The 57,671-nt window shown below is 39.4% G+C and carries 56 protein-coding genes, 1 tRNA gene and 2 pseudogenes (1 of these 59 running past the window's edge); 24 read left to right on the top strand and 35 right to left on the bottom strand.

Annotated elements, in window-relative coordinates; all coding sequences use genetic code 11:
* Together PR809_RS17300 and PR809_RS17295 are read left to right on the top strand one after the other, a co-directional pair.
* Positions 1–1,647, top strand: partial view of a zinc/cadmium/mercury/lead-transporting ATPase gene (locus PR809_RS17300; protein WP_206276525.1) — the 3' portion only. Its footprint begins 771 nt before the window's first position; the window shows 1,647 of its 2,418 coding nt (coding positions 772–2,418); its start codon lies off the left edge, out of view; the stop codon is at positions 1,645–1,647.
* A gap of 214 nt (positions 1,648–1,861) precedes the next feature.
* Positions 1,862–2,788: an Rpn family recombination-promoting nuclease/putative transposase gene (locus PR809_RS17295; protein ID WP_206276524.1), complete on the top strand. Its 927-nt coding sequence runs from the start codon at positions 1,862–1,864 to the stop codon at positions 2,786–2,788.
* 52 nt (positions 2,789–2,840) lie between these two features.
* Here PR809_RS17295 and tusA read toward each other — a convergent pair whose 3' ends face one another.
* Entirely contained in the window at positions 2,841–3,089 is a 249-nt protein-coding gene (tusA, locus tag PR809_RS17290; protein ID WP_102137990.1) for a sulfurtransferase TusA, read from the bottom strand.
* A 169-nt stretch (positions 3,090–3,258) separates the two neighbouring features.
* Here tusA and PR809_RS17285 point away from each other — a divergent pair, with 169 nt between their 5' ends.
* Positions 3,259–3,927: a 7-cyano-7-deazaguanine/7-aminomethyl-7-deazaguanine transporter gene (locus tag PR809_RS17285; RefSeq protein ID WP_102137991.1), complete on the top strand. Its 669-nt coding sequence runs from the start codon at positions 3,259–3,261 to the stop codon at positions 3,925–3,927.
* A 94-nt stretch (positions 3,928–4,021) separates the two neighbouring features.
* Here PR809_RS17285 and glpC read toward each other — a convergent pair whose 3' ends face one another.
* Genes glpC through glpA form a run of 3 tightly spaced genes read right to left on the bottom strand, consistent with a single transcriptional unit; the run spans position 4,022 to position 8,152 of the window.
* Positions 4,022–5,215, bottom strand: a complete 1,194-nt coding sequence (gene glpC, locus PR809_RS17280) for an anaerobic glycerol-3-phosphate dehydrogenase subunit GlpC (protein ID WP_004258601.1) — start codon at positions 5,213–5,215, stop codon at positions 4,022–4,024.
* Positions 5,212–6,507: a glycerol-3-phosphate dehydrogenase subunit GlpB gene (glpB, locus tag PR809_RS17275; RefSeq protein ID WP_206276523.1), complete on the bottom strand. Its 1,296-nt coding sequence runs from the start codon at positions 6,505–6,507 to the stop codon at positions 5,212–5,214. Before glpB ends, glpC begins: the two co-directional genes overlap by 4 nt.
* A complete protein-coding gene (glpA, locus tag PR809_RS17270) occupies positions 6,497–8,152 on the bottom strand; it encodes an anaerobic glycerol-3-phosphate dehydrogenase subunit A (protein WP_004258606.1) in 1,656 nt (551 codons plus the stop codon). Before glpA ends, glpB begins: the two co-directional genes overlap by 11 nt.
* Positions 8,153–8,588: 436 nt before the next feature.
* Here glpA and glpT point away from each other — a divergent pair, with 436 nt between their 5' ends.
* Together glpT and glpQ are read left to right on the top strand one after the other, a co-directional pair.
* Positions 8,589–9,938, top strand: a complete 1,350-nt coding sequence (gene glpT, locus PR809_RS17265) for a glycerol-3-phosphate transporter (RefSeq protein WP_102137994.1) — start codon at positions 8,589–8,591, stop codon at positions 9,936–9,938.
* 103 nt (positions 9,939–10,041) lie between these two features.
* On the top strand, positions 10,042–11,115 hold the full coding sequence (gene glpQ, locus PR809_RS17260) for a glycerophosphodiester phosphodiesterase (RefSeq protein WP_195697740.1): 1,074 nt from the start codon (positions 10,042–10,044) through the stop codon (positions 11,113–11,115).
* A 64-nt stretch (positions 11,116–11,179) separates the two neighbouring features.
* Here the strand turns inward: glpQ and epmA are convergent, their stop codons facing one another.
* The gene (epmA, locus tag PR809_RS17255; protein WP_102137996.1) at positions 11,180–12,157 is read right to left on the bottom strand and encodes an elongation factor P--(R)-beta-lysine ligase; all 978 of its coding nucleotides are present in this window, start codon (positions 12,155–12,157) and stop codon (positions 11,180–11,182) included.
* A 799-nt stretch (positions 12,158–12,956) separates the two neighbouring features.
* Between epmA and frdA the strand changes: the two genes are divergently transcribed.
* The 4 genes from frdA to frdD are packed head-to-tail and all read left to right on the top strand — an operon-like array spanning position 12,957 to position 16,259.
* Positions 12,957–14,753, top strand: a complete 1,797-nt coding sequence (frdA, locus tag PR809_RS17250; protein WP_102137997.1) for a fumarate reductase (quinol) flavoprotein subunit — start codon at positions 12,957–12,959, stop codon at positions 14,751–14,753.
* Positions 14,746–15,480: a succinate dehydrogenase/fumarate reductase iron-sulfur subunit gene (locus PR809_RS17245; RefSeq protein WP_004258616.1), complete on the top strand. Its 735-nt coding sequence runs from the start codon at positions 14,746–14,748 to the stop codon at positions 15,478–15,480. The genes frdA and PR809_RS17245 overlap by 8 nt, the downstream gene beginning before the upstream one ends.
* A 14-nt stretch (positions 15,481–15,494) precedes the next feature.
* Positions 15,495–15,890, top strand: coding sequence for a fumarate reductase subunit FrdC (gene frdC, locus PR809_RS17240; RefSeq protein ID WP_004258617.1), 396 nt, complete (start codon positions 15,495–15,497; stop codon positions 15,888–15,890).
* Between the two features lie 15 nt (positions 15,891–15,905).
* On the top strand, positions 15,906–16,259 hold the full coding sequence (gene frdD, locus PR809_RS17235) for a fumarate reductase subunit FrdD (RefSeq protein ID WP_004258620.1): 354 nt from the start codon (positions 15,906–15,908) through the stop codon (positions 16,257–16,259).
* Between the two features lie 76 nt (positions 16,260–16,335).
* On the opposite strand, the gene tetR is transcribed toward frdD, so the two are convergent.
* Positions 16,336–16,935, bottom strand: coding sequence for a tetracycline resistance transcriptional repressor TetR (gene tetR / locus PR809_RS17230; protein ID WP_166264252.1), 600 nt, complete (start codon positions 16,933–16,935; stop codon positions 16,336–16,338).
* Positions 16,936–17,013: 78 nt separating this feature from the next.
* Here tetR and tet point away from each other — a divergent pair, with 78 nt between their 5' ends.
* Together tet and PR809_RS17220 are read left to right on the top strand one after the other, a co-directional pair.
* Positions 17,014–18,216, top strand: coding sequence for a Tet(A)/Tet(B)/Tet(C) family tetracycline efflux MFS transporter (tet, locus tag PR809_RS17225; protein ID WP_206276522.1), 1,203 nt, complete (start codon positions 17,014–17,016; stop codon positions 18,214–18,216).
* Positions 18,217–18,294: 78 nt separating this feature from the next.
* Positions 18,295–18,876: a TetR/AcrR family transcriptional regulator gene (locus tag PR809_RS17220; RefSeq protein ID WP_166264248.1), complete on the top strand. Its 582-nt coding sequence runs from the start codon at positions 18,295–18,297 to the stop codon at positions 18,874–18,876.
* Between the two features lie 166 nt (positions 18,877–19,042).
* Here PR809_RS17220 and PR809_RS17215 read toward each other — a convergent pair whose 3' ends face one another.
* On the bottom strand, positions 19,043–20,227 hold the full coding sequence (locus PR809_RS17215) for an MFS transporter (protein ID WP_239979406.1): 1,185 nt from the start codon (positions 20,225–20,227) through the stop codon (positions 19,043–19,045).
* A gap of 63 nt (positions 20,228–20,290) precedes the next feature.
* The gene (locus PR809_RS17210; protein ID WP_166264244.1) at positions 20,291–21,064 is read right to left on the bottom strand and encodes a hypothetical protein; all 774 of its coding nucleotides are present in this window, start codon (positions 21,062–21,064) and stop codon (positions 20,291–20,293) included.
* Between the two features lie 176 nt (positions 21,065–21,240).
* Here PR809_RS17210 and PR809_RS17205 point away from each other — a divergent pair, with 176 nt between their 5' ends.
* Positions 21,241–21,450, top strand: coding sequence for a helix-turn-helix domain-containing protein (locus PR809_RS17205; protein WP_102138003.1), 210 nt, complete (start codon positions 21,241–21,243; stop codon positions 21,448–21,450).
* 105 nt (positions 21,451–21,555) lie between these two features.
* On the opposite strand, the gene sugE is transcribed toward PR809_RS17205, so the two are convergent.
* On the bottom strand, positions 21,556–21,870 hold the full coding sequence (sugE, locus tag PR809_RS17200) for a quaternary ammonium compound efflux SMR transporter SugE (protein WP_195697746.1): 315 nt from the start codon (positions 21,868–21,870) through the stop codon (positions 21,556–21,558).
* Between the two features lie 269 nt (positions 21,871–22,139).
* Between sugE and PR809_RS17195 the strand changes: the two genes are divergently transcribed.
* The 3 genes from PR809_RS17195 to PR809_RS17185 all read left to right on the top strand — a co-directional run bounded on the left by PR809_RS17195 (position 22,140) and on the right by PR809_RS17185 (position 25,934).
* A complete protein-coding gene (locus PR809_RS17195) occupies positions 22,140–23,048 on the top strand; it encodes an EamA family transporter (protein WP_206276729.1) in 909 nt (302 codons plus the stop codon).
* A 342-nt stretch (positions 23,049–23,390) separates the two neighbouring features.
* The gene (gene cstA, locus PR809_RS17190) at positions 23,391–25,484 is read left to right on the top strand and encodes a pyruvate/proton symporter CstA (protein WP_102138006.1); all 2,094 of its coding nucleotides are present in this window, start codon (positions 23,391–23,393) and stop codon (positions 25,482–25,484) included.
* Between the two features lie 252 nt (positions 25,485–25,736).
* A complete protein-coding gene (locus PR809_RS17185; protein ID WP_004258665.1) occupies positions 25,737–25,934 on the top strand; it encodes a YbdD/YjiX family protein in 198 nt (65 codons plus the stop codon).
* A gap of 80 nt (positions 25,935–26,014) precedes the next feature.
* Here PR809_RS17185 and efp read toward each other — a convergent pair whose 3' ends face one another.
* Positions 26,015–26,581: an elongation factor P gene (gene efp / locus PR809_RS17180; protein ID WP_102138007.1), complete on the bottom strand. Its 567-nt coding sequence runs from the start codon at positions 26,579–26,581 to the stop codon at positions 26,015–26,017.
* Positions 26,582–26,624: 43 nt separating this feature from the next.
* Between efp and epmB the strand changes: the two genes are divergently transcribed.
* Entirely contained in the window at positions 26,625–27,653 is a 1,029-nt protein-coding gene (gene epmB / locus PR809_RS17175) for an EF-P beta-lysylation protein EpmB (protein ID WP_166264238.1), read from the top strand.
* A 44-nt stretch (positions 27,654–27,697) separates the two neighbouring features.
* Here epmB and PR809_RS17170 read toward each other — a convergent pair whose 3' ends face one another.
* From PR809_RS17170 to PR809_RS17155, 4 genes are all read right to left on the bottom strand, one after another.
* Positions 27,698–28,042 carry a DUF4156 domain-containing protein gene (locus tag PR809_RS17170; RefSeq protein WP_004908089.1) on the bottom strand — a complete coding sequence of 115 codons (345 nt, stop codon included), beginning with the start codon at positions 28,040–28,042 and terminating at the stop codon, positions 27,698–27,700.
* Between the two features lie 417 nt (positions 28,043–28,459).
* Complete coding sequence (gene groL / locus PR809_RS17165) at positions 28,460–30,103, bottom strand: chaperonin GroEL (RefSeq protein WP_206276728.1); 1,644 nt, start codon at positions 30,101–30,103, stop codon at positions 28,460–28,462.
* A gap of 51 nt (positions 30,104–30,154) precedes the next feature.
* Positions 30,155–30,448: a co-chaperone GroES gene (locus tag PR809_RS17160; RefSeq protein ID WP_004908085.1), complete on the bottom strand. Its 294-nt coding sequence runs from the start codon at positions 30,446–30,448 to the stop codon at positions 30,155–30,157.
* A 162-nt stretch (positions 30,449–30,610) separates the two neighbouring features.
* Positions 30,611–31,126: an FxsA family protein gene (locus PR809_RS17155; protein ID WP_206276727.1), complete on the bottom strand. Its 516-nt coding sequence runs from the start codon at positions 31,124–31,126 to the stop codon at positions 30,611–30,613.
* Positions 31,127–31,563: 437 nt separating this feature from the next.
* Between PR809_RS17155 and aspA the strand changes: the two genes are divergently transcribed.
* The 7 genes from aspA (at position 31,564) to PR809_RS17120 (ending at position 38,259) form a co-directional block, all read left to right on the top strand.
* Positions 31,564–32,988 carry an aspartate ammonia-lyase gene (aspA, locus tag PR809_RS17150; RefSeq protein ID WP_102138012.1) on the top strand — a complete coding sequence of 475 codons (1,425 nt, stop codon included), beginning with the start codon at positions 31,564–31,566 and terminating at the stop codon, positions 32,986–32,988.
* A gap of 144 nt (positions 32,989–33,132) precedes the next feature.
* Entirely contained in the window at positions 33,133–34,455 is a 1,323-nt protein-coding gene (locus tag PR809_RS17145) for an anaerobic C4-dicarboxylate transporter (RefSeq protein ID WP_206276726.1), read from the top strand.
* A gap of 642 nt (positions 34,456–35,097) precedes the next feature.
* Positions 35,098–35,391 (top strand): helix-turn-helix domain-containing protein, encoded by a 294-nt coding sequence (locus tag PR809_RS17140; RefSeq protein WP_102138014.1) that lies wholly within the window; start codon positions 35,098–35,100, stop codon positions 35,389–35,391.
* 218 nt (positions 35,392–35,609) lie between these two features.
* Complete coding sequence (gene dicD / locus PR809_RS17135; protein ID WP_413399158.1) at positions 35,610–36,182, top strand: division control transcriptional repressor DicD; 573 nt, start codon at positions 35,610–35,612, stop codon at positions 36,180–36,182.
* Between the two features lie 126 nt (positions 36,183–36,308).
* Positions 36,309–36,384 (top strand) — tRNA-Phe (locus tag PR809_RS17130).
* Between the two features lie 195 nt (positions 36,385–36,579).
* Complete coding sequence (locus PR809_RS17125; protein ID WP_272524587.1) at positions 36,580–37,845, top strand: tyrosine-type recombinase/integrase; 1,266 nt, start codon at positions 36,580–36,582, stop codon at positions 37,843–37,845.
* A 255-nt stretch (positions 37,846–38,100) separates the two neighbouring features.
* Positions 38,101–38,259 (top strand): hypothetical protein, encoded by a 159-nt coding sequence (locus tag PR809_RS17120; protein ID WP_272524586.1) that lies wholly within the window; start codon positions 38,101–38,103, stop codon positions 38,257–38,259.
* Positions 38,260–38,282: 23 nt separating this feature from the next.
* Here the strand turns inward: PR809_RS17120 and tnpC are convergent, their stop codons facing one another.
* From tnpC to tnpA, 3 genes are all read right to left on the bottom strand, one after another.
* Positions 38,283–39,806, bottom strand: coding sequence for an IS66 family transposase (gene tnpC / locus PR809_RS17115; RefSeq protein ID WP_163762158.1), 1,524 nt, complete (start codon positions 39,804–39,806; stop codon positions 38,283–38,285).
* Positions 39,807–39,890: 84 nt separating this feature from the next.
* The gene (gene tnpB, locus PR809_RS17110; RefSeq protein WP_034167512.1) at positions 39,891–40,235 is read right to left on the bottom strand and encodes an IS66 family insertion sequence element accessory protein TnpB; all 345 of its coding nucleotides are present in this window, start codon (positions 40,233–40,235) and stop codon (positions 39,891–39,893) included.
* Entirely contained in the window at positions 40,232–40,528 is a 297-nt protein-coding gene (tnpA, locus tag PR809_RS17105; RefSeq protein WP_094961085.1) for an IS66 family insertion sequence element accessory protein TnpA, read from the bottom strand. The genes tnpB and tnpA overlap by 4 nt, the downstream gene beginning before the upstream one ends.
* Positions 40,529–40,820: 292 nt before the next feature.
* On the opposite strand from tnpA, the gene PR809_RS17100 reads away from it, so the two are divergent.
* Positions 40,821–41,405 carry an antirestriction protein ArdA gene (locus PR809_RS17100; protein ID WP_272524585.1) on the top strand — a complete coding sequence of 195 codons (585 nt, stop codon included), beginning with the start codon at positions 40,821–40,823 and terminating at the stop codon, positions 41,403–41,405.
* A gap of 208 nt (positions 41,406–41,613) precedes the next feature.
* Here PR809_RS17100 and PR809_RS17095 read toward each other — a convergent pair whose 3' ends face one another.
* From PR809_RS17095 to PR809_RS17010, 18 genes and pseudogenes are all read right to left on the bottom strand, one after another.
* Complete coding sequence (locus tag PR809_RS17095; RefSeq protein ID WP_269750008.1) at positions 41,614–41,748, bottom strand: hypothetical protein; 135 nt, start codon at positions 41,746–41,748, stop codon at positions 41,614–41,616.
* A 357-nt stretch (positions 41,749–42,105) separates the two neighbouring features.
* Positions 42,106–42,376: pseudogene (locus PR809_RS17090) on the bottom strand (IS1595 family transposase); the annotation flags it as partial.
* A gap of 69 nt (positions 42,377–42,445) precedes the next feature.
* Positions 42,446–42,640: a hypothetical protein gene (locus tag PR809_RS17085; RefSeq protein WP_014656694.1), complete on the bottom strand. Its 195-nt coding sequence runs from the start codon at positions 42,638–42,640 to the stop codon at positions 42,446–42,448.
* Positions 42,641–42,663: 23 nt separating this feature from the next.
* Complete coding sequence (galE, locus tag PR809_RS17080) at positions 42,664–43,686, bottom strand: UDP-glucose 4-epimerase GalE (RefSeq protein ID WP_181468816.1); 1,023 nt, start codon at positions 43,684–43,686, stop codon at positions 42,664–42,666.
* 17 nt (positions 43,687–43,703) lie between these two features.
* Positions 43,704–45,782 (bottom strand): polysaccharide biosynthesis tyrosine autokinase, encoded by a 2,079-nt coding sequence (locus PR809_RS17075; protein WP_272524584.1) that lies wholly within the window; start codon positions 45,780–45,782, stop codon positions 43,704–43,706.
* Between the two features lie 33 nt (positions 45,783–45,815).
* The gene (locus PR809_RS17070; RefSeq protein WP_014657219.1) at positions 45,816–46,244 is read right to left on the bottom strand and encodes an arsenate reductase/protein-tyrosine-phosphatase family protein; all 429 of its coding nucleotides are present in this window, start codon (positions 46,242–46,244) and stop codon (positions 45,816–45,818) included.
* Positions 46,245–46,249: 5 nt separating this feature from the next.
* Positions 46,250–47,395 (bottom strand): polysaccharide export protein, encoded by a 1,146-nt coding sequence (locus PR809_RS17065; protein ID WP_193450906.1) that lies wholly within the window; start codon positions 47,393–47,395, stop codon positions 46,250–46,252.
* Between the two features lie 44 nt (positions 47,396–47,439).
* Positions 47,440–48,249, bottom strand: a pseudogene (locus PR809_RS17060) (NAD-dependent epimerase/dehydratase family protein); the annotation flags it as partial.
* 2 nt (positions 48,250–48,251) lie between these two features.
* Positions 48,252–49,056, bottom strand: a protein-coding gene (locus PR809_RS17055; protein WP_272524583.1) for an IS5 family transposase whose coding sequence is annotated in 2 segments (ribosomal slippage) — positions 48,252–48,704 and positions 48,706–49,056 — 804 coding nt in all. Because the reading frame shifts where the segments join, the coding sequence is not laid out codon by codon here.
* A gap of 22 nt (positions 49,057–49,078) precedes the next feature.
* A complete protein-coding gene (locus PR809_RS17050) occupies positions 49,079–49,258 on the bottom strand; it encodes a hypothetical protein (RefSeq protein WP_272524582.1) in 180 nt (59 codons plus the stop codon).
* Between the two features lie 3 nt (positions 49,259–49,261).
* A complete protein-coding gene (locus tag PR809_RS17045) occupies positions 49,262–50,008 on the bottom strand; it encodes a glycosyltransferase family 2 protein (RefSeq protein WP_272524581.1) in 747 nt (248 codons plus the stop codon).
* 46 nt (positions 50,009–50,054) lie between these two features.
* Positions 50,055–51,206: a glycosyltransferase gene (locus tag PR809_RS17040; protein WP_272524580.1), complete on the bottom strand. Its 1,152-nt coding sequence runs from the start codon at positions 51,204–51,206 to the stop codon at positions 50,055–50,057.
* 129 nt (positions 51,207–51,335) lie between these two features.
* Positions 51,336–52,241 (bottom strand): glycosyltransferase family 2 protein, encoded by a 906-nt coding sequence (locus PR809_RS17035; protein ID WP_272524579.1) that lies wholly within the window; start codon positions 52,239–52,241, stop codon positions 51,336–51,338.
* Positions 52,242–52,300: 59 nt separating this feature from the next.
* Positions 52,301–52,942, bottom strand: a complete 642-nt coding sequence (locus tag PR809_RS17030) for a LicD family protein (RefSeq protein ID WP_272524578.1) — start codon at positions 52,940–52,942, stop codon at positions 52,301–52,303.
* A 1-nt stretch (position 52,943) separates the two neighbouring features.
* Positions 52,944–54,179, bottom strand: a complete 1,236-nt coding sequence (locus PR809_RS17025) for an oligosaccharide flippase family protein (protein ID WP_272524577.1) — start codon at positions 54,177–54,179, stop codon at positions 52,944–52,946.
* A 2-nt stretch (positions 54,180–54,181) separates the two neighbouring features.
* Positions 54,182–54,571: a ParB N-terminal domain-containing protein gene (locus PR809_RS17020; RefSeq protein WP_269723596.1), complete on the bottom strand. Its 390-nt coding sequence runs from the start codon at positions 54,569–54,571 to the stop codon at positions 54,182–54,184.
* Positions 54,572–56,380, bottom strand: coding sequence for an aminotransferase class I/II-fold pyridoxal phosphate-dependent enzyme (locus PR809_RS17015; RefSeq protein ID WP_272524576.1), 1,809 nt, complete (start codon positions 56,378–56,380; stop codon positions 54,572–54,574). It lies immediately after the preceding gene.
* Between the two features lie 13 nt (positions 56,381–56,393).
* A complete protein-coding gene (locus PR809_RS17010) occupies positions 56,394–57,359 on the bottom strand; it encodes a hypothetical protein (protein WP_272524575.1) in 966 nt (321 codons plus the stop codon).
* Positions 57,360–57,671: the final 312 nt, after the last annotated feature.

Here is a 57,671-nt window from a genome sequence, read left to right as displayed (position 1 = left end):
GCAATCTTTATTCAAGCCACAGAAGAAGCCGCAATGGTTATCTTACTGTTTATGTTAGGCGAAATGTTGGAGTCTTATTCTGCCGGAAGAGCCCGACGAGGAGTTAGCGCCTTAATGGCACTGGTCCCAGAAGATGCTGTTTTGATCAAGGATGGACAAAAAACCACCATACCTGTGGCACAATTACGCCCTGGTGATATTATTGAAATCGCACCGGGTGGTCGTTTACCTACCGATGCCGTATTAGTCTCAGGTTTTGCCAGCTTTGATGAGAGTGCGCTAACAGGTGAATCTGTTCCCGTCGAACGCAATGCAGGCGAAAAAGTTGCTGCTGGCTGTTTATCCGTTGATAGAGCCGTGCAGATGAAAGTGGTGTCAGAGCAAGGCCAAAATGCCATCGACCGTATTTTACAGCTAATTGAAGAAGCTGAAGAACGCCGCGCTCCAATAGAACGCTTTATTGACCGCTTTAGTCGCATATACACACCAATCATTATGCTTATTTCTGCATTGGTGATTATTATTCCACCAATTTTCTTTGATGCATCATGGGAAACATGGATTTACCGCGGTTTGACACTGCTATTAATCGGTTGTCCTTGTGCCTTAGTAATTTCGACCCCTGCCGCAATCACCTCTGCACTCGCAACGGCGACACGGCGCGGTGCATTAATTAAAGGCGGCGCAGCACTTGAACAACTGGGTACTATCACAACAATTGCTTTAGATAAAACAGGCACACTAACGGAAGGTAAACCGCATGTCACTGACCTTGTCCCTGAAGAAGGCATGACAGAAAGTGAATTAGTACGGATAACCGCTTCCGTTGAGGTGGGCTCCCATCACCCACTGGCTAAGGCGGTAGTGAATAAAGCCGAAGCATTATCGTTGGTAGTAACCGAAGCTCAAGACCGAAAAGCACTGGCAGGGAAAGGTGTTGAAGGTGTTTTGAACGATAAACATATACTGGTTAGTGCACCAAACCGCCTTGATACCCCGCTAAATAGCGAATGGCAAGGTAAAGTTGAGGCACTTGAGGCCGAAGGGAAAACGGTTGTTGTCACACTAGAAGATAACCGTGTAATTGGTTTAACCGCGCTACAAGATACACTGCGCAATGATGCAAATGACGCAATGAGTTTGCTTAAAGCGCTTAACGTTAATGCGGTGATGCTAACGGGTGATAATCCTCGTGCTGCGAGTGCCATTGCAGGGCAACTAGGCATGGAGTTCCGTGCTGGCTTGTTACCTGAAGATAAAGTTACCGCAGTAATGGAACTTAATCGTAACCACAGCACCATGATGGTTGGAGATGGTATTAATGATGCGCCTGCGATGAAAGCCTCCAGTATCGGGGTAGCCATGGGAAGTGGTACGGACGTTGCGTTAGAAACCGCCGATGCCGCATTAACTCATAACCGTTTAACGGGGCTAGCTGAAATCATCGCGCTTTCTCGTGCAACGCGAAAAATCATTCGTGAAAATATCGCGATTGCCTTGGGGTTAAAAGCCGTATTCCTTGTCACAAGTTTATTAGGTATTACAGGCCTTTGGGTCGCTGTATTGGCTGATTCAGGCGCAACAGCACTCGTCACAGCGAACGCAGTGCGTCTATTACGCGTTAAATTACCCCAAGTGAAAAAATAGCTTTAATTAACAGAGTTTCAATCAACCAATTTAAACGCCGCGTTAAGTGGCGTTTTTCATTTACAACATTTCCAATAAACACCTGTATTACAATATGTTAAATGCAAATTCAATTAAAGAATTAGGACTAACTTTTTCTCCATAAACCTCAGTTTTCGCTAGAATACGTTTTATCAATAGATTATTTTGGTATAACGTTTAGTGGGTACTGAGTATGGTAAAAAATCACAGTTCAACACCGCATGATGCTGCATTTAAAGGGTTTATGTCTAAAATTGATAATGCACGTGATTTTTTTGATATTCACTTACCTAATCATATTAAGCAGTTATGTGATTTCAAAACATTAGCGATAACAAATTCATCTTTCATTGATAATCAGCTACGTACTCGTCTTTCAGATGTTCTCTACACTGTCGAGACACAGCAAGGTGAAGGATATATTTATATGTTAGTTGAACATCAATCAACACCCGATAAACTAATGGGTTGGAGGATGATGCATTATGCGTTCCTTGCCATGAATCAGCACTTACAACAAGGTCATCGTGATTTACCACTAGTTGTCCCAGTTTTATTTTATCATGGGAAAATAACCCCTTACCCATATGCTAAGCCGTGGACACACTGTTTTCAGTGGCCTGAAATTGCGTCAAACTTATACAGTCAGCCATTTCCTCTCGTCGATATTACTGTTATTGATGATAATGAGCTCGTAAACCATCGCAAAGTTGCCGTCATGGAACTTGCTATGAAACATAGAGACCTAAGAGATAACATAGAAAAAATTACGCAATTACTAGCTGAAGCGATGAATCGAAACTATCATCATAGTGATGACATAATTACTATTTTCAATTACTTATTTATTACTATGGATTCACCGCATTTTGAAACAGTGGTCAATCAACTTATATACCAACTAGAAAATAACCAAGAGGATATCATGAACATCGCACAACGATTAAAAAACCAAGGATTACAAGAAGGTATTGATATCGGTGTAAATAGAGGCATTGATATCGGAGAAAACAAAAAACAACATGAAATTGCTCTTAAAGGTTTACAACTTGGTACAAGTATTGAACTTATCTGTCAACTTACAGGGCTGAGCTATCAGGAAGTATTAAACCTACGTTAATCCCTACTTCTTGGCAGGAATTAACGTACAAAATGAAATTAGCTAATAACTATTAGCTCGACTTTTTACGCAGCAAATAACGATACGGGGTATTATCAACCTCTACGGCTAATAAATCATGCTCCATAAAACGGCAAAAGCCCGGAATGTCGCGTGTGGTTGCTGGGTCATCCGCAATAATTAACAACGTTTCCCCATCTGCCATATTACGAACCGTTTTACGCACTAACATCACAGGCTCAGGGCAACGCAACCCAAGTGTGTCAAGGGTCTTAGTAGCATTATCAAAAGAATCAGACATAAATAAACACTTCTAAAGAGAGATCAATAATCGAATTATATAATAAAACGTGTCTTGATGAATGAACTGTTTTGCTTTCGTTGCGCAACGAGCGTATGATGCACAGTTCCCAACTGTTGGGATGAATTTCATGGGTTCCCTCACCCCATTGTCACTAAAAAGGTACAATATGTTTAATTTTACTGCGCAGCAAAAAGCCACTGCGTTAATTTGGCTTTCGTTATTTCATATTTTAATTATTACTTCTAGTAACTACCTAGTGCAATTACCGATTAATATTTTCGGTTTCCATACCACTTGGGGCGCATTTACTTTTCCATTTATTTTCTTAGCAACTGACTTAACCGTCCGTATTTATGGCGCGCCACTTGCACGCAGAATTATCACTGCGGTTATGCTGCCGGCATTACTGATATCCTATGTTATTTCAGCATTATTTTTCCAAGGTGAATGGCAAGGCTTTACTGCATTGTCTGAATTTAACTTATTTGTCGCACGTATCGCAGCCGCTAGCTTTATGGCTTATGTCCTGGGGCAAATATTAGATGTCAGTGTTTTCAATCGATTACGTCAAAATGCACGTTGGTATGTGGCTCCTGCTTGTGCCATGTTCTTTGGTAACTTAATTGATACTATCGCGTTCTTCTTTATCGCATTTTTCCGTAGTAGCGACCCATTTATGGCCGCAAACTGGGTAGAAATTGCTTTAGTTGACTATGTCTTTAAGCTACTTATTTGTATGCTGTTTTTCTTACCTGCTTATGGTGTGCTTTTGAATTTTATCTTGAGATATTTCTTCGCAAACTCAGATAAAAAGCAGTTAGTCAATCAACACTAAAAACAAAAAAAGGAGATAGCTAAATGCTATCTCCAAATAAGATTAACTGAGCTAAAACAACAAATAACAACCCTACAATTCGATAAGTAATAGATCACAAAGCTTTTGCTAAAAGTGAGATGGGATGCTCACACTTCTTACTCGTCGACATCTCAATCTGCCACTTACACGTTTCACAATCAGTGATCACCATATCAGCACCACTTTCTTCAATTTGGCGAAATAACCCGGCACCAATACCTTGAGAAACCTCATAGTTTTCTTTTTTGAAACCATAGGTTCCTGCGATACCACAGCACTGTGAGTCTAACACTATCAGCTCAACACCGGGTACACGCTTAATTAACTCTAATGTGTAGGAGGTCCAACCCATTTTTTCCATATGGCATGGTGTATGATAAGCCACTTTTAAAGGCGTATGTTTCAGTTTGAGTTCACGCCCTTCTTCCAGTAAACGATAAATATAACGTGTTGCGAGCTCAATGTTATCCCTCATTGCAGAAGTATCAACATCAAGGACATGTGTATATTCATCACGGATAGTAAACGTACACGTTGATGAAGTTGCAACAACAGGCACATGTTTTTCAAGGATAGTTTCTTGTAATGACTCTAAATTCACATTGGCTTGGCGTTTTGCCTGTTTCATAAAGCCATTCGCAATTAACGCCACACCACAACATTTTTCACGTTTAAGTAATTGAACGCCAATGTTCATCCCATTGAAGACTTTAATTAAGTCTTTACCTAATTGAGGGTGGTTATAATTCACATAGCAACCATGGAAAAACGCAACTTGCTCTTCAAATTTAGCTTGTTCAGCGGCTTGTTTTGCATACCAACGACGGAAAGTCCCAAATGAATATTTTGGTAATTCACGGCGATGGTCTATTTTCAGTGCTTTATCAAGGATTTGACGTACAGGTTTTAACCCTGTAATCGTATTTACAACTGGTGCAAATGGCGTAGATAGCGACCCCATTAAATCGGTATGACTGAGAATTGCATCACGAATTTTCGGTTTTTGCTGGCTGTAAGTATTACGCGCACGGGCAATAATATCGCCAATTTTCACATCCGATGGGCAAGCCACTTCACAGCGCTTGCAGTTTGTACAATATTTAAGTGCCTCGTCATATAACATTGGGTCTTTTAAGCGCAAGCGCTCACCATCGGGCCCGGCTTGCTTAGGGCCTGGATACAATGGATTAACCTTTGCTACAGGGCAATAAGTGGTACACACCGTGCATTTAATACAGCTTTCAAAGCTTGCATCTTGAATACTCATTGTGCCACCTCCACCTGCATGGTTTTACTCTTAATCAGTTCATTAATGATTTCATTAGCGGCATATAATGCGCTAATTATTGATACACCCGCCCCACAACCTTGGGTGAGAGGGTCAAAACCGCCTAATACAGCGCCAGCGACATAAAGGTTTGAAATAGCGTTCCCCTCTTTTTGTGCGCGCAGCTTTTCATCAGTTTTCACGCCAAAAGCCATATAAGGTTGGGAAGCAAAAAACTCTTTGTTAGTCCATTTTGCACGTTCTGAAATTTCACACAGGTCCAATTGCATCAACGGCTCATACACACGGTCAAACTCTGCCACCAATCCATTATTGAAAAAACTCCCCGTTGCCAGAACAAAATGCTTAGCTTTTAAAGAGATGTCACCATGATTACGAGTCTGGACAGATTCAATTCGGCCATCCACACAGTTTACCGCAGTGACTTTATCACCTGGCATCACTATGCCACCTTGGCGCCGAAACTGACGCAATAACATTTCGTGTAAACGGATCCCCAATAAAGAAGGTGGAAGAGTCGGCAATAAAAATATAGGCTTACCTAAATTCCTTTGTAATTCCTGTAAAGGTTCATCACTGTCGAGTCCGATACACGCTGGCATGAAAATCGCTTCTGCATCTGCGACCAACGGGGAAATTTCAGCTACCATTTGAGCCATGTTTTCTGGACGGTCTAACCAACGAGCAACATTAACGGCTCTAAACTCGCTCGGGTTTTCTCTTAACCGGTCTAATAATGGTAAATGCACATAGTGCGCTGTTGCTTGTAGCCCTTCACGTTGTAGCTCATCCGCAACCATTTGGGGTTGAAAATCCAAGAAACCTTCGATACCAACCACCGCAATATTGTTAGCATCCATTTTATGGTGTAAGCCAACCGTTGGAACAAATTTAGGACTAAGCCAAGTCATGCGCTTATGGCCTAGAGGTGTAATGCGATAGTGGTTTTCTTCACAAGAGCCTTTTAAATGGACTCCCGCTTGCTGCAATATCGACTGCGCCATATGCGCTAATTCAGTAACCTGCGTTTTTCCGATTAAACTATAAGGGTGAGCTGGCGACTGTTCCTTTAACGCATCAAGCATTTCTAATGGTTTTTCAGCCACTTCCCCATTAGGCAAATGGGTTAATAAATCTAAGGAGCCTGATGAAAAATGCAATGCATTTTGCCCTGCGCTAACAATTGCACAAGATAGGCCAGACTGGGTTAAACGTATACCGCTCATTAATCCAGCCAAACCGCCGCCCATTACCACTACATCATATTTCATTATCTGCCTCCTTCTGTGCATCCTTGCCTAGTGTCGCTTCATTCATGCCACATAACCCGTGATATACCCAGCTAGTAAATTCACTTTCACGCAGCGCATCCCCCCAAGCTATTGGACGTACACCTTTCCAGCGCTCATTCAGGAAGTGACTTAATTGCTGCTCTGTTTCATGGGGCGTTGTAACATTAAAACGATTGAGTAAGCCAGCTGCGCGGCATGCACATAGCTCACCTTGGCAAGTTCCCATACCCACACGAGTACGGCGCCTTAAATCAAGCAGATTATTGACCGTCAATGAATTCACGGCATAACGCACCTCACCCGCAGTAACGGCTTCACACTCACAAACTAAACTTTTATCGAGCCTATCCGTACTGAGAATTGCAGAAGCTCTGTCACCATGGCGGTAAACCGCAGAGCCACGAATAGGGGCTGGGATAGAAACAACATTACGTAAGGCTTCTTCTGCGCTGTGCTGCGACCCCGGTAATGGGGCCTCTGCTGTTGTACATTTGGCGCTGTGACCAAGTTTTTCGCAAACTTTATCTGTCGCCCATTCCGCCATCAGGCGATAAGTCATCAACTTACCCCCTGTAATGGTGATAAAACCTTCTAAGCCATCGCGTTTAGCATGGTCTAACAACACAATACCGCGGCTTACGTTACGCCCTGATGGGTCATCATCACTAGCAACTAATGGTCGAACGCCTGCATATGCACGTAAAATGCGCGTTGTCGCAAGTGCAGGAGACAACATTGAACCTTCGCGAATCAGAATATCCACCTCTTCAGGGGTGACATACATATTATCAATTTGGTCATATTCAATATGAGTCGACGTGGTCCCAATCAGGGAAATCGTATCGCCGGGAACCAAAATATCGGCATCTGCAGGTTTACGGCAACGGTTTATCACCATATTGTTCAAACGGTGACCTAAAATTAATAGTGCCCCTTTCGCAGGGAACATTTTAATTTTTAATTCGCCATATTCTGCAATTTTTTGTCCCCAGATCCCGCCCGCATTGACGACAATTTCTGCGTAAATATCATATTGTTTCTTAGCATGATGATCATATACCGTCACACCGCGTACCGTATCACCATCACGAATTAAGCCAATAACTTCATGATAAGTTAACACTTTTGCGCCATGCTCTCTGGCATCTAACATATTTGCCGCAGTTAAACGGAATGGGTCAACCGTACCATCAGGAACGCGAACCGCACCAATTAAATGCGGGTTAACAGAAGGTTCAAGACGAATAGCCTCTTTAGGGTCAATCGCAGTCGCATCAATACCTGCCGCTTGGCAGGCCGTAATGAATTGCTGCTGATATTCTAAGCTGTCTTCAGGAAGAGTAATAAACAAACCGTCCGTTCGTTCAATACAATGATGTGCGATACGCTTTAAAATTTTGTTCTCTTCGATACATTCTCTGGCAGATTCACCATCTGTGACGGCATAACGCGCGCCACTATGCAGTAATCCATGGTTACGTCCTGTCGCGCCAGTCGCAATATCATGTCTTTCGAGTAAAACGGTTCTTAGGCCTCGGCGAGCGCAGTCACGAGCGACTCCTGCACCTGTTGCGCCACCACCGATAATGATGACATCCGTTTCAGTCACAGATGAGCCATTCATGTCGCATTCCTCACATTAATAAACGTTTCTATAATAAATAAGTATAGGTTCTATTTTTATAATCTATTATTAAATATAGCCCAGAAACGCGATCGATGTTTGATAAGGAACAAAAACGAAAGTAATTGCGACATTTTTAGCACCTCAAAGAACAAAATCGTGATGAAAATCACAAAATAATTAACATTTCCAGTTCCATTCTATTCACAAATGTCATTTACTATGCAACTTCATAAACAAAATCAATAATTGTGCGTTGGATTACAGATAAATTGTTTTTTAACGACTACAATTTAGAGCAATTAAGAAAATAAAGACTCTTAAATTACTCGAATACTTTCGTTTTTGTTACTTCACCAATAATAAACACTCAATATTTCTCTGAAATAGAGAAATGGAAGTGTAAATAAAAATTAGCATGCCATCGGAGGCGTATATGTTAAGCATTTTTAAACCAGCACCTCATATAGAGAGGCTGCCAGCTGATAAGGTAGATCCTGTCTATCGTAAGCTTCGTTGGCAGATCTTCATGGGTATTTTCTTTGGTTACGCAGCGTATTATCTAGTCCGAAAGAACTTTGCGTTAGCGATGCCATATCTTGTTGAACAAGGTTTCTCTAAAGGTGACCTTGGTTTCGCATTATCAGGGATCTCAATTGCTTACGGATTTTCTAAATTTATCATGGGGTCGTTTTCCGACCGTGCAAACCCGCGCTATTTCTTACCCGCAGGTTTGATTCTTGCCTCCGTAGTGATGTTAGTCATGGGATTCGTACCATGGGCAACATCAAGCATCATGGTAATGTTCGTATTACTGTTCCTTTGTGGTTGGTTCCAAGGTATGGGTTGGCCTCCTTGTGGACGTACCATGGTTCACTGGTGGTCACAAAAAGAACGTGGTGGTATCGTTTCGGTTTGGAACTGTGCGCACAACGTCGGTGGTGGTATCCCGCCATTACTGTTCATGTTAGGTATGGCATGGTTTAACGACTGGAAAGCTGCGCTGTATATGCCTGCATTGGCTGCTATTCTAGTTGCAATCATTGCATTTGCGTTAATGCGCGATACCCCGCAATCTTGTGGTCTTCCTCCAATTGAAGAGTACAAAAACGACTATCCAACAGACTATAAAGCATCCGATGAAGAAGAATTAACTGCAAAAGAAATCTTCATGAAGTATGTTTTCCCTAACAAACTGTTATGGATGATTGCGATTGCGAACGTGTTCGTTTACTTACTGCGTTATGGTGTTTTGGACTGGTCTCCAACTTACCTGCGTGAAGTTAAACACTTCGCAATGGACAAATCTTCATGGGCTTACTTCTTATATGAATACGCAGGTATCCCAGGTACGTTACTGTGTGGTTGGATGTCGGATAAAGTCTTCCGCGGTAACCGTGGAGCCACTGGTGTGTTCTTCATGGTTCTGGTAACCATCGCAACTATCGTGTTCTGGATGAACCCAGCCGGTAACCCAAATGTTGATATGGCATGTATGTTGATCATCGGTTTCTTAATCTATGGTCCTGTTATGTTGATTGGTTTACACGCTCTTGAACTTGCACCGAAAAAAGCAGCAGGTACCGCCGCAGGATTCACAGGCTTGTTCGGCTACCTCGGTGGTTCTGTCGCAGCAAGTGCTATCGTTGGTTATACCGTAGACTACTTCGGTTGGGACGGTGGCTTCGCAGTCATGATCGGTGGTTCAGCATTGGCTGTTGTTCTACTGTTTATCGTCATGTTGAGCGAAAGCAAACATAAACGTGAATTAGCAAACTCACAATAAACATTCATTAAATGTTCATTGTTAATCGCTAGACTCGTGGGCTATATCAAAAAATGATGTAGCCCATTTTTTTACCCAAATGAAGTGCCAAGGAGATATAATCATGAGCTTTCCATTAAAAACATTGGTGGCTAGTATGGTTTTAGTGATGTCAGTGTCTGCTGTAGCTCAAGCTTCAAGTAAAGTTGTCATTGCACATCGTGGTGCAAGTGGTTACTTACCGGAACATACCCTACCTGCAAAAGCAATGGCTTACGCACAAGGTGCTGATTTTCTTGAGCAAGATTTAGTTATGACGAAAGATAACGAGCTCGTGGTCTTACATGACCATTATCTCGATCGCGTGACGGATGTTGCTGAACGTTTCCCTGACCGCGCGCGTAAAGATGGCCGTTATTATGCGATTGACTTTACCCTTGATGAAATCAAATCACTCAATTTTACAGAAGGATTTGATATTGTTGATGGTAAAAAAGTCCAAAGCTATCCGAACCGCTTCCCGATGGGCAAATCAGATTTCCGCGTTCATACTTTCCAAGAAGAGATTGAATTTGTTCAAGGATTAAACAAATCAACAGGTAAAAATATTGGTATCTACCCAGAAATTAAAGCCCCTTGGTTCCACCAGCAAGAAGGCAAAGATATCACCAAGAAAACACTCGAAGTTCTTAAAGAATATGGTTACACCACCAAGGATTCCAACGTTTATCTACAATCATTTGACCCAAATGATCTAAAACGTATTAAAAATACCTTGATGCCTGAAATGGGAATGGATCTTAAATTAATTCAGTTGATTGCTTACACCGATTGGAACGAAACTCAAGAGCAAAAACCTGATGGAACTTGGGTTAACTACAATTACGATTGGATGATGAAACCGGGTGCCATGAAAGAAATTGCAACCTATGCAGATGGTATTGGCCCTGATTATCATATGCTAATTAGTGAAGAATCTACGCCAACTAACATCAAAGTGAATGGCATGGTCAAAGAAGCCCATGAAAATAAAATGGCGGTTCACCCGTTCACTATTCGTGTTGATAAGCTGCCAAAATACGCCAAAGATGGGCAACAGCTTTATGACATCATTTATAACCAAGCTGATGTCGATGGCGCCTTTACAGACTTCCCTGACTTAGGGGTTAAGTTCTTAGAACAACAAAAACAAAAATAGTTTTCTGCACCAAAAACAATAATGCAGCCAAATGGCTGCATTATTTTCAAGTTAGGCGTATTAGTTAAGCGATAGTGACAGGGAATGCGATCACATCACTGATTTTATCTGCATTTAAAGCAATCATAATCAACCTATCAACCCCAACAGCGACACCAGAACAATCAGGTAAACCATGCTCTAAAGCCGCAAGTAAGTGCTCATCAATAGGTGCAGTAGGTAACCCCATTGTCACGCGTTTACGGTTGTCTTGTTCAAATCGCTGGCGCTGTTCGCTTGCATCGGTGAGTTCATGGAAACCATTCGCCAGTTCCATTCCTTTATAATACACCTCAAAACGCTCAGCAACACGATGGTCTTCCGAGCTAATTACAGCAAGAGAAGCTTGGGTCGCAGGGAAATGATACACCACCACAGGCTTTTCTTTACCGATATGAGGCTCAACACCCATGGTAAATAACAGCTGTAGCAAGGTATCTTTATCTTCTTCGTGATCCGCGATATTGCTTAAATCTAAACGAGCAGCAACCTCACGTAATTCACTTTTCTCAGCAGACAATGGGTCAATATCCAAATAGCGTAAAAACGCTTGCTGATAAGAAAGTAGCTCCGCACTCTCGCACTCTAAGACTTGTTGCAGTAAGTCATCCACTTCATTAATCAAGCGATACATATCAAAATGCGGACGGTACCACTCTAACATGGTAAATTCAGGATTATGATGCCGCCCTGCTTCTTCATTTCTAAAGCTACGACCTAGCTGATAGATAGGCCCACTACCTGCTGCTAATAAACGTTTCATGTGGTATTCCGGGCTAGTCATTAAATATAAATTAATGCCTTGTGCCGCACCTGGGCCCACAAAACGCGTTGCAAATGGAACAAGATGAACGTCAGTGACTGTAGCCTGACTCATTGCGGGGGTTTCGACTTCAAGTACACAGCGATCAGTAAAAAAACGTCTGATTTCCGCAATTATTTTTGCGCGCTGTAACAGGTTAGCGATGGGGGCGGTTGGCTGCCAATTCGCTATATCACTCATTAAGATGACTCCAAAATAAACTTAGTCGTGCAGTGTACCCACCTCACTTGCAACACACAATGCATTTACACTGATAAAGCGCATTTATCTGAGCGTCAGCGCTTGTAACTGTCGACATAATGAGTAAGTAGGGATAGCCTGATTATCCCTTGCTTTATACGATTAGGCAAAGCCTTTGCTTTTAGCTTTACATAAGCTGATGGGAAGACGTAAAGAAAACAGCCTAAAACATGATTATTTCTTATATTATGTGACATAGCTGTTACTAAAAAAGCGAAACGATTCGCTTTCTCAATCTATTTTAAAATTTTCTCTTCGAAATTGAACTTCCTCTAAAAATAAACAGTGAGACTCCTCGCAAATTAGCATTCAATATGAATGAAACTCTTCAGCTATAATAATAGTATTATTCACTTATTATTGGTAAAACCTGACTAATTCCCTTGGTTTTATACGCTAAGATTTTATGTAAATTTAATGATAATTATTTGAAATTCCTTTTTATTCGATGTTAACAGCCTAGAAAATCGAGTAATGTAAAAACAATTTACAAAAAGAAGATCTACCTCACACTTTATAGCTAAATTTGGCCAAAACCCCCCTCTATATCAAATTTATCTTGAGTACTATTCGCTATAATTCACAGCATGATAAGTCATTATTAGCTATTATATTATTTACTATTAAAAAACAGATATTTCGGAGTTTAGCTTTAAGTTGAACTGAAAATGACATAGCTAATTATCAAAAGTATTTAAAAGAATTTATCAATTTTACACTTGAACAATGGAGAAGCGCAGTGCAAACCTTCAATGCCGATTTAGCGATTATCGGGGCCGGGGGCGCAGGCTTACGTGCAGCAATTGCTGCCGCTGAAGCAAATCCCAATATCAAGATTGCTCTGGTCTCAAAAGTATACCCAATGCGTAGTCACACCGTGGCCGCAGAGGGGGGATCAGCAGCAGTTACTCAGGCTCATGACTCCTATGACTATCATTTTAATGATACTGTAGCTGGTGGGGACTGGCTGTGTGAGCAAGATGTCGTCGATTATTTCGTCGAACACTGCCCAACAGAAATGACCCAACTAGAACTATGGGGCTGCCCGTGGAGCCGTAAACCAGATGGTTCAGTTAACGTTCGCCGCTTTGGTGGGATGAAAATTGAGCGTACGTGGTTTGCTGCTGATAAAACTGGCTTCCACATGCTCCATACCCTGTTCCAAACTTCATTAAAATACCCACAAATTCAACGTTTTGACGAACACTTTGTCCTCGATATCATTGTTGATGAAGGCCAAGTCCGTGGTCTTGTCGCGTTAAATATGATGGAAGGAACAAAAGTCCAGATCCGTGCGAATTCTATCGTCATGGCAACGGGCGGTGCTGGACGTGTTTATCGCTATAATACCAATGGCGGTATTGTAACCGGTGATGGGATGGGAATGGCATTCCGTCATGGTGTTCCTTTACGTGACATGGAATTCGTTCAGTATCACCCAACAGGTCTTCCTGGCTCTGGTATCTTAATGACCGAAGGTTGTCGTGGTGAAGGCGGGATCCTTGTCAATAAAGACGGCTATCGCTATCTGCAAGACTACGGAATGGGGCCTGAAACTCCACTGGGTAAACCTGAAAATAAATATATGGAACTGGGTCCACGTGACAAAGTTTCCCAAGCGTTCTGGCACGAATGGCGTGCAGGCCGCACTATCAGTACCCACCGCGGTGATGTTGTTTACTTAGATCTTCGCCACCTTGGCGCTGAAAAACTGCATGAACGTTTACCATTTATTTGTGAGTTGGCGAAAGCCTACGTGGGGGTTGACCCAGTAACAGACCCAATTCCTGTTCGCCCAACCGCCCACTACACCATGGGTGGTATCGAAACGGATCAACGCACAGAAACACGTATCAAAGGCCTATTTGCTGTCGGTGAATGTTCTTCTGTTGGCTTGCACGGTGCAAACCGTTTAGGTTCTAACTCATTAGCTGAATTAGTGGTATTTGGTCGCCTAGCAGGTGAAGAAGCCGCTCGCCATGCTGCTGAAGCAACACCAGCTAATGCAAATGCTATCGAAGCCCGTACCCGTGATATCGAAGCTGACCTTAGTAAACTCATGAACCAAAAAGGGAAAGAGAGCTGGTCGAAAATCCGTGATGAGATGGGTATTTCAATGGAAGAAGGCTGCGGTATCTACCGTACTCCTGAATTAATGCAAAAAACCGTTGATAAAATTGCTGAACTGAAAGAACGCTTCAAACACGTCGAAATTACCGACCATAGCAGCGTATTTAATACTGACCTACTGTACACCATTGAATTAGGCTTTGGCCTTGATGTGGCTGAATGTATGGCTCACTCTGCAATCAACCGTAAAGAATCACGTGGTGCACACCAACGTCTCGATGAAGGCTGTACTGAGCGTGATGATGTGAATTTCCTTAAACATACTTTGGCATTCTATAACCCAGAGGGCTCCCCTCGTTTAGAATACAGTGACGTGAAAATCACGAAATCTCAGCCAGCTAAACGTGTTTACGGTGCCGAAGCTGAAGCTCAAGATAAGGCGAAGAAGGAGCAAGCTAATGGATGATATGAAACACCTAAAAATGGAGATCATGCGTTACAATCCAGAAACGGATAGTGAGCCCCATTTGGTGACGTATGATGTCCCTTACGACGAGCAAACTTCTTTGTTAGATGCGTTAGGCTATATCAAAGATAACCTCGCTCCAGACCTGTCTTACCGCTGGTCTTGTCGTATGGCGATTTGTGGTTCTTGTGGCATGATGGTCGATAAAGTACCTAAACTGGCTTGTAAAACATTCCTGCGTGAATACCCGCAAGGCATGAAAGTTGAGCCATTAGGTAACTTCCCAATCGAGCGCGACCTTGTTGTTGATATGACTCACTTTATCGAGCGTTTAGAAGCGATCAAACCGTATATTATCGGTAATGACCGTAAACCTTCTGAAGGCCCGAATAAGCAAACGCCTGCCCAGATGGCGAAATACCATCAGTTCTCAGGCTGTATCAACTGTGGTCTGTGCTATGCAGCTTGCCCACAATTTGGACTGAATCCAGAATTCATCGGTCCAGCCGCTATCACATTGGCAGAGCGCTACAATTTAGATAACCGAGACCATGGTGCGAAAGAACGCATGACCTTGTTAAATGGTGACAATGGTGTCTGGAGCTGTACGTTTGTAGGCTACTGCTCTGAAGTCTGTCCTAAGCATGTCGACCCTGCGGGCGCGATCCAACAAGGTAAAGTTGCCAGTGCGCAAGACTTTGTTATCGCCATGCTGAAGCCACGATAAGGAGAATTGAAGTCATGACAACGAAACGTAAACCCTATGTTAGGGAAATGAAGGGCGACTGGTGGCAAAAGTTGGGTTTTTACCGCTTTTACATCATGCGTGAAAGTACTTCAGTCCTTCAAGTTTGGTTCAGTATTTTAGTCCTGTATGGGGTATTTGCGCTGAAAAGTGGCCCTGAATCATGGGCGGGTTTTGTTGGGTTCTTAAGTAACCCAATCATTCTTATCATTAACATTATTACTTTGGCGGCAACACTATTGCACACCACTACGTGGTTCAATCTTGCACCAAAAGCCGTCAGTATTATTGTAAAAGATAAGAAAATGTCTGATGAGCCTATTGTTAAAGGCTTCTGGGCTCTCACGATTGTTGTTACTGCGGCAATCTTAGCAATCGCATTGTTATTTTAATCTAAGGAGAATCTGATGAATCTAACGCCTAAACGTTCCGATGAGCCGATTTTCTGGGGGTTATTTGGTGCTGGTGGTATGTGGAGTGCCGTGATTGGCCCTGCTATTATCATTCTGTTAGGGATTTTAATTCCTCTCGGCGTTGCACCAGAAATGCTGAGCTATGAGCGTATTATGGCATTTAGCCAAAGCTTTATCGGCCGCGTATTCTTATTACTGATGATTATTTTGCCAGTATGGTGTGGTATGCACCGTATCCACCATACTTTGCACGACTTTAAAATCCATGTCCCAGCGACAAAATGGGTTTTCTATGGCGGCTCAGCAATCATCAGCGTTATTGCAATTATCGGTGTATTCACACTGTAAATAATTCAATCACACATTATTTTAATACAAGGTATGGCAGCAATGGCCATACCTTTTCTTTTTTAGAGCTTAAAAACTATTGCTTAAAGCCTCGAATAAGTGATTCTAAACCAAATAAAAAAGCGGCCGTTCCATCATCATTATCCATGATGTGTATCGCCTGCTTTAATAACAACGGCATTGAGCTATCTTGTCCTACATCCCGCTCACTAATTGCGGCAATATGTTCTTGCTGTTCTAGCACCGAACCTAACGTAAAATGCCCCACCGCGCTAATTGCATATAAACCGTTTTGTAATGAAAAACCGTTATCAACCATAAACTGTAATTGTTTTTCCACAGTTGCATATTGCTCTGAACTTGGGCGAGTCCCCAAATGTACCTTTGCCCCATCACGATAGCTAAGTAAGGCACGGCGAAAACTTAATGCATTATGACGCAAAAATTCCTGCCACGTTTCCCCCTCGGCAGGTAATGGGTGGTCATGGTGCCGTTTTAGCATTTCAACCGATAATGCATCTAACAGTGTGCGCTTATTCTTCACATGCCAATACAGTGTAGGCTGCTCAACGCCCAGTTTTTGGGCCAATTTTCGAGTTGTCAGCCCTTCCATTCCCACTTCATTCAGCAAATCTAATGCGGCACTAATAATGGTTTCTCTATCCAGCCTTGCCATATTGCTCCCCTATTTTTATTGACACTCTATCACTGATAGGGATATATTCCAACTCTATCACTGATAGAGAAATCAATTATGAATAAGTTTGCGATCACTGCTTTAACGATCACCGCCCTAGATGCCATGGGGATCGGCTTGATCATGCCTGTTTTGCCAGCCTTACTTCGTGAGTATGTAACAATAGAAAATCTGGCAAACCACTACGGCATCTTACTAGCCCTGTATGCCGTCATGCAGGTGTTTTTTGCTCCAATACTGGGAAAATGGTCCGATAAATTCGGTCGCAGAGCTATCTTACTGCTTTCCCTTGCGGGAGCCGCTCTCGACTATACTTTACTGGCTTTATCCAGCTCACTTTGGATACTGTATTTAGGCCGCTTAATTTCAGGGATCACTGGGGCAACAGGCGCTGTTGCCGCTTCTATTATTGCTGACAACACAGCCCCGCAAGAGCGTACAAAATGGTTTGGGCGACTAGGTGCAGCATTTGGTGTTGGCCTAATCGCTGGCCCTGCGATTGGCGGCTTTGCAGGGCAATTCTCTCCACACTTACCTTTTGTTATTGCAGCCGCCTTGAACGCGTGCTCTTTTGTCGTGATCTTGCTTATTTTTAAAGATCAAAACAGACGTGCTATACAGAATGATCAAAATGAAACTGTAGAGCAGCCGGTTTCCTTCATACGGCTGATAAAACCTCTCATTATGCTCCTTTTTGTCTTTTTTATGGCGCAGCTAATTGGCCAGATCCCTGCAACAACTTGGGTGTTATTTACCGAAAATCGCTTTCAATGGGACAGTATGCAAGTTGGGTTATCTCTGGCGGGTTTAGGCGTCATGCATGCCCTATTTCAAGCCTTTATTGCCGGGGCGATAGCCAAAAAATTCAATGAAAAAGTGACAATTATTGTCGGTTTTATCGCAGATGGCACCGCATTCATTATTTTGTCATTACTCACAGAGGGTTGGATGATTTTCCCTACATTAATTTTGCTCGCCGGTGGCAGTATTGCGTTACCCGCGCTACAAGGGTTAATGTCCGCTCAAGTTAATCAAGCTAACCAAGGCAAACTACAAGGAATATTGGTGAGTCTAACCAATACTACGGGGGTAATTGGTCCACTATTATTTAGCTTTATTTTTGGCCTTACACTGGCAAACTGGGATGGCTGGGTGTGGCTAATTGGAGCAACAATGTATGTTTTCTTGATCGCATTTAGTTTATCTTTTCATAAAAGCGACAACTCGATAGTTGAAACAGCAAAACTACCGGGGAGTTAAGTTTTAGCATATCAATATTAAGTGCTATGATACCCTTATCAGATTTGCTTTTGGAACATGACGTTAAGAGATATTTCAATGACAATACAACCTAAAAAGCCAAGAACGAAACCTGCGGAAGAAAGGCTAGATGACCTGATGAATGCAGCAGAAAAACTCTTTCTTTCCAAAGGATTTGTTAATACAACTGTCAGCGAAATTGTCTTATCTGCCGATGTTGCAAAAGGGACTTTTTATCACTATTTCCAGTCAAAAAATGACATTATGGAAGCCTTACGCTCTCGCTATATGGACTGGTATTTAGGCCACATTCAATCCGCTGTAGACTCACAAAAAAGTGCATCTGCCAAACTCAAATCATGGTGTGAAAATAGCGTCAAATACTATGTTGAAAAACAAAACATTCACGACATGCTATTTCACGACGAATACCACGGGCGCAGTAATGACCATGAAACCCGTGCAGTTGAACAAATTAAAGCTATTCTAGCTTTCGGTGAACAAAACAAAGCGTGGTCAGAATTGCCCCAAGAATTGATGGCGACAATGATTTACCACTCCATGCATGCTGCTGTTGATAATTTAGCCAATAGTACCGAGTATAATCAACAGACTCTGGGTGAAATCCTATACCAACGTTTTAGCCAGTTGATCAAGTAACACTTTTTATTGTTAGTACTTCTTATTGCTACTTTTTATCCGCAAAACATTTGTATAGCTAATAGAGCAGACATCTTATATTTTATTACTGCCATTCTACCTACTGTAGACCTATCATTTATGAAGATTTAATCCCCCTAAGGGGGGGATTAAATCATGACTGACACTAAACAGGATTTGGTTTTGGCAACCAAGTCGAAATAAAGTAAGAAAGCCCACACCCCGCAATAAATAACCCAACATAGCCTAAGTTAAAATGACTTAAATAACTAACAATCAGAGGGGTGATCCCACCGATAGATGCAGCTGCAGTGTTATAACCCACTCCTAATATTGTTGCCTGCCCATTAGATTTATCCATCAGCACTGCTGATAAATTACATAATATCATTGCTGAATATGTGGACATAACAACTTGAGCTAAAAAAACCAGAAGTAAATTATCTATTTGTAGTAAAAAATAAAGGGGTACTGAAAACAGTACCATCCCAATAACTCCCATATTAAAAACAGATTTAGCCGAACTATACTTATCTGTTAACCAACCACATATCATCATAAAAACTAACAATAAACCGGATGAGAATATTTCATAAAAATTTTTTATCTCGTCTATCTTTAATTGTTGAATAATTAGTGAAGTTGACAAATTTTGAGAGTAAAAAGTGACAGTCCCAGGGATGGTAAATAAAAATACCCAAAAAACATGGTACCAGCTGAACATTGTTTTTTTGTTCAAATCATTTTTATAATCTGGTAATTTAGCTCTAAACCAAAAGCTAATTAAAATATTAATTAAACCAATTAATAATGGGATCCTCCACCCAATTGACTGCATAGTATCTTCAGATAACGTATTCTTTAGAATGAAAACGATAACTAATGATGCAATGACCCCACATAAAGAGCTACCAACAATAATTGACGAAACTCTAGATTGAATATTTCCATCTAAATCCTTAAATAAATACGTAATTAGAGAAGGAAACTCACCTGCGAAACTAAAAGAAAGAGCCAATTGTAAAATTAATATTGCTAGTGGCGTATAGTCTCCTAATAATTCAATGGGTAGCAGTGCCATCATTAATGTTGCCGTGCCGGTTATCATACTTGTTAATATCAAAGCAGATTTTTTTCCTACCGTATCAGCGTACCGGCCGATAACATACCCTCCTAATGGGCGAATTAAAAAACGTAATGCAAAAATCCCCCATACCATTTCCGTAGCTTGGGAATAACCTAATTTAGTTAATTCCATACTTAAATAAGTGGATATAGCTGCAAAAACAGCAATATCATAGTATTCCAAAGCATTACCAGCGACTGCACCAAATCTAAATTTCCATTTCATTTTGATATTTACATCCATTTAAAAATGATAAAGTATTTTAATTATTTAAATATATATTTAAATTTAAGGATAGCTTACTAAGGTTTCTAAACAGGCTAGTGTAATTCCATTTTCCTTTAATGCCATAAATAGACCACTAGAAGAAGCATGTGGACAACCAAGTTTTTCTTTAATTCTTTGAATTCTCTTATGTTCACACACTTCAGAACAACCTTGTATGTAGCTAATTTCTTTTACTTTACAATGTGATAATAATAACCTAATAGTAACAACCTCTTTTCGGGTGAAACGAATATTCCCAAACCGCATGTATTGATGCATATCTAAAATCTCGGTTTCTTTTTCATTATCATCCAGATTGTTTTCTACCAATAACTCTATATTCTCTCTTAGTGGTAAATAATCATCATTTGATTTCCATATACCATGTGCGTAATCAGCAATTGTAGGACGACATTTATATATTGCGAGCATCTCCTTCACTGAAAGTTTTCTTTTTGAATTAATTGAGGTTATTTCATATACACTTCCATATTTGGTACAAAAATCCACCTTCAACTCATTCTTTTTCGTTCTCAATAAAGTTTCCATATAAGCTTTAGAGTAATTATTCCAATATTGTATCCCTGATGATAACCGCTCACTCATTAGTTTATCTAAATCAGCATCCCAATAAACCAACAGCCATTCATAATTATTCGAAATAATGTTAACCTTTTTATTACTAACATCAACCCTAGAAAAAGAAAGATCAATATCATTCCAGTCAAAATAATTAGAGAATATATCTTTCAAATCAGCACAAGATTTTTCTAAAAAAACATTCTTAACATCCATAATAAATCCTTTTAAGTTTAAAAATGATTAACATCAAGAGACGTATCTTTATCATAGGATGAAAAACATTCAAAGTATTATTTAATGAGACTATTAAATGTAGGGCTGATAACTTTATATTAATATGAAATAAAAATTCAAATTAAATTATTAAATAAACAATAATTGGAGATAAAATGAAAAAAGATTGGCACTCAGCTGATATTATTGCAGCGATAAAGAAAAAAGGCTCTTCTCTTTCTCAAATATCACGGCAAGCAGGATTAAACTCATCAACATTAAATAATGCCCTTTCAAGACGTTGGCCTAAAGGAGAAAGAATTATTGCTGAATTTTTGGATATACCGGCATCTGAAATTTGGCCATCGCGTTATAACGAAAAATAATATAAAAATAGTTTTCTCTATGCCCAAAATATCAAAAAATGCGGGTAACTTTCTCTGCTACCCGCTTATTATTTATTTTTAATTAAAAAACACTTAATTTGAAAGCTAACTTGATATTTTTAAGCCAATTAGCCCTGTAATAATCAAGGCAAGGCTTAATAAGCGAAACATATTCGCTGATTCCCCAAGGAAAATAATCCCAACAATTGCCGTACCCACTGCACCAATACCTGTCCAAATTGCATAAGCGGTGCCGACAGGCAAATCACGCATGGCATAAGCCAATAACCCCATACTCGCAATAATAGCGATAATAGTGATGATACTTGGCGTTAAGCGGGTAAAACCATGGCTGTATTTTAACCCTACAGCCCATACTACTTCTAATAAACCTGCAAATAAAAGGACTACCCAAGCCATGGCTGGTTGCTCCCGTTAATTCATCGGGGTCGTCCCCATATTTAAATGACGTTATTTCAGGTCGTCCTGAATACGTGTGATGTGAAAACACATTATAAACATTCACAGACCCAGACTCAAACAACGAAAAATAACAAATAAGTGCAAATTAACAATAATATTTAACCTTTTTATACTGTTTTTTATGATTAAGCATCATAACCATCGCACTCAAAATTATACGCAGGTAAAGTAGGTCTCTTATCTGGCAAGTTCATCGAGAAAATAGCATGAGTCTCAGAGACATCTTACTCGCCCTTTGTGTGGTAATCATTTGGGGAGTTAACTTCGTTATCATTAAACTCGGTGTGACCGCACTTCCACCGTTATTATTAGGTGCCTTACGCTTCATGTTTGTGGCCTTTCCCGCTATTTTTATTTTTAAGCGCCCTAAAATTCCATTCAAATTATTGCTTCTCTATGGGCTAACGATTAGCTTTGGCCAATTCGCCTTCTTATTTTGTGCTATTCGAGTTGGAATGCCTGCGGGTATAACCTCTGTCATATTGCAATCCCAAGCTTTCTTTACCCTATTACTTGGCGCAATGATTTTAAAAGAATCATTACAGCCAACACACTTTATTGGTATGTTTATCGCGATTGCAGGGCTAACGGTGTTAGCCAATGGTGCCACCGCCGGTGGACTAGATGATATTCCATTACTCGGGTTGGTTTTTACACTAATTGCTGGGTTATCATGGGCTTGTGGAAATATTACCAATAGAATTATTATGAAACAGGAAGGCGCTGAAAAATGCAGTGCCCTATCTTTGGTCAGTTGGAGCGCACTGATCCCAATTATCCCGTTTTTAATTAGTTCATGGATATTAGAAGGTGAAGAAGCGATTACGGAAGGGCTATCCGGTTTTAACTGGTCAGTCTTTGGTGTCATTATCTATTTAGCTTATTTATCAACATTTGTCGGCTATGGGATCTGGGGAGTATTACTTGGTCGCTATGAAGCGTGGCGAGTTGCTCCTTTTTCATTGTTGGTTCCTGTCTTTGGTTTAAGCAGTAGTGCTTTATTCCTTGGAGAGCACATAAATGGCGTACAAGTTGCTGGCCTCGTTTTAATCATGCTTGGCCTAATTACGACGCTTTTTGGCAAAAAAATGATTCAAAAATTAAGGCGATCCTAGTTAGCCAATGAATAATCGGAAGTTTTTTACCTTCCGATTATTCCCCGAACCTTTTCCCCTCGCCCTTATCAGCAAAAACACCCCAACAGTTATTAATTCCAAAATAAATAACAATTTAAGATAAAAAACCAATTAAGCCGATAGCTGCTAGTTCAAAACCAGATAAAATCCAATAAATAATCCTAAATTAGTGATATTGGCAACAATTATTAAATTTATCTCAAATTTCAATTAGGTGTCTCGTTTTAGCTACTTTTTCTTTAACTTAAGTATGGCTATATCTTTCTCAGTTTTACTTAAACAAATAACAAAAAGTAATCAACTGAACAGATGGGGATGGCTATGGGTAAACAATTAATATGGATTGTGCTCGCATTACTTGGTGCTTTTTCACTGGGTTACATCGCCTTAAATCGAGGTGAACAGATTAATGCCCTGTGGATCGTTGTTGCTGCTGTGTGTATTTATCTGATTGCATACCGATATTACGGGCTTTTTATTGCTAAAAAAGTACTCCAAGTTGATGCAACTCGTATGACACCAGCAATTCGTCATAACGATGGCTTAGATTACGTACCAACAGACAAAAAAGTATTATTTGGCCACCACTTTGCCGCCATTGCAGGAGCAGGCCCTCTTGTCGGCCCTGTGCTTGCGGCGCAAATGGGCTATTTACCTGGTATGCTTTGGCTACTTGCCGGGGTTGTCCTAGCTGGTGCCGTACAAGACTTTATGGTGCTGTTTGTTTCAACACGTCGAGACGGCCGTTCACTGGGTGAATTAGTTAAAGAAGAAATGGGCAATACCGCAGGGGTGTTGGCTTTAATCGCTTGTTTTATGATTATGGTGATCATCTTAGCGGTACTGGCCATGATTGTCGTAAAAGCCCTCACTCACAGCCCATGGGGAACTTACACCGTTGCCTTTACTATTCCATTGGCTATTTTTATGGGTATTTATACCCGCTATATACGCCCAGGACGCATTGGTGAAGTTTCTATTATAGGGCTAGTTTTCCTCGTATTTGCCATTATCTCTGGGGGTTGGGTTGCTGAAAGCGAAACTTGGGCACCTTATTTTGACTATACCGGTGTTCAACTCACTTGGATGTTAGTGGGATACGGCTTTGTTGCTGCCGTTTTACCCGTTTGGTTGCTACTTGCACCACGTGACTACCTATCAACCTTCTTAAAAATTGGGACTATTATTGGTTTAGCAATTGGTATTTTAATCCTCAATCCAAATCTACAAATGCCATCACTGACGAAATATATTGATGGTACAGGGCCTGTCTGGGCAGGGGATCTGTTCCCATTCCTATTTATCACCATTGCTTGTGGTGCAGTATCCGGTTTCCACGCACTGATTTCATCAGGCACCACACCAAAAATGTTGGCGAATGAAAACCAAGCTTGTTTTATCGGCTATGGTGGCATGCTGATGGAGTCCTTTGTGGCGATTATGGCGTTAGTTGCCGCTTGTGTGATTGACCCGGGTGTTTATTTCGCCATGAATAGCCCTATGGCAATGTTAGCGCCTGCGGGTACGCAAGATGTCGTCGCTTCAGCTGCCCAAGTCGTCAGTAGTTGGGGCTTCCAGATCACCCCTGAACAGCTCAACAGTATTGCTAATGATGTGGGTGAAACCAGTATTATTTCACGTGCCGGCGGTGCTCCAACACTGGCTGTTGGGATGGCGTATATTCTCCACGGCGCCCTTGGCGGCCTAATGAATGTTGCCTTCTGGTACCACTTCGCCATTTTATTTGAAGCATTATTTATTTTAACCGCAGTGGATGCAGGAACTCGAGCAGCACGCTTTATGCTGCAAGATTTACTGGGTGTGGTTTCTCCCTCCTTGAAACGCACCGATTCGTTACCCGCAAACTTGATAGCAACTGCCCTGTGTGTGCTAGCTTGGGGTTATTTCCTCCACCAAGGTGTTGTCGACCCGCTTGGTGGTATTAACACCTTATGGCCACTGTTTGGTATCGCGAACCAAATGTTGGCGGGTATGGCATTAATGCTGTGTGCTGTGGTACTGTTCAAAATGAAGCGCCAAAGATACGCATGGGTCGCTTTAGTCCCAACTGCATGGTTGTTAATCTGTACCATGACTGCTGGCTGGGAGAAAACCTTCAGTGAAGATGCCCGTGTTGGTTTCTTAGCTGTCGCAAATAAATTCCAAGCAATGATTGATAGCGGTAATATTCCTGTTCAATATACGGAATCTCAATTAACTCAGTTAATTTTCAATAACCGCTTAGATGCAGGATTAACTATTTTCTTTATGATTGTTGTGGTATTACTGGCTCTATTCTCCATCCGCACTGCGTTGAAGGCATTAAAATCTGACCAACCAACTGCGAATGAAGTACCCTACGAGCCAATGCCAGCCAACTATGAAGAAATCGTGGCAAATACGCGCCATCATTGATTTTCGCGGAAAAAGCTTGTCACTGTTTAGGGCATATACTCTTTCTCCAAAATAATTCACGTTGGAGCAAGGCGGCAAAGAAGATAATCCCTAGGAGCATACTCCAGTATGTGACTAGGGTTAGCGAATGAAGCCAACGCAGCAACAGCGTGAAGTATGAAGGAGAAACTAGGAGCATACATAACAGTATGTGACTTGGGTGGCCGAGAGCAGTCAACAACGCTGTAGCGCGAAGTATGTAAGGAGAAAAAAATGTTTGGAGAACTGGGAAAAGCAGCCCGCTACCTAGGCCAAGCGGCAAAAATGATGGTCGGCGTCCCCGATTACGACAACTACGTCGCTCATATGCAAAAAACACACCCTGACCAAACTCCCATGACCTATGAAGAGTTTTTCAAAGAGCGCCAAGATGCACGCTACGGTGGTAAAGGTGGGTTTAAGTGCTGTTAAGCCTTAAAAAAATAGACAAAAAAAGCCGTGGCACTCGACCACGGCTTTTTATTTCTAACGATTCAGTATAGGATCAACCGTTATTTTACACGTGAAACATACTCACCAGAACGAGTATCAACACGGATCACTTCACCGATCTGAACAAACAGAGGAACCTTAACCACTGCGCCAGTGCTCAGTGTTGCAGGTTTACCACCTGTACCTGCGGTATCACCTTTCAGGCCAGGGTCAGTATCAGTAATTTCTAACTCAACAAAGTTAGGTGGAGTGACTGCGATAGGACGGCCGTCCCACAGTGTTAAAATACATTCTGCTTGGTCAACTAACCATTTCGCGTTATCGCCAACGGTTTTTTCGTCCGCTGCTAACTGTTCGAAAGTTTCGTTGTTCATGAAATGCCAGAACTCACCGTCGTTGTACAGGTAAGTTAAGTTCATATCCATGACATCTGCACCGTCAACAGAGTCAGTAGACTTAAATGTTTTTTCCAACAGTTTGTTAGAAATCAGTTTACGAATACGCACACGTGCGAACGCTTGACCTTTTCCCGGTTTGACGAATTCACTTTCTAAAACGACACAAGGCTCGCCATCTAACATGATTTTAAGACCTGAGCGGAATTCATTGGTACTATAAGTAGCCATGGTGATCCTCTAATTTATAAACTAAAAATGGCATAGCCAAAAAATGGTCGATATTGTAACTCAAAATACCTCATCCAGAGAAGTCTGGATACAACAACTTGCAGAAGCAATCACTAATCCAGATGAATTGCTGCAAATACTTAACCTAGAAAACCACCTTTCATCGAAAGAAGGCAGTGAGGCACGCAAATTATTTCCTTTACGCGTTCCAATGCCCTTTATTTCCCGCATGAAGAAAGGCGATCCACTAGACCCTCTGTTATTGCAGGTATTAACCGCAAAAGCAGAGTTTGATATACATCCAGGTTTTTCTACTGACCCACTAGAAGAGCAGGATAATGAAATTCCAAGTTTACTGCATAAATACCACAACCGCGCATTACTGCTGGTAAAAGGTGGCTGTGCAGTCAACTGTCGCTACTGTTTTCGCCGGCATTTTCCTTATGAAGACAACAAAGGAAATAAAAATAACTGGTTGATGGCTGTGGATTATATAAAAAACCACACCGAACTCAATGAAATCATCTTCTCAGGAGGTGATCCATTAATGGCAAAAGACCATGAACTCGATTGGCTTATCAGCCAATTAGAGGCAATCCCACATATAAAGCGCCTTAGAATTCATACTCGTTTGCCTGTAGTGATACCAGAACGTATCACTGAAGCTCTCTGTAAACGCCTTGCTAGCTCAAGGTTACAAGTCATTATGGTGACGCACGTTAACCACGCTAACGAAATCGACGAGCCATTCACCGCAGCAATGCAAAAACTAAAGTTATCAGGTGTGACATTATTAAACCAAAGCGTATTACTGCGCCAAGTTAATGACAACGTGACAGCTCTGATGAATTTAAGTAATGCTCTATTTGACGCGGGTATTTTACCTTATTACTTGCATGTATTAGATAAAGTCCAAGGTGCTGCTCACTTTTTAGTGAGTGATATTGAAGCTAGACAATTAATACAGCAATTATTAAGTAAGGTCTCAGGGTACCTTGTGCCTAAGCTCGCTCGGGAAATTGGGGGAGAGCCAAGTAAAACGCTGCTTGACCTGAACTTAAGGCAGAACTAGAAAGCAAAACGCCCAAATAACCATTTGGGCGCTATGAATTCATTTTAGGGGCACTTATAAACTTGGCCAACCATTTTGCTATCTAATGGGATGAAGCTAGATAACACGGTTTCACTTGGGCTTGATGCACCAAAAATCACGTTACCGCCCATTGCCGCGGCTTTATTACGTAAATCATTTGCTGCGCTGCGCATTGAGCTAGATTCATTATTTACTCCACTCAACCAGTTGCTTTGAGTCCCTGCAACCTGACCGAGAAGTTGGCAATCACTTCCAGGTTGATTCTCAACAAAACGAACTTGTGAGCCTGCCGCAGTCAAATTAGTTGTTGTTGAACAACCAGCTAAAAGCAATAATGCAGCAGCACCAAGCAAGACTTTAATTCGCATGTTTTCCCTCATTTTTCATTGTGTTTTTGCAGCTGGCTTGAAAATCGCTTTAGTTCCAATAGCCTATTGATTGAAATACCTAGGAGGTGATTAACATGCAGCACCATCATTGCCGCAAACCACCAGCCGAATAGAGTCTATCACAAATTAACCAAAAACCTGCTCTATTCTTTGCGAATTCAAACCATTTACCTTACGTTAAATATAACCCGCGAAGCAACGTTGACGCAAAAATAAATCGTATAACGCATTAATTGTACATCGTTTCGAGGAAATACATTCATCAATAATTAATAGTTATATATTTATTAAAAACCAATAAAAAACCGGCACCGCTAGGAACACTAACGATACCGGTCTTATGGTGAGTAGTCCTAACTGGGTTAGTAACTACTTGAGCTTGATGTCGCCAAAGGCTTACATCATACCGCCCATTCCACCCATGCCGCCCATACCAGCGCCACCTAAGTCAGGTGCATCTGATTTTGGCAGCTCAGTGATCATCGCTTCAGTGGTGATCATCAGACCCGCGATAGACGCTGCAAATTGCAGAGCAGAACGCGTTACTTTAGTTGGGTCTAAGATACCCATGTCGATCATGTCGCCATAAGCATCAGTTGCTGCGTTGTAACCTTCGTTACCTTTAGCTGCTTTCACGTTGTTAACAACAACTGAAGCTTCTTCACCTGCGTTGGTAACGATTTGGCGCATAGGCGCTTCCATCGCACGTAGAGCAACACGAATACCAACAGTTTGCTCTTCGTTATCACCTTTCATGCCTTCCAGTTTCGCTGCAACGCGAACCAGTGCAGTACCACCACCAGCAACAACGCCTTCTTCAACAGCTGCGCGAGTTGCATGCAGAGCATCGTCAACACGAGCACGTTTTTCTTTCATTTCAACTTCAGTTGCTGCGCCCACTTTAATTACCGCAACACCGCCAGCTAATTTAGCAACGCGCTCTTGCAGTTTTTCACGGTCGTAGTCTGAAGAAGATTCTTCGATTTGTTGACGAATTTGTGCAACACGGCCTGCGATCGCAGATTCTTCACCCACACCATCAATGATAGTGGTAGTGTCTTTGTTGATAACGATACGTTTTGCTTGACCTAAATCTTCTAATGTCGCTTTTTCTAACTCCATACCGATCTCTTCAGAGATAACAGTACCGTTAGTCAGAATTGCGATATCTTGCAGCATTGCTTTACGGCGGTCACCGAAGCCCGGTGCTTTAACCGCGGCAACTTTAACAATACCACGCATGGTGTTAACAACCAGAGTTGCCAGTGCTTCACCTTCAACATCTTCAGCGATGATTAACAGTGGTTTGCTTGCTTTAGCAACGCCTTCTAATACTGGCAGTAATTCACGGATGTTAGATACTTTTTTATCAACTAACAGGATGAATGGGTTTTCTAACTCAACAGCACCTGTTTCTGGTTTGTTGATGAAGTAAGGAGACAGGTAACCGCGGTCAAATTGCATACCTTCAACCACATCCAGCTCATCTTCCAGACCAGTACCTTCTTCAACCGTGATAACGCCTTCTTTACCGACTTTATCCATAGCTTCTGCAATTAATTTACCCACGGTTTCATCGGAGTTTGCAGAAATAGTACCAACCTGTGCGATTGATTTAGTGTCTGAACAAGGAACAGACAGGGCTTTCAGCTCTTCAACTGCAGCAACGACGGCTTTGTCGATACCACGTTTCAGGTCCATTGGGTTCATACCCGCAGCAACCGCTTTTAAGCCTTCAGTAATGATAGCTTGAGCCAATACAGTTGCAGTTGTTGTACCGTCACCCGCAGCGTCGTTAGCTTTAGAAGCAACTTCTTTCACCATTTGAGCACCCATGTTTTCGAATTTGTCTTCTAATTCGATTTCACGTGCAACTGAAACACCATCTTTGGTGATAACTGGTGAACCAAAAGATTTATCTAAAACTACGTTACGGCCTTTAGGACCTAAAGTCACTTTTACTGCGTCTGCCAGAACATTCACACCACGAAGCATTTTCGTACGTGCATCACTACCAAATTTAACGTCTTTAGCTGCCATTATCTCTTTCCTTCAAATTCTTTTCGTTCGTTGAGAAGTTTTAAGTGAAAATTACGCTTCAACAATTGCCAGGATGTCACTTTCGGACATAATCAGGACTTCTTCATTGTCGATTTTTTCAGCTTTCACGCCATAACCATCGTTAAAGATTACGATATCACCAACTTTCACATCCAGTGCTTTGATTTCACCATTTTCGAGGATGCGGCCGTTGCCGACAGCAAGAACTTCACCACGAGTTGATTTGCTTGCAGCAGTCCCCGTTAGAACGATCCCGCCTGCAGATTTTGATTCAACTTCTTTACGTTTAACGATAACACGGTCATGCAATGGACGAATTTTCATTAATAGTTCTCCTATAAATAAAGTCCATACTAGGTAAAAGGACGATACCAGCATGTCTTAAATAAACTAGTACCATGTTTGAACAGATTGGGACGAAGAAGAGGGACTTCAAGGGGGGAGATAAAAAATTTTTCATTTTTATCTCCCCACAAACAGGATGGTTTATGACTTAGGGCGATCGTCTTTATCTGATAAATCTGTTTTATCTGAGTTATCAATTGTAAAAGAAGGATCATCTTGCTTACGTTGGAATTCCCCCTCAAAAATATCGCCACGTTGATGGCCGCTATTTCCCGTTTGATTGAAACCAGAACCCGGCTGGTAGAAACGAATATGAGGAATTAAGCGCATTACAATAAGCTTTTGAATGGGTGGCAACAATAACAGTAAGCCAATGAAATCCGTAAAAAAGCCAGGCACAATCAACAAGAAACCCGCTAAAACCAATGCAACGCTCTTGATCATTTCAGCTGCTGGGCTTTCACCCGACGCTAACTTTTGTTGGATTTGCAGTACATTTTTCATGCCTTGATTTTTAACGAGTGACACACCTAAGCACGATGTTAAAACAACTAAAATCAAAGTCATTAAAACACCCACTTCGGATGCAACCCGCACAAAAATGACGGATTCAATGTAAATGAGAATACATATCAGAATGAGTGGTAACCAGCGCACAAGTTCTCCTTTATTTCAATAAGCTATCGACTATTTTACGCCCCTAGGGAAACCTTTGTGAACTGCATCTAAGAGACAACTATCAATATTCGCTTTTTTCTTTAGTATAGCCATAATAATTGGGGCAGATATAACGCTTTTCAACTCACAGATTTTTTTCATTAATGATACTTATCTGTGATGAACATCACACAACGTGAAATCTGTTGCATAAATCAAACTATATAGTGATCTAGGTTCAAGGCAACACATGATTAAAAGCATATCATCTACCCATAAATCAGTAGATCATAATGCTGATAACGTAGTAGATGGTGTTAATTGCTTGTAAAGTTTTACTTTGCAATATTAATCACCTGTAAATTTTGTTTTACGAAGTATCGATTTTTAAAAGCGCATAAACGGACAGTAACTGTAATCTAATTAAGAAGGTTCTCATGTCAAACAATACTCGTATCGAAGAAGACCTGTTAGGTAAAAAAGAAGTTCCAGCTGATGCCTATTATGGTGTTCATACTCTGCGTGCGATTGAAAACTTTTATATCAGCGACCGCACTATTAACGATGTCCCAGAATTTATTCGCGGCATGGTTATGGTTAAAAAAGCGGCGGCTTTAGCCAATAAAGAACAACACACTATTCCACGTAATATCGCGGACACCATCATCAAAGCGTGTGACGTTGTTCTAAATGAAGGCAAATGCATGGACCAGTTCCCTGTTGATGTATTCCAAGGTGGTGCGGGCACATCACTGAATATGAATACCAACGAGGTTCTTGCAAACATCGGTCTTGAACTGATGGGTCATAAGAAAGGTGAATATGAATTCTTAAACCCTAATGACCACCTAAACAAAAGCCAATCCACTAACGATGCATACCCTACAGGGTTCCGTATCGCAGTGTATAATTCTATATTGAAGTTAATTGAATCTGTTGAATACCTGAAAAAAGGCTTTGAAGCTAAAGCTGAAGAATACAAAGACATTCTGAAAATGGGTCGTACCCAGTTACAGGATGCCGTTCCAATGACCGTCGGCCAAGAATTCCATGCTTTCGCGACTCTCTTAAAAGAAGAAGAGAAAAACTTAAAACGCAGCATCGAATTACTGCTCGAAGTTAACTTAGGCGCAACTGCTATCGGTACTGGCCTGAATACTGCGCCTGGCTACTCAGAGCTTGCAGTTAAAAAATTAGCCGAAGTGACTGGTTTACCATGCATTCCTGCTGAAGACTTAATCGAAGCAACCTCTGACTGTGGTGCTTACATCACTGTTCATGCTGGCTTAAAACGTCTGGCAATGAAACTGTCTAAAATTTGTAACGACTTACGTCTGTTATCTTCCGGTCCTCGTGCAGGTCTGAAAGAAATTAATTTACCTGAGTTACAAGCTGGTTCTTCTATCATGCCAGCAAAAGTTAACCCTGTAATTCCTGAAGTTGTTAACCAAGCTTGTTTCAAAGTTATTGGTAACGATATCTGCGTAACAATGGCAGCTGAAGCGGGCCAATTACAATTAAACGTAATGGAACCAGCGATTGGCCAAGCGATGTTCGAGTCTATCTCTTTAATGAGCAACGCATGTCGTAATCTGCAAGAAAAATGCATTAGCGGCATTACAGTAAACAAAGAAATCTGTGAAGCGTTTGTATTTAACTCCATCGGTATCGTCACTTATCTGAACCCATTCATTGGTCACCACAATGGTGATATCGTGGGTAAAATCTGTGCTGAAACCGGTAAGAGTGTACGCGAAGTTGTTCTTGAACGCGGTTTACTGACTGAAGCTGAACTGGATGATATTTTCTCTGTTGAGAACTTAAAACACCCAGCTTATAAAGCAAAACGCTTTGATGACTAAAGTTTTATGTTTATCATAAATAACACTTAAAAATAAAGGCACGCCTCTCAATAGAAAGCGTGCCTTTTTTGATTGATACACACACAAATAATTAACATAACAGTTTCATAATTTTAATTTTCATTTTGTCGAGGAGTAAACACTATGTTAGCCGTAGAATTTATTATTGTTCTGCTGGCCATCTTTTTGGGGGCCCGTTTAGGTGGGATAGGTATCGGCTTTGCCGGTGGCCTTGGGGTACTGGTACTCGCTGCTATTGGCGTAAAACCAGGAACCATTCCATTTGACGTTATCTCAATCATCATGGCTGTTATTGCCGCAATCTCTGCAATGCAAATTGCAGGGGGTCTGGACTATTTAGTTGCCCAAACTGAGAAATTACTGCGTCGTAATCCTAAGTACATTACCATTCTTGCACCTATTGTTACCTACTTCCTGACACTTTTCGCAGGGACAGGTAATATTTCTTTAGCAACGCTGCCTGTTATTGCAGAAGTTGCAAAAGAGCAAGGCGTAAAACCGTGCCGTCCATTATCCACTGCGGTTGTTGCAGCACAAATAGGTATCACAGCATCACCAATTTCAGCGGCAGTGGTTTATATGGCGTCAATCATGGAAAACCCAGCAATGGTGGGTGCAGGTAATACCGTCAGCTATATCACACTTCTTAGTGTTCTATTGCCTGCGACATTCCTTGCAATTATTTTGATGTCATTCATTATCTCTTGGACATTCAACTCTAAGCTATCTGATGACCCTATTTACCAAAAACGTTTAGCTGAAGGCTTGGTTGAACTGCGTGGTAGCCAAGTAAAAGAAATCAAAGCGGGTGCTAAATCCTCTGTATTGTTATTCTTACTCGGCGTTATCGGCGTTGTTTGCTATGCCATCATTAATAGCCCAAGCTTAGGGATTGTTGAAACACCATTAATGAACACCACAAATGCAATTTTGATTATCATGCTAACAGTGGCGACATTAATTACTATTCTTTGCCGTGTTAATACTGATGCTATCTTAAACTCAAGTACCTTTAAAGCAGGTATGAGCGCATGTATTTGTATTTTAGGTGTTGCTTGGTTAGGCGATACTTTCGTACAGCACAACATTGACTGGATCAAAGAAACTGCCGGTGATTTAATCCATGAACACTCTTGGATGCTAGCGGTTATTTTCTTCTTCTGCTCTGCGTTACTATACTCACAAGCCGCTACAGCAAAAGCATTGATGCCAATGGCATTAGCGCTGAATGTTAGCCCATTAACAGCTATCGCATCATTCTCTGCGGTTTCTGGCCTATTTATTCTGCCAACTTACCCAACGCTGGTTGCAGCAGTACAAATGGATGACACCGGTACTACACGCATTGGTAAATTTGTCTTTAACCACCCATTCTTTATTCCGGGTACCATTGCCGTGGCATTAGCTGTTTCATTCGGCTTCTTATTTGGCGGTATGATCATATAGCTTATATGAGTACCACGTAATCTTATACCGACCCGTGCAAATCGCACGGGTTTTCTATATCTGCATCTACGTAAAATATATTACTTTGGTCGCCCCACATAAAGTCACTCACGTAATTATAAAATAATAATAACCATTTAAAAAAATTTTAAGCCATGCCTTAGTAATATATATTTCACTCGATTATGAATAATTAAGATAAAATCAAAAATAAACATTTTTCCAATAATATATGTATATTAATACTCTACATATAAGTGTAACAAACAATGACTATAAGCAGGTGATGATAGGTAATCCCATTCATTTTTCAGAAATTACAAGCTCAAATATAATTCCAAAAAACAAGTTAATATAAACTATTTTCAGAATAAAAAACCATAAAAAAAACACTAAAAGGTGATAGTTTTAAATTCACTTTCCTGAAACACGAATTCAGGGTAATAGGGATAGAAATTATCTATCAAAAATTTAAAATCAATCTGCCATAAATATTGGTAATAATTAACTCAGCCTTGTTTAATAATAACTGGAAAGTCTGATTATAATCATTTAATCACTCAGATTGACACCAATTAAACAATAAGGATTTTTGGTAGCAATATACTTTATTCTAACAAGATTTATATACTTGGAGGAGGCATGCTAAATACTCAACGAAATGAAAATACAAATGTAACCGTTTATATTGGAACCTTTTTAAAACACCGCAGAAAAGTGGTTGGCTTGACTGGCGCACAATTAGCTTCTCGGCTAAAAATCAGCCAACAACAAGTTTCTCGTTATGAAAGAGGTAAAAACGCCATTACGATCCAAGGTCTTTTGGATATTTTACAAGCTCTCGAATTACGAAAACATGACATCGATGACTTTATGGAGAAAGTCTTTCAGTTTTATTATATCGATGCTGCGTTGGAAGCTAAATTGATCAATTAAAGTCTGATATAAACCCACAAGTTCGTTCCAGGGGGGTTCTTCCCCCTCCTGTTCGCTTTAAACTCCCCATTTTTAAATACCCACTCAATTTCCTATTTGATTTTGTTCCCCTTCGAAAACGACGACTCATAATAGCACTGCAAATCGCTATAATTCACAATTGAACATTGTTATGATGGAGAAAAATCAGACATATTGTGATGGAGTTAACAATGCCTATCCAACGCGAAACTATTTTGAGCCACGCCTTAAATCAATTGGAAATCCAAGGCTTATCCGCATCTACAGAAAATTTACTCAGTGAAATTGAATCTGATTTCTCAACTATTCGGCAATTCTGGCCAGACGATGAAGCACTTGTTTATGATTGCTTGCGTTATCATAGCCAGCAAATTGAAGTATGGCAGCGCCAAACCTTGCTAGATGAGTCTCTAAGCCCGCAGCAAAAATTAATGGCTCGCTACCAACAATTATCTGAAAAAGTCAGCCAAGGGCGTTTTCCTGGATGTTTATTCATTTCTGCCTGTAATTATTACCCAGATGCCGAGCACCCTATCCACCAATTAAGCCGCTTACAAAAAGACAATTCATTTCACTTCACTAAAAACCTATTAGATGAACTAGATATTGAAGACTCTGCATTGGTTGCTAACCAAATGGAATTAGTGCTTGAGGGTTGTTTAAACCGCTTATTAGTACAAAGGGATATTCAAGATGTGGAGATTGCACAACACCTTTCAGAGGATATTCTCACAATCGCACTGTGCCGTAAAAAAGGGGCGTTAAGCTAAAAAACTAATTAACGCATACTAAACACACACCTTTTGCTGAAAAAGAAAACACTCAGTAAAAAAAAGTGTTTTTTTATTAAAAATGCATTGACGCAAACGGCTGAATACGGTTTAATGCGCCCCGTTGCCCGGATAGCTCAGTCGGTAGAGCAGGGGATTGAAAATCCCCGTGTCCTTGGTTCGATTCCGAGTCCGGGCACCACCTTATTATCAACAGACGTCAACCGACGTCTGTTTTTGTTTGTAAAGCCCGCTAAAATCAACACTCTCCCAAAGTTTCAACTCCACTGAATTCTACTCGATTCTACCCACATCAACCCCATTGCGTGGGTACAATTGCGGGTATACACTAGTTCGATAGAATTTTGTACCCACTTTATCTCTCAGGAAGCTCACTATGGCACTGACTGACGCTAAAATTCGGGCGGCGAAACCCGATGTGAAATCCTATAAATTAACCGATGGTGCAGGTCTACACTTATTGATTCACACTAATGGTTCTAAGTACTGGCGATTACGCTACCGCCACTTAGGTAAAGAGAAAACCTTAGCATTGGGTTTATACCCTGATGTCTCTTTATCAGAGGCGCGTTTAAAACGTGATGAAGCAAGAAAGTTGATTGCTGACGGTATTGACCCGTGCGAACAAAAACGTGTGGCTAAAGCAGCTTCTGATGCTAACCTCTCTTTTGAAACCATCGCAAGACAATGGCATGCCAGCAATAAAAAATGGTCTGAATCACACAGTGAAAAGGTTTTAAAGAGTTTGGAGTCGCATGTCTTTCCTTATATTGGATTACGCGATATCACTACCCTCAAAACCCCTGACCTGCTTATTCCTATCCGTGCAGCAGAAAGTAAAGAGATTTATGAGATAGCTGCGCGTTTACAGCAACGTATCGCTGCTGTCATGCGTTATGCGGTGCAATCAGGTATTATTGGCTATAACCCTGCTATTGATACCGCAGGGGCTGTAACGACGGTACAACGCCAACATCGTCCAGCTCTTAACCTTGACCGTCTACCTGAACTCATTGCCCGTATCGATGCTTATAAAGGGCAACCCGTCACTCGCCTAGCTGTGATGTTAAATTTATTAGTGTTTATTAGGTCAAGCGAACTTCGCTATGCGCGTTGGTCTGAAATTGACTTCGATAAAGCCTTATGGACGATTCCTGCTCAGCGAAAGCCTATACCCGGCGTTAAATTCTCACACAGAGGCGCTAAAATGCGCACTCCGCATTTAGTTCCCCTTAGCCACCAAGCCATCACTATACTGAAAGAAATTTGGGCATGGACGGGTGAACATGAATTGATCCTAACGGGCGCTCATAATCCCTTTAAGCCTATGAGCGAAAATACAGTCAATAAAGCCTTACGTGTGATGGGCTATGATACGAAGACTGAAATTTGTGGACACGGTTTTAGAACGATGGCGTGTAGTTCATTAGTTGAATCAGGTTTATGGTCGAAGGATGCAGTAGAAAGGCAAATGAGCCACCAAGAACGTAACTCAGTGAGGGCTGCTTATATTCATAAGGCAGAACATATTGATGAACGCCGATTAATGGTGCAGTGGTGGGCGGATTATTTGGATGCTAATCGTGAACAAACGATTTCGCCATTCGACTTTGCAAAGTTGAATAATCCAATGAATCACTAAAACTTTAGCCATGTCATATAGGAGATCCATTTTCAATACGAGGAGTCGAATACTACGGTAGTATGCCGACTATATCGATTCATTGCGAAATGGTGGCAATATTGTTCATGGGAATTTTCATCGTCAAAACGCATGATAACTAACCACGATTTATCGTAATACATCTCATTCAATAAAAAAGCTTTATCACTGAAAGCCTCTGTCCTCACGGACAGGGGCTTTTTTGCTTTTAAATCAACCTAAAAGGAAATTATCATGGAAAATTACATTCGTTGCCCGGCCTGCGATTCAACTCGCATTCGTGAACGTCATATCGGGAAAAAGACCGGAGCTGTTGCTGGTGGCGTATCAGGCGCACTAGCTGGAGCGTCTATCGGCTCTGCTGTTCCTGTTGTAGGGACGATTGCTGGGTAAGCGCTTAATGAACCAGTAAAGCTTTACTCAACCTCACTGATTTCTACGTTCCATGGCATGAGATCCGACACATCATCTTTCGGACTTCGTTTTGGTAACTCGGTAAACAGGTGTTGGAAGTAATAATAAGGGTTCATGTCATTAGCGCGGCAAGTCATCACGAGGCTATACAAGTTTGCACTCGCCTTTGCTCCGCCTACCGACGTTGAGAACATCCAATTTTTGCGACCTGTCGTGAACGGCCTTATATCTCGTTCGGTCACATTGTTGTCGATACTTATATCGCCGTCTTCAAGGTAGGTAAGCAGCTTAGGCCACTGGTTTTGCGTATAAGTGATGGCTTTGCCAAGTAATCCTTTAGGGAGAACGTTTTGACTGTCAAGCCATTGCTTGAACTCATCTAAAATAGGTTTGGCTTCTTCTTGTCGTAGTTGGTGTCGAGATTTTGCGTCAAGCCCTTTGGCTTTCTTTTCAATACCGTATAGTTTGCTAATAAAGTTCAGTGCTTTTTCTGGCTTGCCCGCTTTTTTTGATGGTGAAGCTTTTTGAGCATCAGTGAACTTTCTGCGTACATGCGCCATGCAAGCAGCTTGAGTCACGTCCTCAAGTTTGTCGTATGCACTGTAGCCATCCGATAGCAAGTAACCAGAGTAACTACCTAAAAAGTCTTGTACGCACTCTGCTCTGCGGCTGGCTTGATAGTCGTAGATAACCACTGGGTTATTGACGAACTCACCGCTACGATAGACCCACATATATGACTTAGATTGTGCTTTCTTATCTTCTTCACGTAATACTTGAACAGTGGTTTCGTCCGCGCAGATGAGCTTTTCTTTCAATAACTCACTTTTCATTGCATCAATAATGACTTGCACTTTGCTTCCTAACTGAACGCACCAGTTGGCCAGTGTAGCGCGGCTAATATCTATACCAGAGCGATTGAGAATATCCACTTGGCGATAGAGTGGCAGAGCATCAACGTATTTTGCTGTGACTACAGCGGCGAATGCATCTGCACTCCCTAGGCTTTTAGGGATCATACTTGCGGGTTTTGGGGCTGTGATAATCTTTGTTTCAGTCTGTGTTTTTTCACACTGCCGGCAAGCGTACTTGGTTCGCTCGTGACGTATAACACTAACCTTCTGTGGGATGATTTTCAGCTCTTCAGAAGTTTCAACACCACATTGATGTAAAGGCTCGTCGCAGCAGTCGCAATAAGGGGCATTGAGTTCATGTTTATGAACTTCACGCTCGAGCTCTTTTGGAAAAGGCTTACGGCCTGTTTTTTTCTTGTCGTCGTCGGATTTAGCCGTACTCTTTTGTTGCTCCGCTTCGTTAAACGTACCTTTGGGTATTTTTTCACTTTGTGATGAGAAGCGCTTTGACTTACTTAAATTGAGCTGTTCAATCAACAACTCAATTTTGGTTTTGAGCTCGGCAACCTCCTCTTGCTTTGCCGCAAGGAGTTTATCTTTTGCTTCGTTCTGTTGGTGAAGCTCAAGCAGCATAGCTTTTAGCTGGTCGATATCATCAGGGAGGTCGGTCATGTCTGGGCTCTGGTCATCTCAATGACTTAAGTATGACAGCAAAAAAGGATCGTTCAAGCCCAACGTGACGATCAGTATCAGCGGTCACACTTCTAGATTATGAAGTGGACGATGAGCTTTGGCATGTTCGAGCGTTAACCCCGAAAGAAGCCAACCCAGTTGTTGCTTAGTAATATGAATGGCTCCGTCCTCACTGGGTCTTGGCCACTTGAAGGTCCCTTTTTCTAAGCGACGATAGTACAGCCAGAAGCCATTAGTATCCCAAAACAAGATTTTCAATTTATCTCGGGTACGATTGCAGAAAATGAACCAAGACTCACTAAACGGATCCATCTCAAGAGTCTCCGCGACAATCAACGATAGTCCATCAATGGACTTACGCATGTCCGTGACTCCAGAGATGAGGAAAACCTTACCTGTTGGTATCATTGTAGCGCTTCAAACCAAGTCTTAATTTGTTGCGAGCTAAGCGTTGCCGGCAGTTCTGCTCGAATGCCATTATTGAGAATTAACACAACACAACTTGTGCTCACGGTAGGCTCTGTCACCACGATAGGTTGAACCCTGGTTTCAGGCTCGGATTGCGTGAGCTTTTTCGACCAATAGTGAAAAGTCTGATAGCTTATGTTTTGCTCCGAGCAAAACTGCTTAATGCCTAAATTACTTTGTCGTTGCTGCTCTAGAATTGCAGTCCAGTATTCTCGTTTACTTTGTTGTTCCATAGTCCCTCCAATGAAAAAGCTACTATGGCAAATGACGAGTTTGTTTAGTATGTGTGGTTCATTAACCGCTTACGCGCAAATTGAGATCATGATAGAAAGCATAACATGTTATCGGGATTGTAAGGCAACTCATTATCTTGCTCTAAACCGTCATTAATCATTTTTAAAACAGATTGTCTGTTTTCAGCTGATTGACTTTTTATATCAATATCATCTTCTAAAGGGAAATAGATCCCTTTATCAAAATATCACCATTAATTAAATCACAATACATCAATAATAGGACATGAATATGCGCATAACAGCGACGGCTTCCCCATGCCTAAAATCGGGTATGATTTCTGTTTTTATCACTAACTTAGGAAAATATAACGAAGGTGAACTTGTTGGTGAGTGGCTTGAGCTTCCAGCAACCTCAAAAGAAATAGAACAGTGTTTAATGCGGATTGGCATTGATGGCATTCACTATGAAGAGTATTTTTTGACCGACTATGAATCCTCCATTGATGGCCTTTCTTCTTACATTTCAGAATACAGCCTTTTAGATGAGTTGAACGAGTTAGCCTCGCGATTAGCCATGTTATCGCCTGATGAAATTGACCTTTATCAGGCGGCAATTGAAATCGGTTCTTCAACGAGTTCAATCCATGATTTAATTCATTTAGCGGATAATTTAGATTCTTTCCAGCAATTAGCGGGGGTCAATAATGAATATGATTTAGGTTATTACTGGATAGAAGAAAGTGGTTGTTATGATTTAGCCCAACTGGGGCATTTATCCCATTACTTTGACTATGAACGCTATGGACGTGATGTTTGTCTTGAACAAGGGGGTATTTTTCACAGTGGAGGATATGTTTATCATACGGGTGAGTAGATAGGACAACAACATGAGAGTCAAACCGCTTTCATCCCTCAAGGCGGGAAATAAAGAATGCTGTGGTACCCCAATAACATCCATAAGCTAGAACGTTAATCAAACTAAACTCTATTTCAAGCCATCTTTACGGATATCCGTGAAGATGGCTATTATGGTATTCTTTTTTTATTTAATGCAAACCATTAAATGGATATTTATCTTACTGTTATGACAAATGCACTAGTAGAAGCAAGATAGCCACATATTGGCTTTCAACATAACACCCTTCAAGTATGCCACCATCCGTTGATGTTGCATCACCTTTCTGGATCACTTTATGATTAACGATTGTGCAGCACATAATATTTTCTTACGATTAATCATCTAGTTTGCCTTCACGTACTAGATGCCAAAGCGTGGTGCCTTCTGGGTTATTGTTCACATCAGAAGCAATAGCCCTCGTTGAAAATACGCCTCTTTTAAGCACTCTTTTTCAATGTTGTAATAACCTGCCACCAAAGCTGGCTCATCTGCAACTATTGGCGTGATTTTTAAAAGGGCGCTATCTAAACGAGAATACCAAGCTTTGGTCGCGAGAATATCGAAATGACCGTAGCCTCGGCTATGTAAACTGTCAATTGGTGGCTATTCATTATAGTGTGGATTTAAGTGCCGAGTTTCAGTAAAGCTTCGTTATCGGTAGCAATATGTGAGATTAGGCATCTGGTATAATCTTAGTATAAACCTTGTCACTACACTTCAATAGCTGGAATACAGTCACTTTACCGACGGTGCCTCTACCTAAAGAATCTTTACGGCTTCCACCAAAATAACTTTCGTCGATTTATATCTCTCCATCAAACCAAGAATGCTTATCAACGTGCTCAGCGATTAGCACTCTGAGGCGATGGGAACAATAAGCCGCGGTGTTGGACACCAACTAATTCGGCAGCAATACTAGCTGTAGAGCCTGTAACGAACAGCTCAATTAACCATTCCTATTTGTACTGACTGAGTCTGCTTTTTCTCGTAGAACTATCCTAGATGATCTTAATTATCTAGGACAGTCCCCCTTTATTTTTATCTTCAACGTGTTGTTTAAAAATCAAAACCTCACTCATTTTTACCTTACCATGCCTATTTCTTTTCGGTAATGGTAATCCTTCTAATTCGCATGTGGTTCTATATAACATAGCTAAATACTCTGCCTTAACGCCAATATATAAAGCAAAAGAATCTATATCAATATTCATATCTTAACCTAAATCAAATAAATCTATTTATAGCCATTAGGATTCTGCGATTGCCAGCGCCAGCTATCATTAACCATATCTTGTACTGAATATTGTGCTTTCCATCCTAAATCATTAAAGGCCTTTTTAGGGCTAGACCAACATTCAGCGATATCGCCAGGGCGGCGCTCAACAATTTTATACGGGATAGGTTTACCTGATGCTTTTTCAAAAGCAGCAATCATCTCTAATACACTCGTTCCTTTACCCGTACCTAGGTTATAGATATGTAGGCCTGCTTGATGGCTGACATTATTTAATGCTGCAATATGACCGCTAGCTAAATCCATAACATGGATATAATCACGTACGCCAGTACCATCTGGAGTTGGGTAATCAGAGCCAAATACCATGACTTCTTTATGACGACCAACTGCTACTTGAGCGATATAAGGTGTTAGGTTATTTGGAATACCCTGTGGGTCTTCACCAATTAAGCCTGATTGGTGTGCGCCAACGGGATTAAAGTAGCGTAGTAAAGTAACCGACCAATCGTTATGTGCAATATATAGATCAGCAAGAATACGCTCAACCATATATTTACTGGTGCCATACGGGTTGGTAGTACCACCGACTTTAGAGTCTTCGGTTAACGGTACTTCTTCTGGATCACCATACACAGTAGCCGATGAGCTAAAAATTAAGCTTTTGACGCCCGCTTTTTGCATACTGGCAAGTAATACTAACGTGCCATTGACGTTATTATCATAATACTCAATCGGTTTTTGAACGGATTCACCAACCGCTTTTAACCCAGCAAAGTGGATCACCGATGTGATTTGGTGCTCAGCAAAAATCGTATCCAGAATAGCGTTATCACGTACATCACCGGCATAGAAGACAGGTTTTTTACCTGTGATGGTTTCAATGCGGTTGAGTACTTCTGGGTTGGCATTACATAAATTATCTAAAATAATTGGCTGCATGCCTTGTTCAATCATCTGCACACAGGTATGGCTACCAATGTAGCCAAGACCGCCTGTGACTAAGACCTTTGTATGATTCATTTTAAATTCCTGTACGACTAGTACTCATAGACATAGTTATAGTCGTCTGATTTCGCATCGATACCATTGAGGATCACGCCTGTGATTTCGATATCGTTTTGTTTAAAGCGTTTTAGCGATAGCTCAATATCTTTCACCGTATTGACACCATAGTAGGCAATAAGCAGTGAGGTGCCGACGTACTTACCGATAATCGCGGAGTCAGTGATTGCTAAGATTGGGCTGGTATCGATAACCACGATATCATATTGCCCTTTCATCGTGTCGAGCAGGTGTTTAAAACGTTCTCCCATCAGTAACTCAGAAGAGTGAGTGACATTTTTACCACGGCAGATCACATCTAGGTTTTCAATCACACCACGGTGGATGGTCGGTTGCGTAATGTCCTGCTGAGCCAAATATTCGGATAACCCCGCTTTATTGCTTAAACCAAAGGCTTTATGAATACGGCCTTTACGTAAGTCGGTATCAATTAGGAGGACTTTTTTACCCGCATTAGCTAATACAACCGCCATATTAGAGGTAACAAAGCTTTTACCTACGCCCGGTGACGCACTACTGATCATCACCAAGTTATTCCCTTGGTTCATCACCGAGAAGTAAACGCTGGTACGCAGGGAACGGATGGCTTCTACTGCCGTATCGGCTGGGTTTTCCAATGCAAGTGGGCGCTTATTCCCCGCTGCAATTAATTTTTTCTCATGAGTAGAGAATGGAATAGTGGCATAGACGTTAACACCTAATGCATCGATATCTTCAGTACCTTTAATCTTATTATTAAAGAACTCACGGGCGATCACATAAGCGCAACCCACAATAAAACCGAGGATCGTCGCCAGAACCATTATGAGCGCTTTTTTCGGTGCCACGGCATTAGGTTGGGATTCTGCCGAGTCAATAATGCGTACATCGGCGGTGATCCCGGAGTTTAATACGCTCAGCTCTTGCTGTTTGGCTACTAGCTGATTATAGATAGCTTGCTCGGACTCGACATCACGGGTTAAACGCACTATCTGTTGCTGGGTATTAGGAAGTTTTTGGATATTTTTACTGATTTTCTCTTTTTCACGTAACAGTTGCTGACGCTTATCCAGTAATGATTGGTAAGCAGGGTGGTTACGGGTATAGAGCTGTTGGATCTCTACCTCTTTAAAGGTTAACTCATTGAGTTTCTCTTCGACTTGCAAGGCGCTATCAAGAGCCGATTTAGCCTCTAAGGACAGGTCGATAGATTCATTCTTTTTACGGAAAGCATTTAATTGGTTTTCATAGTTGTCCAATTTAGTTTTTACTTTCGGTAAGTATTCATCTAGGAATAGTAGAGTATTGTTGGTAACCTCTTTTTTGCGCTCGGTATTTTGATCCACATAATTTTGAATAATACTATTCAGAATTTGCACATTTTCTGCTTTATCGGCACCTTTAATAGCAAGATTAATAATCCCCGTGCCTTTACCGACTTCTGCAATCGTTAAGGTATTACGTAGGTTTTCAATGGTCGAATAACGGGCATTTTTAGATAAGGTAAATTCTTGTCCGACTTCAGCATTGATTGAGGATACCAGCAAGCTGATTTCATCTTGTTTTAGGAGTTCGCCCACTTTGCCTTCAAAGGTTTGGTTATCAATATGAAGAGCATAACGGTTTTCGCCTAAATAGGTCAGGATAGCGGGTTCACCAATAAGATGTTCAGGTAAAGAATAGAGGGAAATAGTGACAGAAGCTTTGTCTCCCCAAAGCCTATCGAAAAAACCAGCAGGTGCGGTGTGGGTATCTAAATTAAGGTCTGCAACCGTTTTACCGAGCACCATCCGAGACTTAATGACCTCGATTTCGGAATCGGCTTGGCTATTACTATTAGCAAATGGCATCACATCGCTCATTTGATCTAACAATGAAACTTGACTCATTTTATCGTATTGCAGTGTCGCATTGGCTTGATAGATTGGTGTCGCTAGAAAACTATAAGCGGCACCAATAACAATAAAAAAGAGGGTAAAAAAGCCGATTTTAAGGTAGCTGGATTTGAGTATCTTAAAGAGCGCCAGCAGATCGATTTCGTCCGAGGCAGCGGAGCTGGTTTTTGTCGTGTTCATAATCAATTAACGTTAAGCCTTCAAATAGTAAAATTAAATTTTCCCTTGCCACTGTATAACGGCTTTTTCCATCAGTTGATAAACATGCTCGAACATTTCATCACTGCGTTTATGCGGATCTGGGATCTCGGTTTTATTTAGCCACTGGCCGAACAGCATGACTTTGCCACGCGTCTCGGGGAATTGTTGATGGATTCTATCAATATGGTCGTTTTCCATCACTAGGATTAAGTCTGCTTCTTTACATAATTCACTGGTTAAACGACGTGATTGATGACCATCTAAAGAGAGATTGTGGTTTTGTGCAATACGGATGGCGCTATCATAAGCGGGGCGATCCTCTTTGGCGATAATGCCTGCGGAGTGCACTTTTTTATCGGGGAAATGAGTTTGTAATAGGCGCTCCCCCGTGGGGGAGCGGCAAATATTCCCCATACAGACAACGAGAATATTATTAAACATATGGATTACCAGTCATGAATACGTTTAGTACCTTCGGTTAACTGATTATATGACGCGATGGTTGGTAGCAATTGGGTGATTAGGCGGTTCCAACGTACAACTGGAGCGGCAGTGACATAAACTAAGTCATAAGGTTGCAGTTTAAATTCCGTTCCCATCACCATGGCAGTGGCATCGGATAAATCTAACTGATAGACCGCCGCCATTTTTTTCGGCAGTAGGGCATCCAGCTCTTTATCACCTGAGGTTTGGTTTTTAATTGGACGGATGACAAATACGCCAGTTGCATTAGCGGTATTTTGATCTGTACCGCCTGCTTTACTCAGTGCCTCAGTAATACTCATGCCAGCACGGTCAATGGTTAGGGTGTTTGGCTGACCCACTTCGCCCATCACAAACACTTTTTGCCCGTCATTACGTGGTACATATAGTACATCACCCGGTAGCATCAGATGGTTTTGGGTTAGGTCGCCATACTGAACTAATGCTTGCAGTGAGATTTTTATCTCTTTGCCATTTCGGGTGAGTACGACATTGTCCCAATCGGCTTTTTCAGTCAGGCCGCCTGCATTATTAAAGGCCTCTAAAACCGTTAGCGGTACGTTAGTAATCGGTAATGTACCGGGTTTAGCCACTTCACCTGAAACATACATTTTCTGTGAGCGGAAGGCAGCAATGCTGACATCCACTTGTGGTGATTCGATATAAGTCGATAGACGGTTACTCACTAGATTACGGATTTCAGTGACCGTTTTACCAATGACTTTCACTTTACCGATATACGGATAGTAGATAGTACCATCGGAATGTACCCAGTTACCGGAGTCCGCGGCGCTACGGTAAGAGCCGGCAGGAATAGTTAACTCAGGGTGATCCCAGACAGTAATGGTTAATACATCACCCACACCAACACGGTATTCATAGGTTGCCAGTTGCTTCTCTAGGGTTGGGTTGGGTTTTGCAATAACTTGTGGGGTATACATCTCATCTAACAGTTTTGGCGAGATTGGGTAGATATCGACAAATTTAGAAATATCACGATCGCCAGTGTCGACGACATTTTTCCCCGAGGTAGACATATAAACACCAGGGGTAACAGTACAGCCAGTTAATGCTGTGAGCATGATTGCAATAACAGAAAGACGTTTCATAAACACTCGCGATCCCTTTGGCAAGATGATTAAAAATATTTTATTTATTTAAATTCATACTGAACAGTATTAGCAATCCCTTTCTCCAGTGTGACTGGCGGTGTGAAAGAGGTGTCAGCAATATAGTTTGACTTAAACTGTGTTCTAGCACAAAATTTTTTCACTCGAATACTGCTTACTGGAAATTCTTTACCTGTCAGTTTAGATAAGATATCGAAACAATACCCGCCCATAATACCGATAGGATAAGGAATACGAATATTAGATTTGGACTTACCTAAAGCATTACAAATGACGGTAGTTAGTTCATCCATCGTAAAATCTGGCTTATCAATATAGTTAAAAACGTGTTTACCTTCAGTGAAGGTAGTAGCGAAATGGATAAATACTGCAACGTTTTCAACATATGCCATCGATTTTTGGTTATTACCACCACCAATCATTAAAAAACGACCGGAAGCAATTTGACGGAATAGATTATAAACATTTCTACGATTATTCTCGCCAAATACCACCGTTGGACGAATAGTAACTAGTATATTGTCACTTGATTTAGCTTGCCAAGCATCATACGCATGTTCGGCTTGTAATTTTGATTTTCCATAATCATTAAATGGATGATATTCACCATCTTCACCAGTCTCTTTTTCTACAAATCCATAAACAGCAACAGAAGAGGTAAATACGATATGTTTAATACCAAGTTGTTCAGCAACATCACAGACATTTTTCGCTCCATCCACGTTTACTTCGTAGTATAGGCTAATAGGATGAACGTTATCTTTATGTTGGGCGGAAAGGTTAATGATTACATCACTTCCTTTTAATGGCTCAACAAGTGTTTCAGGTTTAGAACCTATCCCAATAGGATTTTATTCCAGACAATGATACCACAGGCAAAATGCAGCATCGCCTCATAATTCTCGACCTTCTTCTCCCAACAAGTCAGGACACGACGGTAGCGATTCATCCAACTGTGTGTTCTCTCTACAACCCAGCGGTGGGCCTTAAAATCCGTGTTTTTGATGGCTTCTGACTCATCCTTCCGTGACTGGATATGAGGTTCATAGCGACGACTTTTCAGATACGATCCCAACCATTCCGCTTCATACCCTTTGTCCATGCACAACCGGAGCCTCTTGCCCGGTCTGCCCGTCTGGAGGGCATCGAGCGTATCCGCAACCAGCTTTATGTCGTACGTATTTGCTCCAGCGACAATCAGTGTAAGCGGAAGCCCGTTCCCGTCAGTCATCAGACTGCGCTTTACGCCCCGTTTCCCTCGGTCTGTTGGGTTCCAGCCTGCTTTTTGAGCCTGCCAGCGGTGATTTGGTCATACAACCATCCATCGTCAGCCACGACCAGTCAATAGTGTCCAACTGTTCGCAAGCAAGCAACCCGTTTTGCCAGAAGCGTTCAAATACTCCAGCATCCCGCCACTCTTGAAATCGGCGATGAGCAGAGCTTGACGAGCATATACCGGTGGCATTCAGCGTATTCCACTGGCAACCTGTTCTAAGTACAAAGAAAATGGCGTTCATTGCAGCGCGATTATCAACTCTTTTGCGGTGAGTACCGAGCGGATGATTTGTTTTGTGTTCAGGGATGAGAGGAGCCATCTTCTCCCAGAGTCCATCACTGATTTGCCACTTGTTGCCCACCATGCTTCGCCCTCAGAAATTATCATTATGTATTATCTGACAATTCCTTTTGGGATAGGTTCTTAGTCACATCCCCAAACCCCCACTTTTCGGGGTGAGCTTCACTTTTTTGAATATCGACGATTTTAAAATCAATATTTTGGGATTTTAGTTGGTTAGATAGGCGAGTACCGATAAAACCAGAGCCACCGATGATTGTTAACATAGTTTATATTCTTTTTTTTAATGCATTTAATAAGTAATGTGAAAAGTAGTATAGTGATTTAGGGGTAGATAATTTCAGTTCATTTCTGTAAATTGACCATTGCCATTTTATTGCTTTAAATTTATTTGAAGAAAGAGAAGCATTAGAAATTCGATATTTAGCTAATGAGTCTTGAATACAATAAGCCTTTTGAGCAGATTTTAAGATAGCTAACCACATTAAATAATCCTCTGCTCCCGTTGATTTTTGAAAAAATTTGCCTAGTTTTTTAGCGCAATAAATTCCTGTAAGATTCCCTATAAAACATGAACGGAGTAAATCTTCATAGGTAATAACACGAGGTGAAATTCTTAATTTAGTCTTTCCATCAGATTTAAATGCTGAGTAGTTTGAACATACTAAATCCCACCCCGATTCTAATAATGTGATTTGCTTTTCTAATTTAGAGGGCTCCCATAAATCATCACTATCAAGAAAAGATATGTATTGACCTTTTGCTGCCATAATTCCTTTATTTCTAGAAGTAGCAACACCTTGGTTTAAATTTGATTTAATGAGTTTTATTCTATCATCTTGATACTCAGATATTATATTAATTGATTTATCTGTTGATGAATCATCAATGATTATTAATTCAAATTTGGTGTAAGTTTGAGCTAATACTGAGTTTATAGATTCAGATATATATTTTTCAGCATTATAACATGGCATTATAATTGAAACTAAACCATCAATTGCAGGAGATAACATTCTATGACCTAAGTATTAATTTATTAATATACTGGAAGTTATAATATTAAGAAAAAATTTTCTCTACGAAATCGCTTAACTTAAAGTTTCTGGCATATTGTTTTCCTAATAATGAGAGATTCTTTAATTCTTGTGGATTATCAAATGTCCATAGTATAGAGCTAAGCAAATCGATTTCAGAATTAATAGGAATTATTTTTCCACAACATGAACCATTGATGTTCATAACCTCATTAACATATCCGACATCTGTTGTAATACAAAATAATGATTGAGACATTGCTTCAAGAATGACTCGAGGGCCAGTTTCTGATGATGATGGATTGATAAAAACTTCATTAGAAGAATAAACTTCATTTAATTCATTTCCATTCGGTACTTCACCAAGTAGTGTGACTAACGAATTAAGTTTATTTGTATTTATTAAATTTATAAGACTTTTTTTTAATGGACCATCACCCACAATGGTTAAATGAAATTTTTTGCTTGGATAATAGTCATTAAGCTTTTTGAAAGTGTTAATTAATAATTCTAACCCTTTCCCTTCATACAAACGAGATACAGCAAGAAAATTAATTAGACCATCATATTTTATCTTAGAAGAAGTATGAGTTTGAAAGTCTTGTTCAGTTAATGAGCTTTCAATAAGTACTTTAGTTTTTTTTCTCAGGAAAAATGGAATATTATTAATTACTGAACATCCATTGCCAGACGAGTTACAAAAATATGCAGCTAAACAAGTAAGCATATATTCAGGATAGTATAAGAAAAAACGAATTAATCTAATTACAATACTCTTTGCTTTATTATTTAATATTACTTGAATTGGATTTGAAACAAAATGATAATTTATAATTTTATTTTTTTTAAAGAAAGCAAAGTACCAGCAAAATGGCTCTGGAGTTTTTATGTAAATTTTATTCTCAGCTTCACATAATTGATGTATAGCTTTGGTAATAGGAAAAAAAAATTTTAAACTTGATATATAATTTGAAAAGTTTGGTAATTCAATTAGATTACAAATTTCATTTGAGATAAAAACATCGTTATCTGTAATTTTTCTCGTTGTTGTTGTTGATAATAAAGTTAATTTACCATAGGTTTCATAAAATGATTTCAAGTACTTTGCATTGATCGCCGATAGATAAAAACCGTTATCAACAATTTTTACTGCCCAGCAACAGTATAAGCCAGCCATAATATCCTTCTTTGGTTATTTATCTAGTTAAGTGTGTTTTGTTATATGAACGAGAGTTGGATTATTTTGATAGAGATTAATATATAGAATCTTACATTTGTGTAATTTTTTATCATAAGAAGTAGATTACTATAGTTTAAATATTCTATTTAGCTCACTCATAAAACTATTAATAATAATTTTTTTAGGAGTCTTCTTTAGTATGGGTAATGTATTTTTAATTTGTAATCTTAATAATTTTCTCATGCATATTGAGGATATCCATTCTTGTTCATATTTGTTTAGTTGCTTAGGAAAGGATGTGAGTTCTTTACTGATCAATTCTTTATTTTTTTTATAATATAATGAAAATAAACGCGAACTATCATTTAATATTTCAACTCTTTTTTTTCTTGATAAAGAATCTGAGAGAAGTCTATACTGAAATAGTATATCATTTACATTTCCAAATCTTGCTCCTGCTTCATGCATATTCATCCATAATGCTAAATCTTCAGCATGCTTAAAACAGTTAGTTCCATATTTAATATTGTTTTGAGTCATGAAATTTTTTCTAATTAACACAGATGGATGTGCAAATGGTACGGTACTAGCTAAAGCGATATTTACCATTTGAGCATTTTTAGGTACAAGTACTAGTCCTGATATATCACCAACTTCATTTATTTCAAAGTAATGGCATCCACATATATCTAATTGGTTCTGCGTAATATAATCTAATTGTTTTTTTAATCTTGTTGGTAAAGAGATATCATCGGCATCCATTCTCGCGATAAATTGCCCTCTGGCCATCTCAATACCTTCATTTAGGCTATATATTAATCCTTTATTTTCTCTATTAATGATGTTGATACGGGAATCTTTAGCTGAAAATTCTTCCATGATTTTCAAAGAATCATCAGTAGAACCATCATTGACTAATATTAGCTCTAAATTAGTATGTGTTTGTGTTAATATAGAATTTATTGAATCAAATAGATAATCTTGTGCATTGTATACAGGTAATACTACTGATATTAATTCTTGATTTTCCATTGTTTATTTTCCATTTATTAAAATCTGTAGTTTAGTTTAATGATTAATAGTATATATGATTAATGTTTTATTTCTTTTCCAATACAGCCAGTTGGAATGGCAGAATTTTCCCCCTTCCATTTCTTATTGGGTATAATATAATCCTCCCCATAATAACTAATTAAGTGTGCTTTGTAATTTTTAGGTATATGCCATAGCTCATTTTCAAACTGTATTGTTTCAAATCCATTATATTTGTTATTAAATAAATATAGTTCTACACCACTTTTTTTCAAAATAGAGTCCTTCCATGTTAGCCCTTGAAATGGACGAAACACAGGGGTAGATATAATATCATTTTTTATAGAACAAAAAAATAAATCTACACTGATACCTTTAAAACTATAAGATTCTTCAATTATAATACCATCAACACTTATTTCTCGTGTTAATATAAATCCTTGCTTAATTATTTTATTTCGTAAATTTAAGTTCCATTCTTTTTGATTTATTCCGATGTCAAGATCGTAGTCATGCGATAGAATTGAACCTTGTCTTATCGCGCCTAATAATGTCCCATATTCCAACCAATATCCTATATTATTTATATTAAAAAAATCATGAAGGCGTTTTAGCATGGTTTTTTTATTGATTTTTAACATGAGTGATTTTTTAAAAAAAATCATATCATATTTTATTTTGCGTAAAAAATTAATTAACATATTATTCCTTAAGTAAGTTTTTATATTTTATACATTTTAAGGTTCTGTATAAACTAGTAATGAATGCATTCAATACAATAGCCCAACAAAGAGTACTTATAGTTACATATCCAAATTGGCTCATGAATAAAATAAATGTGATATAAAAAAATGCAGCAATATAGATACTATTATTAAAATCTTTCTTTCTATCTATAAGAACTAATGCACAGTTTCCTAAAAAATATGAAAATATATTTAATAAAGGTATAAAATACAATATTAATAAATAGGTATAAGATTTTGCCATATCATCTCCTGCGAATAAGATGATAAAATCCTCTCCAAACAAAAGCAATATAGGATATATTAGTAAATAAATAACTATTAAGTACTTAATAATTGAAAATGTTACGCCAAAGTTTTTTGTTCTTGCAATATAAGGATAGAGTACTTGATTTAGTAAATTTATAGGAATTAGTGCTAAATTAATTAGTTTTTCAGCTAGATCATAATAGGCAACCTGAGCAAATCCGATATAATTACCAATTAAATAAGTGTTTAATTTTAAAATTATAACGCCAATAGAACGAGATAATAAAAATGAATATGACTCTTTAATATCTTTCTTTATCCTTTTCAAGGATACTGGTATAAATTTCAATTTCAACTTAATGTTAAAAAACCATAATGATAATATTCCATTAATCAAAGAAGAAAAAACTAATGCTAGAGGGAATGAATAAAATCCAATAAAAGTATAAGAGCCTATAAATATTATTAACAACATGCATAATCTTGAAAAAAGGTTAATTAATGCTGCATATTTTATTTTTTCCAAACCAAGATATAACCATTGTGAAAATAAAGCTTCACCCAATACAATAAAGAATAAAATATTAGAAAGATAATAGTTTTCATTTAATTTGCTATTAAAACAAATGAAAATTTGGAATATTAAAAAAGATATTAAAACTAATAATAGTTTTATATAAGTTATACTACTATATATAATAGATAGTTTCTTCTTGCTATGAGCATTTTCTGATGCAATTCTAGTTCCATAAATATTGAAACCAAAATCAACAATTATAGACATAAGCATAATTATACTTTGAATAAAAATGACTAGTCCATAAGAATCTATACTGAATTTTCTAATTATGTATGGGTAATATATAAATGGAATTAATAACGTTACTATTTGTATAATACTCAAATAGGAAAAGTTACTGATTAATTTTTTTTTAATTGTCATCGTTAATATAAAAAAGATATAGGAATTGAAATTTCATCTGGATAAGGGTCAATAATATGCTTAGTAGTTTTATGTGGGAAAATTTTCTTATCTTTTATATAACTTTGTACAATACTTTTATTTATAACAAAGTCCTCTCTCCATGATATAACCTGCACCGAGGGTAGATTATAGTTTAGCATTACAGCAGGAACTCTTCTTAAACCTAATTTTTTAGCTACTTCAAATCGATGATGACCATCCATGATGGCATATGAGTTTTCTTCTAAGAGTAAAGGCACTCGCCAGAGTGCCTCCGCCTTGATTTTTTCTATAAGCCATTCAACACGTTCAGGTATATGTTCTTCAGTGATTTGAATGTTATCAATGTTAACTAATTCTAAACGATACACTTATACAACCTTAGACTCTATATCAAGTAAGCTATCTATTAAATATTGGTTATCAATAGTATTTCTAACAGCGAGCCGGACATATGATTGTCCATCGAATCCTTTTTTCTCTGAACAATCTTTTGCAAGAATATTATAGCCATTACAGAGCATTTCTATTAGCATACTTGATGAAATCAAGTTTACTTTGCATAAAATATAGTTCGCTTGGGAATTGATAGGTGTTAAAAGCTTATTTTTCTCTAACGCAGTAAACAATGAATTTCTTTCAACAATTATTTGATTACACGCTGATGAATATGTTTTTTCATATTTACCTATAATTTGAAAGAAAAACTCACCAAGAGAGTTTATATTCCACACAGGAATAGACTTTTTAATTGCAGAAATTAATTCAATATTAGAACTTGCTATAACTCCTAAGCGAATGCCTGGGACACCATAACTTTTGCTAATGCTTTTTATCACGATTAATCCTGAATACATATTAAGAATTTCTTCTTTCATCAATGTAGAGTTTAATCCATTTTCAGCAAAATCAACAAAACTTTCATCTACAATAAATGTTTTTTTATTTATTTTAAACCAATTAATTAGCTCCAGTAAATCTTTATATGGAATAAAATTTCCTGATGGATTATCAGGGTTTATAAGGATAACTCCATCATTTTCTTTAGCCAAATTAATAATGTCATTTTTATTATATGAGAAATTTGGGTTATTCAGTTTTTTAAGGGTTACAGATTTAAATCTTGATGAGTACTCCTCAAACGTTGGAATAAATAAACCTAGTTTTTCATTTTTATATTGTGCAAGTGTATCAATCAATTCTGCAGCTCCATTTCCTACAGCGATTTGATCTGGATTGCACTTGAACATTTTGGCTGCTAAAAGTGATTGTACATTAGCACCTGATGGGTATTCGCGCACTAGAGTGTCAAATGAGTTTTTCATTTCACCCATGAATGTTTTATTAGGAAAATATGGATTCACTAAATAGCAGAAATCAATAATATCATTATAACGCCAATAACCACCATAACGACGGGATAATAGACTTAATTTTTCTTTTTCTGGTGCAAAAATAACATTGGCATTATCAAGATCTTGAGCATCATCTATCTCATACCATTTTTCACCTTGTAATGGTAACGCTTTTAATTCTTGAGTTTCCAATAGTGTGATAACTCGTAATACTTGCTCGTAATACTCATTTTGACCTAATGCTTTTGAATAAGCCTCTAAAAAAGGCACATATGTATTTTCTAAAAACTCTTTAGAAAACTTATAAATATTTACTGTTTTATAATATAAATCACTTTTATTAAACTCAAAGTCTTTTTTAGGAACAAAATTAACAATATCAAAGTTATTATTGATTTCAACAACTGTTCCATCCATCCATGGTTGATATTTATCAACTACGGCAATATTTGGAAATTGATTTGATATTAGATTCTCTATGATTTTTTCTTCAAAAATCAAATCACTTTCTAATAGAATGGTATCGTCTTTTATTAATTCATCTTTGGCAAGGTATATTGAATATATATTGTTTGTTTTATCATATATATCATTATCAATATATATTATTTCTATTTCATTATACTGATTACCTAAGAATTTTTTTAAATTTTCTTTTTGGTAGCCAACAACAAGGATAATTCTACTAATATTATATTTTGATAGGATGTTTAAACAACGTTCAATTAACGTAACTTCATGTACAGATACCATACATTTAGTTTTGTCATTAGTATATTTACCTAAACGATTGCCCATTCCTGCAGCAGGTATTAAAACTTGCATATCTTTTCCTTAATTATTTTTCTAGCCAGAATTTTGTGTTAGGTACAGACATTGGAATTTCCTGACCTACATTATTAGCGATTGCTAATTTATGTATATTTTTTGCAATAAATAAATCATGTATAGATAACCCTATGTTATAGCATATTATCTTTTCTAATTGACTTTTCCTTCCAAGTTCTATAGGAGATTTTATATATGAGGCTGTTTCTATTGCTTTATTTTGAAATTTATTAAAGTGCTTGAATCCAGATACATGTCCTAAATCATCAACATAAATTTTATCGAAAAATAAATCACAGTTAGTAAAACCTCTGGTATGAATAGGAACAACTAGGCACCCATTCGAAAACTTATCATCACTACAAATATCGTTTTCAAAATAAGTTACAGATGAAATAATTATATCTGTATTTTCAACACATTCATCATATGTATTACATATAATATATTGGGTGCTTTGTGGGAGTAACTGTTTTGCAAATGCAATAAAATCTAAATGTTGGTTTTTATATTTTTTTACTTTAATAACTAAATCACGTTTATCATACATGCAGGAAAATATTTTTAATGTTGCCCTAGCTTGTATTCCAACTCCAATAAATGATATGGAGTTAAAGCCATTTTTGGCAAATGAAATAATTGAGTGTGTTGCTATAGCTCCTGTTCTCATTGCGGTGATAAAATTTCCATCCATGATGCATTCAAGGTTGCCGTTCTTTATATTATAAAGAAATATTTGACTATCTAACACGGGCGATCTATTTGGATATCTATTAACTATTTTTAAACCTGCACTTTCTTCTTTTAATAAAATAGAAGGCATAAAATTATAAAAAACTTCATCTTCAGGTTTTAAACTAATCTTAGGTGGCAGAATTGTGTCATTTTTTTGGCTAATAGATTGACATATCCAGCTATAAATTGTTTGTGGAGAGATATCTAGCTCCAATATATTTTCAAACGATAGTAGTTGCATAAGATAGCCTATGATTAGATTGTTTTAGGTAATAGCTACCGCACTGGGTTGTCGGGTTCCAGTGCACCATAAAATTCTATAAGCGTGCTTATTAATTGAAAGCATTCCGTTTTTACGTAGCAGCTCAATTAATAAGTATGCCTTATCATTCAGTGCCCTTCAAAAGGGCATGCATTTTCGCTGACTCAGTCAAGCGAAAGTCCCTAATAGTATCACTAAGAACCTATCCCAAAAGGGATTATCAGATAATACATAATGAGTAATTTCTTAAGGTGAAAATATGGCAGATAGCAGATCAGCGATGAACTCTCA

The organism is Providencia sp. PROV201 (assembly GCF_028479545.1).
In the GTDB taxonomy this organism is placed as follows: Bacteria; Pseudomonadota; Gammaproteobacteria; order Enterobacterales; family Enterobacteriaceae; genus Providencia; species Providencia huaxiensis.
Note: the sequence above shows the minus strand (reverse complement) of the source record. Positions and strands in the feature narration are given on the sequence as shown.

What these genes read in the sequence shown, in the direction of transcription:
- PR809_RS17125 (WP_272524587.1), top strand. Translation starts at nt 36,580, where the DNA reads ATGGCACTGACTGACGCTAAAATTCGGGCGGCGAAACCCGATGTGAAA.
- PR809_RS17065 (WP_193450906.1), bottom strand. Translation starts at nt 47,395, where the DNA reads ATGAAACGTCTTTCTGTTATTGCAATCATGCTCACAGCATTAACTGGC.
- PR809_RS17160 (WP_004908085.1), bottom strand. Translation starts at nt 30,448, where the DNA reads ATGAAAATTCGTCCATTGCATGACCGTGTTATCGTTAAACGTAAAGAA.
- PR809_RS17295 (WP_206276524.1), top strand. Translation starts at nt 1,862, where the DNA reads ATGGTAAAAAATCACAGTTCAACACCGCATGATGCTGCATTTAAAGGG.
- tnpC (WP_163762158.1), bottom strand. Translation starts at nt 39,806, where the DNA reads ATGACCGACCTCCCTGATGATATCGACCAGCTAAAAGCTATGCTGCTT.
- PR809_RS17040 (WP_272524580.1), bottom strand. Translation starts at nt 51,206, where the DNA reads ATGGCTGGCTTATACTGTTGCTGGGCAGTAAAAATTGTTGATAACGGT.
- tet (WP_206276522.1), top strand. Translation starts at nt 17,014, where the DNA reads ATGAATAAGTTTGCGATCACTGCTTTAACGATCACCGCCCTAGATGCC.
- PR809_RS17285 (WP_102137991.1), top strand. Translation starts at nt 3,259, where the DNA reads ATGTTTAATTTTACTGCGCAGCAAAAAGCCACTGCGTTAATTTGGCTT.
- glpB (WP_206276523.1), bottom strand. Translation starts at nt 6,507, where the DNA reads ATGAAATATGATGTAGTGGTAATGGGCGGCGGTTTGGCTGGATTAATG.
- frdC (WP_004258617.1), top strand. Translation starts at nt 15,495, where the DNA reads ATGACAACGAAACGTAAACCCTATGTTAGGGAAATGAAGGGCGACTGG.
- PR809_RS17145 (WP_206276726.1), top strand. Translation starts at nt 33,133, where the DNA reads ATGTTAGCCGTAGAATTTATTATTGTTCTGCTGGCCATCTTTTTGGGG.
- glpT (WP_102137994.1), top strand. Translation starts at nt 8,589, where the DNA reads ATGTTAAGCATTTTTAAACCAGCACCTCATATAGAGAGGCTGCCAGCT.
- PR809_RS17025 (WP_272524577.1), bottom strand. Translation starts at nt 54,179, where the DNA reads ATGACAATTAAAAAAAAATTAATCAGTAACTTTTCCTATTTGAGTATT.
- PR809_RS17220 (WP_166264248.1), top strand. Translation starts at nt 18,295, where the DNA reads ATGACAATACAACCTAAAAAGCCAAGAACGAAACCTGCGGAAGAAAGG.
- PR809_RS17195 (WP_206276729.1), top strand. Translation starts at nt 22,140, where the DNA reads ATGAGTCTCAGAGACATCTTACTCGCCCTTTGTGTGGTAATCATTTGG.
- PR809_RS17070 (WP_014657219.1), bottom strand. Translation starts at nt 46,244, where the DNA reads ATGTTTAATAATATTCTCGTTGTCTGTATGGGGAATATTTGCCGCTCC.
- galE (WP_181468816.1), bottom strand. Translation starts at nt 43,686, where the DNA reads ATGAATCATACAAAGGTCTTAGTCACAGGCGGTCTTGGCTACATTGGT.
- PR809_RS17050 (WP_272524582.1), bottom strand. Translation starts at nt 49,258, where the DNA reads ATGTTAACAATCATCGGTGGCTCTGGTTTTATCGGTACTCGCCTATCT.
- PR809_RS17085 (WP_014656694.1), bottom strand. Translation starts at nt 42,640, where the DNA reads ATGAATATTGATATAGATTCTTTTGCTTTATATATTGGCGTTAAGGCA.
- glpQ (WP_195697740.1), top strand. Translation starts at nt 10,042, where the DNA reads ATGAGCTTTCCATTAAAAACATTGGTGGCTAGTATGGTTTTAGTGATG.
- tnpB (WP_034167512.1), bottom strand. Translation starts at nt 40,235, where the DNA reads ATGATACCAACAGGTAAGGTTTTCCTCATCTCTGGAGTCACGGACATG.
- epmA (WP_102137996.1), bottom strand. Translation starts at nt 12,157, where the DNA reads ATGAGTGATATAGCGAATTGGCAGCCAACCGCCCCCATCGCTAACCTG.
- PR809_RS17140 (WP_102138014.1), top strand. Translation starts at nt 35,098, where the DNA reads ATGCTAAATACTCAACGAAATGAAAATACAAATGTAACCGTTTATATT.
- PR809_RS17095 (WP_269750008.1), bottom strand. Translation starts at nt 41,748, where the DNA reads ATGTGCTGCACAATCGTTAATCATAAAGTGATCCAGAAAGGTGATGCA.
- PR809_RS17120 (WP_272524586.1), top strand. Translation starts at nt 38,101, where the DNA reads ATGGAAAATTACATTCGTTGCCCGGCCTGCGATTCAACTCGCATTCGT.
- PR809_RS17245 (WP_004258616.1), top strand. Translation starts at nt 14,746, where the DNA reads ATGGATGATATGAAACACCTAAAAATGGAGATCATGCGTTACAATCCA.
- PR809_RS17015 (WP_272524576.1), bottom strand. Translation starts at nt 56,380, where the DNA reads ATGCAAGTTTTAATACCTGCTGCAGGAATGGGCAATCGTTTAGGTAAA.
- aspA (WP_102138012.1), top strand. Translation starts at nt 31,564, where the DNA reads ATGTCAAACAATACTCGTATCGAAGAAGACCTGTTAGGTAAAAAAGAA.
- tetR (WP_166264252.1), bottom strand. Translation starts at nt 16,935, where the DNA reads ATGGCAAGGCTGGATAGAGAAACCATTATTAGTGCCGCATTAGATTTG.
- PR809_RS17205 (WP_102138003.1), top strand. Translation starts at nt 21,241, where the DNA reads ATGAAAAAAGATTGGCACTCAGCTGATATTATTGCAGCGATAAAGAAA.
- PR809_RS17045 (WP_272524581.1), bottom strand. Translation starts at nt 50,008, where the DNA reads ATGTTATCTCCTGCAATTGATGGTTTAGTTTCAATTATAATGCCATGT.
- cstA (WP_102138006.1), top strand. Translation starts at nt 23,391, where the DNA reads ATGGGTAAACAATTAATATGGATTGTGCTCGCATTACTTGGTGCTTTT.
- PR809_RS17035 (WP_272524579.1), bottom strand. Translation starts at nt 52,241, where the DNA reads ATGGAAAATCAAGAATTAATATCAGTAGTATTACCTGTATACAATGCA.
- PR809_RS17170 (WP_004908089.1), bottom strand. Translation starts at nt 28,042, where the DNA reads ATGCGAATTAAAGTCTTGCTTGGTGCTGCTGCATTATTGCTTTTAGCT.
- PR809_RS17075 (WP_272524584.1), bottom strand. Translation starts at nt 45,782, where the DNA reads ATGAACACGACAAAAACCAGCTCCGCTGCCTCGGACGAAATCGATCTG.
- glpA (WP_004258606.1), bottom strand. Translation starts at nt 8,152, where the DNA reads ATGAATGGCTCATCTGTGACTGAAACGGATGTCATCATTATCGGTGGT.
- PR809_RS17215 (WP_239979406.1), bottom strand. Translation starts at nt 20,227, where the DNA reads ATGAAATGGAAATTTAGATTTGGTGCAGTCGCTGGTAATGCTTTGGAA.
- PR809_RS17030 (WP_272524578.1), bottom strand. Translation starts at nt 52,942, where the DNA reads ATGTTAATTAATTTTTTACGCAAAATAAAATATGATATGATTTTTTTT.
- tusA (WP_102137990.1), bottom strand. Translation starts at nt 3,089, where the DNA reads ATGTCTGATTCTTTTGATAATGCTACTAAGACCCTTGACACACTTGGG.
- frdD (WP_004258620.1), top strand. Translation starts at nt 15,906, where the DNA reads ATGAATCTAACGCCTAAACGTTCCGATGAGCCGATTTTCTGGGGGTTA.
- tnpA (WP_094961085.1), bottom strand. Translation starts at nt 40,528, where the DNA reads ATGGAACAACAAAGTAAACGAGAATACTGGACTGCAATTCTAGAGCAG.
- glpC (WP_004258601.1), bottom strand. Translation starts at nt 5,215, where the DNA reads ATGAGTATTCAAGATGCAAGCTTTGAAAGCTGTATTAAATGCACGGTG.
- groL (WP_206276728.1), bottom strand. Translation starts at nt 30,103, where the DNA reads ATGGCAGCTAAAGACGTTAAATTTGGTAGTGATGCACGTACGAAAATG.
- PR809_RS17100 (WP_272524585.1), top strand. Translation starts at nt 40,821, where the DNA reads ATGCGCATAACAGCGACGGCTTCCCCATGCCTAAAATCGGGTATGATT.
- efp (WP_102138007.1), bottom strand. Translation starts at nt 26,581, where the DNA reads ATGGCTACTTATAGTACCAATGAATTCCGCTCAGGTCTTAAAATCATG.
- sugE (WP_195697746.1), bottom strand. Translation starts at nt 21,870, where the DNA reads ATGGCTTGGGTAGTCCTTTTATTTGCAGGTTTATTAGAAGTAGTATGG.
- epmB (WP_166264238.1), top strand. Translation starts at nt 26,625, where the DNA reads ATGGTCGATATTGTAACTCAAAATACCTCATCCAGAGAAGTCTGGATA.
- PR809_RS17210 (WP_166264244.1), bottom strand. Translation starts at nt 21,064, where the DNA reads ATGGATGTTAAGAATGTTTTTTTAGAAAAATCTTGTGCTGATTTGAAA.
- PR809_RS17185 (WP_004258665.1), top strand. Translation starts at nt 25,737, where the DNA reads ATGTTTGGAGAACTGGGAAAAGCAGCCCGCTACCTAGGCCAAGCGGCA.
- PR809_RS17010 (WP_272524575.1), bottom strand. Translation starts at nt 57,359, where the DNA reads ATGCAACTACTATCGTTTGAAAATATATTGGAGCTAGATATCTCTCCA.